The sequence below is a fragment of the Kitasatospora purpeofusca genome (assembly GCF_000718025.1).
In the GTDB taxonomy this organism is placed as follows: domain Bacteria; phylum Actinomycetota; class Actinomycetes; order Streptomycetales; family Streptomycetaceae; genus Kitasatospora; species Kitasatospora purpeofusca.
Genome location: NZ_JODS01000001.1, coordinates 621,704 through 676,656 on the forward strand (window position 1 = coordinate 621,704; position 54,953 = coordinate 676,656).

Sequence of the window (54,953 nt, forward strand, 5' to 3'; positions counted from 1 at the left end):
CCGGGCTCGACCCGGGCGGTGCGGACGGCCGCGCCGATGCCGGTGGTCACGCCGCAGCCGATCAGCGCGGCCAGTTCGTACGGGAGGTCGGCGGGCACCGGGACCACCGCGTCGCGGTCCACCACCACCTCCTCGGCGAAGGTGCCGGTGCCGTAGAAGCCGGACGCCTCCCCCGCCCCGTCCCCGTCCCCGCCGAAGCGGAAGCCCGGGGCGCCGAGCCGCCGCAGACCGGCCACGCAGAGGTGGGAGCGCCCGCGCCCGCAGTGCGCGCAGCGGCCGCACGGCGCGATCCAGCTGAGCACCACCCGGTCGCCGACGGCGACCCCCGTCACTCCCTCGCCGACCTCGACCACGTCGCCGGCCCCCTCGTGGCCGGGGACGAACGGCGCGGGCTGGGGCAGGACGCCGCTCATCGCCGACAGGTCGGAGTGGCAGAGGCTGGCGGCCCGCAGCCGGATCCTCACCTTGCCCGGTCCGAAGCCGACCGCCTCGACGTCGTCGCGGACGTCGAGCGTGTCCTGACCGGTCCTGTGCAGGATGGCGGCGCGCATGGGCTGCTCCCGGGTCCTTCGCGGATTCGCGGATCGTCGGTCGGGCCGATTCTGGCACGCCGCGCCCGGACCGAGTAGAACGTGTTCCACCCGGCCCGGGTCGTCCGCACGGACGGCGGCCCGCACCCCCGTGGCGGGCCGTCGCCCGTTGCGCACGGCCCGGGGGGACGGCGGGGGCTCTGGGGCGAGCCCTATCCCTCCGGGGCCGCACCACCCTGTTCGATCAGGTGGATGAGCCGCTTGAGCTGGGTGACCTCGTCCCGGAGGGCGCGGTCACCGGCGGGAGTGAGGGAGAGCCAGGTACGGGCCCGTCTGCCCTCGTAGCCCTTCTCGACGGCGACCAGTCCGGCCTTCTCCAGGACGGCCAGGTGCTGGCTGAGATTTCCGGCGGTGAGGCCGAGTGCCGTGCGGAGGAAGCCGAACTCGACGCGGCGCGCCTCGTGGGCCACGGTGAGGATCCCGAGGCGGACGCGCTGGTGGACCACGTCGTCGAGTCCGTTGACGGGGTGCTGATCGTGCTCTTCGGTCATGAGGCGTCGCGCCGCCGGGGCAGCTGGACCAGGGCGAAGCCGAGGGCGCCGAGCAGCAGGAACACCCCGGGGACGATCAGACGGGGCAGGCCCGACCAGGGCGAGGCGGCGCCGATCCCCGCCCAGCCGGTGGAGATGGGCACCAGTTCGAGGAGCAGGTAGGCCAGCGCGAAGAGCAGCAGCGCGCGGCTGCGCTCGACCCAGGACAGCACCAGCAGCGGCAGCCCGACGGCCGCGGCCTCCCCGGTGAGCCGTTCGAGGAACTGCGTCGTCCCGGCCCCGGGGTCGAGCTGCAGGCCCCAGAAGTCGAGCGGCTCACCGGGCTGCGGGATCCCGTTCCGGCCGACCCAGAACATGGTCGCCGCCACCACCACGACGAGGGCGACGCCGGTGAGGACGTAGGGCCGGATCGGGCTCCCGACGCCGCGCGCACGGGCGCGGCGGACGTAGAAGACCGCGGTCGCGGCGTAGACGAGGGCGATCCCGGCCGTCCAGTAGAGCGGCGACCCCTGCTTGGCGGCGGTGCAGACCGTGAGGACCACATCGGCCCGCGAGGGGCCGGGCGGGCAGGGGGTGACCTCCTCGACCCTGAACGTGAGGCGGTCGACCAGGATCCCGCCGAGGGTGAGCACGCCGAACAGGAGGAGGGGGAACCAGGTGGCGCGCTGGGCGGCGCGGACCCTGCGGGTCAGATCACCGAGACTGGCGAGCACTTCTTGGGGGGCGCCCGACGACGGCACCGATGCGTCTGTCATGCCGTCAGCTTTGCATCACAAACCAGTTATGGCAAGAAACCTGCTTGGACTGCAGAGCACGTGCGGCGGACCGGCCGGTCGGCGCCTCCGACGCGTGCGGCGGGAGAGTGCCGCCGCGGGCTCGGGGTCGGGCCGTACCGTCCAGTAGGGTCCGACGGCGGGCCGGAAACCGGACCGCGCCGCCACCCACCACCCCCGCCGAGGAGCAGCACCATGTCCGACCTCCTGCAGACCGCGCACCCCCGGCCCGAGGTGCTGGCCGCGTTCGAGGGCGCGACCGGGTTCATGCCCGTCGACGAGGGCCTCGCGCTCTACGCCGCCGCCGTGGCCGCCGCCCGCCGCACCGGCCGCCCCCTGCTGGAGATCGGCACCTACTGCGGCCGCTCGGCGATCCTGCTGGCCGAGGCCGCCCGGGAGACCGGCACCGTGGCGCTGACCGTCGACCACCACCGCGGCTCCGAGGAGCAGCAGCCCGGCTGGGAGTACCACGACCCGACCCTGGTCGACCCCGAGGTCGGCCGGATGGACACCCTCCCCCGGTTCCGCCGCACCCTGCACGCGGCCGGCCTGGAGGAGCACGTGATCGCCCTGGTCGGCCGCTCGCCCCGGATCGCGGCGCTGTGGGGCGGCGAGCTGGCCCTGGTCTTCATCGACGGCGGCCACACCGACGAGCACGCCACCGCCGACTACGAGGGCTGGGTGCCGCACCTGGCGCCCGAGGGCCTGCTGGTCGTCCACGACGTCTTCCCCGACCCGGCCGACGGCGGCCAGGCGCCCTACCGGGTGTACCTGCGGGCGCTGGCGGAGGGCTTCGAGGAGGTCTCGGTGACCGGTTCGCTGCGCGTCCTGCGCCGCGCCACCGCCGGCTGACCCGCAGGTCGGGGCCACTGTCCGGCCCCGCCGCACCCGGCACCCCGCGGACACCGCCGTCCGGCCGCCGCGCGGGGTGTCCGGAATCGGCCGAGCCGCCCCACGGGCGATCACGGATGCTCTAACGTCGTGCCGGGGCTGCCGGGCGGGGGGCGGGAAAGGTACGGTGTCCGCGCGGTCGCGGGCGCCCGCGACCGCGGCGCGGCCGCACGACACCAGCAGAGCACCCGGGCGGAGCAGGCCCGGGCAGACCGTGGGGGCCAGGGACAGATGACGGACCAGCACAACACCGCTCCGGCGGTCTGGGACCCGACCGCCCGCGGCGGCGCGGGCGGCTGGGTGCGCGGTCCCCAGCAGCCCGCCACCCCGGGCGCGCCGCCGACCTCCCCGCCGCCCGCCGCCGGACCGCCCCCGGGCTCCCCCGCCGGACCGCCGCCGGGCTCCCCCGCCGGACCGCCGCCGGGCTCCCCCGCCGGACCGCCGCCGGCCGGACCGTACGGCGAGGACGCCCCGACCGCCCTCATCCCGCAGCCGGTGCCGCCGCGCCCCGACGCGCCCGGCGCCTTCCCGCCCCGGAACGCGCCCCAGCAGCAGGCGCCCTACAGCCCGCCCCGGCCCGCCCAGCAGCCGCCGTACCCGCCGCAGGCCCAGCCGCAGCCCGGGTACGGCCAGGCGGCCCAGGCGGCCCCGTACGGCCAGGCCCCGTACGGGGCGCCCGGCCGGCCGCCGCACGACCCCGCCCAGCAGGGTTACGCCCAACCCGGCTACGCCCAACCCGAGTACCCCGGGAACGAGTACCCGCAGCACGAGTACGCCGGGCACGACTACCCGACCGGCTACGAGGACGCCGACGACGACGAGCGCCCCGGCAGCAGGCGCGCGCCGCTGCTGATCGCCTTCGCCCTGCTCTTCGTCATGGCCCTCGGCGGCGGCATCCTCTGGGCGGTCAAGGACAAGGGCTCCGGCACCGACCGGGCCGGCTCCGCGACGCCCTCCGCCGCCGCCACCGGCGGCACCTCCGGGTCCGGGAACCCCCAGCCCGCCCCGGCCCCCACCGGCGCCGCGCCGGCCCCGACCACCCCCGACCCCGCGGCGAGCACCGGCCCGTCCCCCTCCTCGACCGCCGCCGGTGCCAACGCGCCGGCCCAGGCCAAGGCCCTGGACGAGCTGCTCACCCAGGGCGAGAGCGCCAAGGCCCCGATCGGCAACGCGGTCGCCAAGGTGAACAGCTGCCCGACCAAGCCCGACATCGAGTCCGCCGCCCAGGTGTTCGACAGCGGCGCCAAGCAGCGCGACCAGCTGCTGGCCAAGCTCGCCCAGCTGAGCGTCACCGACCTGCCCGGCGGCGCGGACGCGGTGCAGTCGCTGAAGTCCGCCTGGCAGCTGTCCGCCGACATCGACCGGGCGTACGCGAGCTGGGCCCGCACGGTCGCCGGCCAGGGCTGCTCGGGCAGCGCCCCGAACACCGCCGACAAGAAGCGCGCCGACGAGCTCAACCCGCAGGCCACCCAGGCGAAGAAGGACTTCGTCACGAAGTGGAAGGCGATCGCCGACCAGTTCGGACTCACCCCCCGCACCCAGGACCGGATCTGAACCACCCGTGACTCGCACCACCCGCCGGCCGGCCGGCCCCATCGACCCCGACCGCACCGACCCCGACGGCGCCGCCCCCGGCCGCACCCGCGGCCCGGGCCGGGAGCACCGCCCGCGCCGCTCGAAGCTGCTGCGCTCGGTGACCGTGCTCGCCGTGCTGGCGCCGCTCGGCCTGGCCGGCTGGCTGGGCTGGCGGACCGTCGGCAGCCCCGACCGGAGCGTCCCCGCCGCCTCGGCCGCCGGCCCCGGCACCCCCGCCGCGGCGCCGCCCGGCGGGGCGAGCCCCACCGCCGACCCCACCGCCGCCACCGGTACCCCGGCGCCCGGCACCACTCCCGGCGGCACCGCCGACCCCGCGTTCCCGCTCGCGGTCCCCACCTCCACCGCCCTGGCCGGCCGCACCGTCCTCCTCGACCCGGGCCACAACACCGGGAACTCCGCCCACACCGCGGAGATCAACCGCAAGGTCGACATCGGCAACGCCCGCAAGGAGTGCGACACCACGGGCACCAGCACCAACAGCGGCTACAGCGAGGCCGAGTACTCCCTCGACGTGGTCCACCGCGCCCGCGCGATCCTCGCCGCCCGCGGCGCCACCGTGGTGCTGGTCCACGACGGCGACCGCCCGTGGGGGCCGTGCATCGACGAGCGCGCCCGGATCGGCAACACCGCCCACGCCGACGCCGCGGTCTCGGTGCACGGCGACGGCGGACCGGCGAACGGCAGCGGATTCCATGTGATCATGCCCGCCAAGGTGGTCGCCGGGAAGGCCGACACCGCGGCGATCGTCGACCCCTCGCACCGGCTGGGCCTGCTGCTGCGCGACAGCTTCCACGCGGCGACCGGCGAGCCGTACGCCGACTACGTCGCGAGCAAGGGCCTGGACACCCGTTCGGACCTCGGCGGGCTGAACCTCTCGACCGTCCCCAAGGTGTTCATCGAGTGCGGTAACATGCGCAACCCGGCTGACGCCCGCCGGATGACGGACCCTCAGTGGCGCCAGCAGGCCGCCCAGGGGATCGCCGACGCACTGACCTCGTTCCTGACCACCCGGTAGGAGCCCGTCCGGCGGCCCCGGCACCCGCCACCGGCCCGGTTGACGGGGCGACGGACCGGGCACTGGAACGATGGACGGGCCGGTGGACGGGCCGGGGCCGGAAGCGCGCGATTTGCAACGACTTCGCCCCATTCCCGAGCCCGCTGTGCACCCGCGAGGCCGTTGGCCCTAGGCTTCTGGTCCGTTCGGGGTTTTCCCGCCGGTCAGCCGACCGGACGGGCGCCGGAACCACATCGGCCGAGCGCCGAACCGAAAACCGCCGACCACGACACACCAACGAGGGGAACGTTAGTGAATCTGCGCGCTCTCACCAAGGGAGACGCCGCCGTCGCAGGTGCGGCCGTCCTGCTCTTCATCGCCTCCTTCCTGCCGTACTGGACCGTCGAGTGCAAGGGCAAGTACTGCGGCGACACCTCGACGAACGCCTGGGACAGTGTCCTGTTCCCCGTGCTGCCCTCGGTCTTCCTGCTCGGCATCCTCGCCGCCGCCCTGATCCTGGTGCAGCGCTTCCAGGGCCAGGCGGCCGCGAACCGTCAGATCCTCGGCCTGCGCCTGGACCAGTGGGGCATCGCCTTCTCGGTGGCCGCGCTCTGGACCGCGGTGTGGGCGCTCGGCGGCGGCCTCGAGGGCATCGGCCACGGCATCGGCGCCTGGCTGGCCGTCATCGCGCTGATCGTGCTGGCGGGCGCCTCCGCCGGCGGCCAGCTGATCCCGGTGCTCAAGACCCCGCTGGTCACCGACCGGCCGGCCGCCCCGGCCGCCTTCCCGGCCGGCGGCTACCCCGCCCCGGGCCAGCCCGGTCAGCCCGGCCAGTACGGCTACCCGGGCCCGGGCGTCGACCCGAGCCAGGCGCAGTCCCCGGCCTTCGGCGGCCAGCCCGGCGGCTACGGCTACCCGTCCCCGCAGGCCGGCCAGCCGGTCGCGGGCCAGCCGCACGACCTCGCCGCCCAGCAGGCCGCGCACGCCGCCGAGGCCGAGGCCGCCCGTCAGGCCTCCGTCCAGCAGGCCGCCCAGCCGCAGCCCGCCCCGGCGGCGGACTTCGCGCCGTTCTGGTTCGCCGTCCCGGCGCCGCGTCAGCTGGCCCCGAAGGACAACCCGGCCGGCGGCCCGGTCGGCGAACTGGTCCCCGGCACCTGGTACCTGGCGGTCGAGCAGCGCGGCGCCGCGCTGGTCGCCCAGCTCCAGGACGGCACCCAGGGCGTGCTGGCCGACACCTCGGGCATCCAGCGCGGCTGACCCCGCCCGAGACCCCGTACGGCGAAGGGGCGGGACCGGAGAGATCCGGTCCCGCCCCTTCGCCGTACGGGGTCTCGTGGGCACCGCCCGCTCAGCAGCAGTCCTGGACCACCAGACCGGTCGGCAGCTCCTCGCCGCCGAACACCGCCACCGTCGCCGGGTCGCCGCCGAGCGCCGCGACCGCCAGCAGCAGCGCGCCCGCCGTCCAGGTGGTGCGCTCCTCCGGCCAGATCGCGTCGTCCTCGAACACGTACCCGGTCCAGTACGAGCCGTCGGGGTGCCGCAGGTGCTTCTGGATCCAGCGCAGGATGTCCACCGCGCGGTCGGACTCGCCGATCGCCCACAGCGCCATCGCCAGCTCGGCGCTCTCGCCGCCGGTGACCCAGGGGCGGTCGCTGACGCAGCGCACACCCAGGCCCGGGACGACGAACCGGTCCCAGTCCCGGGCGATCCGCGCCTGCGCCGCCGGGCCGCGCAGCGCGGTGCCGAGCACCGGGTAGTACCAGTCCATCGAGTAGCGGTCCTTGTCGAGGAACCGCTCGGGGTGGTGGGTGACGGCGTGCCGCAGCCGGCCGGCCGCGAGCTCCCAGTCGGGCTGCGGCTCCTCCAGGTAGTCCGCGACGGCCAGCCCGCAGCGCAGCGCGTGCAGGATGCTGGAGGAGCCGGTGAGCAGCGCCTCGTCGGTGGCCCGGCCGTCCTCGTCGACCCGCCAGGCGATCGGGCCGCCGGGCAGCCGCTGGGCGACGATGAAGTCCAGCGCGCGCCGGACGGTCGGCCAGATCCACTCCAGGAAGGTGTCGTCACCGGTGGAGAGGTGGTGGTGCCAGACGCCGACCGCCAGGTAGGCGCAGAAGTTGGTCTCCTTGGCCGCGTTGCAGACCTCGCCGTCGGCGTGCCCCGGCTTCCCGTAGGCGTAGCCCGCGTACCAGGAGCCGTCCGGGTTCTGCCGGTCCGCCAGCCAGCGGTAGGCGGCCTCGGCGGCGGCGTGCTCGCCGGCCGTGTCCAGCGCCATCGCCGCCTCGGTGTGGTCCCACGGGTCGAGGTGGTGGCCGCGGTACCACGGTATGGCCCCGTCGGGCTGCTGCTCGGCGAGGATGCTGCGGACGGTGCCGGCGGCCTGCTCGGCGTCGAGCACCCCGTCCAGCAGCAGGACCTCGGGGACGGCGGCGGTCACTCCGACCCGCCCGCGCCCTCGGCGCCGCGACCGGCCCGGTGGGGCTTGGTGGCGTAGGCGACGAAGCTCTTGCCGATGACCGGGTTGAGCGCCCGCTCGGCGGCCTTGGTGAGGGTGCTGATCACCGGGGTGCCGACGATGTCCCAGACCAGCAGCTGGTGGTAGGCCTTCACCGGCAGCGACTTGTCGTTGTCGACGCCGACGGCGCACTTGATCCACCAGTACGGGGAGTGCAGCGCGTGGGCGTGGTGGGTGCCGTAGGGCTCCAGGCCGGCGTCCTTGAGCTTGTCGAGCAGTTCGTCGCCCCGGTAGATCCGGATGTGGCCGCCCTCGACCTCGTGGTACTCGTCGGAGAGCGCCCAGCAGATCTTCTCCGGCAGCCAGCGCGGCACGGTGACGGCGAGCAGGCCGCCTGGCTTGAGGACCCGGAACATCTCGTTGAGCACGCCCTTGTCGTCCGGGATGTGCTCCATCACCTCGGAGATGATGATCCGGTCGAAGTGCTCGTCCTCGAACGGCAGCGCGAGCGCGTTGCCCTCCATGGCGACCGCGGACGCGCCCTCCGGCGCCTCGCCGGCCTGCTCCATGGCGGCGAACCACTTCCTGACCTCGGCGATCTCCTCGGCGTTCTGGTCGAGGGCGACCACGTCGGCCCCGCGCCGGTAGCACTCGAACGCGTGCCGTCCCCCGCCGCAGCCCAGGTCGAGCACCCGGTCGCCGGGGGCGAGCGGGAAGCGCGAGAAATCAACGGTCAGCACTGCGGACTCCCATTCCTTCGGTACCAAAGGGTTCCTGACGCCGAGTCAGAGAAATCGCGGGGGCGGACGGTCGGACGGGGGCACCGGCCGGCGCGGCCGCGGGTGCGGGCGCCGGCCACCCGCCGCGCCCGCCCGGCCGTTCGGCGGACGCCGTCAGGCCACGTAGCGCCAGCCCGGGCCGGAGCGGGCCCGGCGGCCGGTGCCGGTGGCGATCGCGGCCCGGTAGCCCTCGACGGTCAGCTCGGCGGCGCGCTCCCAGGTGAACCGGGCGAGCACCCGCTCCCGGCCCGCCGCGCCGAGCGCGGCGCGCAGCTCCGGGTCGTCCAGCAGCCGGCCGAGCGCCGTCGCGAGCGCGTCCGCGTCGCCCGGGGGCACCGCCAGGCAGCTCTCGCCGTCCGGGCCGGCCACCTCGGGGATCGCGCCGCCGGTGGTGGCCACGAGCGGGGTCGCGGTGGCCATCGCCTCGGCGGCCGGCAGCGAGAAGCCCTCGTACAGCGACGGCACGCAGGCCACCTCGGCCGAGCGGTAGAGGTCGACCAGCTCCCGGTCGGTCAGACCGTGCCGGAACTCGATGTGCGACTCCAGCCCGAGGGCGCGCACGGCGCGGGCGATCGGGCCGTCCTCCTTCTGCGGCTTGCCGACCACGACCAGGTGCGCGTCCCGTTCGGTGCGGACCTTCGCCAGCGCCTCGACCAGGTGCACCAGGCCCTTGAGCGGGACGTCGGCGCTGGAGGTGGTGACGATCCGTCCGGGCACCCGGGCGACCTCGTCCGACGGGGACCACAGCCGGGTGTCGGCGCCGATCGGCACCACCGAGACGGCGCCCGGGGCGGCGCCCAGGTGCTCGGCGATCTCGCGCTTGGAGCTGCCGGAGACGGTGATGATGTGTTCGAGGCGGGCGGCGACCCGGCGCTGCATCCGGGTGAAGGCGTACCAGCGGCGCAGCGACAGCCGCTTCAGCCGGCCGGGGGCCGCGTCCAGCTCCACCTGCCGGTCCACGGTGATCGGGTGGTGGATCGTGGTGACCAGCGGGAAGCCGTGCCGGGCCAGGCCGAGCAGGCCGTAGCCGAGCGTCTGGTTGTCGTGCACCACGTCGTAGCGGCCGCGGTGCCGGGCCAGGTACTGGCGGGCGCGCAGCGAGAAGGTCAGCGGCTCGGGGAAGCCGCCGGTGCGCATGGTGGCGTACTCCAGGACGTCCACCGCCCCCCGGTACTCCTCGCGCGCCGGGGTGCGGAAGGGGTCGTCGGCGCGGTAGAGGTCCAGACTGGGCAGCTCGACCAGCCGGACCGAACCCGGCCCCTCGACCTCGTCCAGGACGGGGTACGGCTGGGCGCCGATCACGTCCACGTGGTGGCCGAGCCGGGCCAGCTCACGGGAGAGGTGCCGTACGTAGACGCCCTGACCGCCGCAGAACGGGTCGCCGCGGTACGAGAGCAGGGCAATCCGCAGCGGCTGCGCGGTCATCGTCGGCCCTCATCTCTGCTGCTGTCAGTGCTGCCGGTCGGTAAAGTAGATCAGGTTTCAGTGTGGTGTGGAGTTCACCGGTGACCCTGTGAACAATGAGAGACCTCGAAGATACCGGCCCGTAGCTTCCGCTCAGGATCCAGGGCTGGTGATTCGCGCCACGCCCGGGCGCCACGCCCGGCCGACCGTGCCCGTCCGGAGCAGCCCCACCACTCTCGCGCCCGGGAGCGTCCTTGCCGTCACCGTCCTCACCCCCGCCCGCACCGCCCGCGCCGCCGGCGTCCACCCCCTCCGCCGCCCCCTCGTCCGGCGCCGCCCCGGCGCCCCTCCCGGCCGCCCCGATGGCGCCGCCGCTGACCGCCCGGCAGGCCGAACGGCGGCGGCGGATCCTGCGGACCGCGACCGCGCTGGCTGCCCGCGGCGGCTACGACGCGGTCCAGATGCGCGAGGTGGCGGAGGGCGCCCAGGTGGCCCTGGGCACGCTCTACCGGTACTTCCCGTCGAAGGTCCACCTGCTGGTCGCGGTCATGCTGGAGCAGTTGCGCGGCCTCCAGGAGCAGGTCCGCCGGCACCCGCCGACCGAGCGCGAACCGGCGCCGCGGGTCGCCGAGACGCTGACCCGGGCGTTCCACGCGCTGCAGCGCGAACCGCTGCTGGCCGAGGCGATGGTCCGCGCGCTCTCCTTCGCCGACCGCTCGGTGGGCGCCGAGGTGGACCAGGTCTCCGCCGCCACCGGGCAGCTCATCCTGGACGCCATCGGGCAGTCCGGGCCGCCGACCGGGAGCCAGCGTGCCGCCGTCCGGGTGATCGAGCACACCTGGCACGCTGCGCTGGTCGCCTGGCTCTCCGGCCGCGCCTCGATCGCCGAGGTCAGGGCCGACCTGCACACCGCCGCCCGGCTGCTGGAACTGCCCTGAGGCCGCACCGGCCCCGGGCCGCGGAGGAACCGCCGAACTGGAACCTGTTCTCACCCCGGCCGCGTCCGGGCGCCCGGGGCGGCGGATAGAGTCGACGGGCAGGACAACTCCATCCCGCTTCTCCTATTCCGGGGAAAGCCGGTGCGAATCCGGCGCTGACCCCGCAACCGTGAGCCCGGCGCCCGTCCGCCGGCGAGCCGGAGCACCCGGGGAGAGGCGAGCGGCCCCATGCCGGGCGGACCACCCCCGGCACCGTCGAGGTCTACGGAACGGCCGGCCCCGGCCGGCACCGCTCATCGAAAGGCACAACTCCGATCATGCTGACCGCCGCCCGCGCGGGCGCCGCCGCCCTGGCCGCCGCGCTGCTCGCCGGAACCGCCGCCGCCACCCCGGCGTTCGCCGACATCCCGAGCCCCACCGCGAGCCTCGGCACCGCCCCGCTCCCCGACGGCCTGTACGGCAAGGGCGACCCCACCTACGACGCGGTGTGGCGGCAGTCCCTCGCTCTGACCGCGCTGACCACCGCCAAGGTGACCCCGGCCGACTCGGCCGTGTCCTGGCTGACCGGCCAGCAGTGCGCGGACGGCGGCTGGCCCTCGTACCGCGCCGACACCGCGACCGCCTGCGACCCGGTGTTCGAGGACAGCAACGCGACCGCGCTCGCGATCCAGGCGCTGACCACCCTCGGCGGGCACCAGGACGCCGTGGACAAGGGCGTCCAGTGGCTCAAGGCCAACCAGAACGCGGACGGCAGCTGGGCCTACAACCCCGGCAACCCGGGCGACGCCAACTCCACCGGCCTCGCCGTCAACGCCCTGCTCGCCGCCAAGGCCGACCCGGCGGCCGTCGCCAAGGCCGGCCGCAACGCCTTCGACGGGCTCGCCGTCTTCCAGCTGGGCTGCGCCGCCCCCGCCGACCAGCGCGGTGCCTTCGTCTACCAGACCGCCCCGGCCGGCGCCCCCGCCGCCGAGCCCAACGCCCTCGCCAGCGGCCAGGCCTCGCTCGCCGCGGCCGGCGGGAAGCTGCCGGTCGCCAACGGCAACCGGACCGACGCCGCCCCCAAGGCCCTGGCCTGCACCGACGGCGGCGCCACCGCCACCGCCGTCCCCCGGGCCGACTCCGGCGAGGCGGCGGGCGCCTACCTCACCGCGCAGCTCGCCTCGGGCGGCCAGCACCTGACCCTGAACCTGCCCGGCGCCGCGCCCACCCCCGACTACACCGCCACCGCCTGGGCGGCGCTCGGCCTGGTCCAGGGCGGGCACCCGCAGCAGGCCGCGGGCGCCGTCGACTGGCTGGCCAAGGAGGGCGGCACCTGGACCAAGGGCGGCACCGACGCCGCCGCCACCGCCACCCTGGTGCTGGTGGCGCAGGCCGCGCAGCGCGACCCGGCCGCCTTCGGCGGGACCGACCTGGTCAAGCAGCTGACCGCGCTCGGCCCGGCGCCCAAGGCCGTCGGCGCGGCGTCCGCCGGTGCCTCCACCTCGGCCTCGGCCTCGGCCTCGTCCGAGAAGGACAAGGACAGCGGCATCGGCAAGTTCTGGCTGCTCGGCGTCGGCCTGCTGATCGGCATCGGCGGCGGGCTGGTGCTCAGCCTGCAGCGCAAGCGCGGCGCGAAGCTGTGACCCCTCCCGGCCGGGACCGGGAACCGCGTCCGACCTCGGCCCCGGTCCCGGCCGCTGCCACCCCTGTCACCACCGTCGCCACCGCCGCCACCGCGCCCACCAGCACCGCCGCCGAGGACAGGGCGGCGGCCCGGCGGCGGGTGGTGCGGGCGGCCCTGCGCTTCCTGGCCGGGGCGGTCGCCGGCCTGCTGATCGTGCTCCTGCTCGGCGCCGCGCCGGCGCAGGCCGCCGGCTACCGGTACTGGTCGTTCTGGCGCTGGTCCGACGGCGGCTGGGTGTACCAGCAGCAGGGCCCCGCCGTGCACGTCCCGGCGGACGGCGAGGTCGAGGGCTGGCGGTTCGCCGTCAGCCCCGACGGCGGTCAGCAGGCCGCCCGGCCCGGTCCGGCCGGGGACTTCGCCGCCCTCTGCGCCGGCACGCCGGCCGAGGCCGGGCGCAAGCGGGTCGCCGTGGTGCTGGACTTCGGCGGCCCCGCCGACGCGCCCGCCCACGAGACCCCGCCGGAGCCCCGGACCGCGTGCGCGGTCGTGCCGACCCGGGCCAGCTCGGCGGAGGTCCTGGCCACCGTCGCCCCGCCGCTGCGGTACGACGGCAACGGGCTGCTCTGCGCCATCGCGGGCTATCCGCGCACGGGCTGCGGCGAGCAGTTGGGCGGCGCCGCCCGGCCGACCGGCACCGCCGCGCCCTCGACCGGTGCCGGTCCCGCCGACGCCACCGGGGAGTCGGCGGCCGGGGCCTCCCCCGGCGGCGCCGGGCCCGTCCTCGGGGTCGGCGCCGGCCTGGCCCTCGTCCTCGCCGTGGCCGCCGGAGCCCGTTGGCAGTCGCGCCGCCGCCGATGAGGCCGGCCAGCACCCGGCCCCGCCCGCCCGCCGCCCCACTCCGGACCGACCCCCTGGACCCCACCGTGCCCACACCCCGCGCCGCCCGCCGCCGACCGGCCGCCGGACCTCGCCAACTGCACCCCGGAGCCTGGTGGTTGTGGGCACTCGGCCTGGGCGCGGCCGCCACCCGCACCACCAATCCGCTGGTCCTGCTGCTGCTGGCCGCCGTCGCCGGCTACGTCGTCGCAGCCCGGCGCGGTGACGCGCCCTGGTCGCGCTCCTACGGCGCGTTCCTGCGGCTCGGCCTCCTGGTGCTCGGCATCCGGCTGCTGTTCGCCGTCGTCCTCGGCTCACCGGTCCCCGGCACCCACGTCCTCCTCACCCTCCCCGAAGTCCCGCTGCCCGCCTGGGCGCAGGGCGTCCGGATCGGCGGCCGGGTGACCGCCGAGGGACTGCTCGCCGCGCTGTACGACGGGCTGCGGCTGGCCACCCTGCTGGTGTGCGTGGGCGCCGCGAACGCCCTCGCCAGCCCGGCCCGGCTGCTGCGCACGCTGCCCGGCGCGCTCTACGAGGCGGGCGTGGCCGTGGTGGTCGCGATGACCTTCGCGCCCAACCTGGTGGCCGACGTGCAGCGGCTGCGCGCCGCCCGCCGCCTGCGCGGCCGCAGCGACCGGGGCGTGGCCGCCGTGCTCAGCGTCGGACTGCCCGTCCTGGAGGGCGCGTTGGAGCGCTCGGTGGCGCTGGCGGCGGCGATGGACACCCGCGGCTTCGGGCGCACCGCCGCCGTGCCGCGCCGGATCGCCGTGCTCACCGCCGGGCTGACCCTGGCCGGGCTGCTCGGCATCTGCCTGGCCGCGTACGGGCTGCTGACGGCGGGCGGCGCCGGCTGGGCGGTTCCGGTGCTCGTGATCGGCCTGGCCGCCGCCTTCGCCGGACTGCTGCTGGGCGGACGGCGTTCGGTCCGGACCCGCCACCGGCCCGACCCCTGGGCACTGCCGGAGTGGCTCACCGCCGGGTCCGGGGTCGCGGTGGCGGCGGCGACGGCCTGGCTGGCCGCGCTGGACCCGCTCGCCTTCGCCCCCACCGTGGTGCCGCCGACCGCGCCGGTGCTGCCGGTCGCCGCGGCGGCGGCCGTCCTGTTCGGACTGCTCCCCGCCTTCGTCACCCCGGTGCCGCCGGACACCACCGGCACCACCACCGGCTCCACCGCCGGAAGCACCACCGAAGCCACCGCCACCAAGGCCGCCGGCAAGGCCACCACCACCGCCAGGACCCCGTCCGGGCCCGGGAGGACTCCGTGATCACCTTCGAACAGGTCGGCGTCCAGTACGCCGACGCCGAGGCGCCCACGATCGAGGGCGTCGACCTGACCGTCCCCGAGGGCGAACTCTGCCTGCTCGTCGGCCCGTCGGGCTCCGGCAAGTCGACCCTGCTGGGCACCGTCAGCGGCCTCGTCCCGCACTTCACCGGCGGCGTGCTGCACGGCCGGGTCACCGTCGGCGGGCGCGACACCCGGGAGCACCGGCCGCGCGAACTCGCCGACCTGGTCGGCACGGTGGGCCAGGACCCGAGGGCGCACTTCGTCACCGACACGGTCGAGGACGAACTCGCCTACGGCATGGAGTCCCTGGGCCTGCCGTCGGACGTGATGCGGCGCCGGGTCGAGGAGACCCTCGACCTCCTCGGCCTGGCCGAGCTGCGGCAGCGGGCGCTCGGCTCGCTCTCCGGCGGCCAGCAGCAGCGGGTCGCCATCGGCTCGGTGCTCACCGTCCACCCGAAGGTGCTGGTCCTGGACGAACCGACCTCCGCGCTCGATCCGGGCGCCGCCGAGGAGGTGCTGGCGGTGCTCCAGCGGCTGGTGCACGACCTCGGCACCACCGTGCTGATGGCCGAGCACCGGCTGGAGCGCGTGGTCCAGTACGCCGACCAGGTCCTGCTGCTGACCCCCGGCGCACCGCCGGTCCTGGGCGAGCCCGCCGAGATCATGGCGCACTCACCGGTCCACCCGCCGGTGGTCGGGCTCGGCCGGCTGGCCGGCTGGCACCCGCTGCCGCTCACCGTCCGCGACGCCCGCCGCCGGGCGGCCGGGCTGCGCGCCCGGCTGGACGGCCACCGGCCGCCCGCCGCCCCGGCCGCCTCCGCCACCGGCACACCGCTCGCCACCGCCTCCCGGCTGGTGGTCCGGCGCGGCCCGGTCCCGGCCCTGCGCGGCGTCGACCTCACCCTGCACGCCGGGACGATCACCGCGCTGATGGGCCGCAACGGCGCCGGCAAGTCCACCCTGCTCGGCGCGCTGGTCGGCCTGCACGCGCCGGCCTCCGGCTCGGTCGACATCGGCGGCCGCACCCCGCACCGCACCCGGCCCGCCGAACTCGTCCGCCACGTCGGTCTCGTCCCGCAGGACCCGCGCGACCTGCTGTACGGCGAGAGCGTCACCGCCGAGTGCGCCTCCGCCGACCACGACGCGGGCGCCGAACCCGGCACCTGCCGCGCCCTGGTGGAGCGGCTGCTGCCCGGCCTGCCCGACGCCGTCCACCCGCGCGACCTCTCCGAGGGCCAGCGGCTCACCCTCGCCCTGGCGGTGGTGCTGACCGCCCGCCCGCCGCTGATCCTGCTCGACGAGCCCACCCGCGGCCTCGACTACGCGGCCAAGGCCCGGCTGGTCGAGATCCTGCGCGGCCTCGCCGCCGAGGGCCACGGCGTCCTGCTCGCCACCCACGACGTCGAACTGGCCGCCGAACTCTCCGACCGCACGGCCGTCCTGGCCGACGGCGAGATCGTCGCGGACGGCCCGACCCCCGAGGTGGTGCTCGGCTCGCCGGCCTTCGCCCCGCAGGTCGCCAAGATCCTCGCCCCGGGCCCCTGGCTCACCGTCCGCCAGGTCGCCGGGGCCCTCGACCGGATCGGACCCGACGCATGACCCCGCCGACCCCGCTCGCCCGCCCGGTCCCGCTCGGCCGCCGCTCGGTCCTCGCCCTGGCCCTGACCTCGCTGGTCGGCGTGGCCGGCTTCGGCTGGCCGCTGCTCGCCTCCACCCGCTCCGCCCTGGTCGGCCACTCCGCCGACGCCCCCTGGCTGTTCGCCCTGCTGCTCCCGCTGCTCCTCGCCGTCGTCGTCGCCCAGATCTCCGAGGGCCGGACGGCGGGCGGCGGGGCCCCCGGGCTGGACGCCAAGTCGGTCGCGCTCCTCGGCGTCCTCGCGGCCGCCGGCGCGGCCCTGCGCCCGCTCGGCGCGGGCACGGCCGGGCTGGAGCCGATGTTCTTCCTGATGGTGCTGTCCGGCCGGGTGCTCGGACCGGGCTTCGGCTTCGTCCTCGGCGCGCTGTCGATGTTCGCCTCCGCGCTGCTCACCGGCGGCGTCGGGCCCTGGCTGCCGTTCCAGATGCTCGCCATGGGCTGGGTGTGCCTCGGCGCCGGCCTCCTCCCCGGCCCGGCCCGGCTGCGCGGCCGCCGCGAACTCGCGCTGCTCGCCGCCTACGGAGCCGTCGCCTCGCTGCTCTACGGCGTGGTGATGAACCTCCAGGGCTGGCCCTACATCGCCGGCCTCGCGAGTTCGATCTCCTTCGTCCCCGGCGACCCGGTGTCCGAGAACCTGGTCCGCTTCGCCGTCTACTGCCTCACCACGTCCCTCGGCTGGGACCTCCCCCGCGCCGCCCTGACCGTGGTCCTCTGCCTCACCCTGGGCACCCCGGTCCTGCGCGCCCTGCGCCGCGCCACCCGCCGCGCCGCCTTCGCCGCCCCGGTCGCCTTCCGTCCCCCGCCGGACAGGTGAACCGTGCGGCGCGGACCCGACCCCGCGCCGGAGGGACCACCTTCACCCGCCGTCAGTCGTCGGCCCCGGGGGCGAAGTAGTCACGGAGCATGACGGTCGTCCATTCGGCCTGACGCTGCTCTCCGCGAGGGCCCATCTCGTCGAACCACGGCTTCACGTCCAGGACCGGCGTGCCGTCGACGGCGTCGAGGTCTTCGACGTGCAGGTCCAGCCCGTCGACCTTGAGCAGGCGGCAACGTGACACACCCAGCCAGTTCAGGCGTCGCATGTTGCGGTGGCCGAAGATCCCGACCTCCGGCCACTCCGGGTTGCCCCGAGGCCGACGGGCGCCGAGGTTCAGGTCGGTCGGGTCGGTGAGGTGGAAGCGGAAGACGATCTCCAGGTGCGAGAAGTCCTCAAGACCCTTGGTCGCGTCGGCGGTGAAGAGGACTCCGTCCAGCCGGACAATCGCCCGGGTGCCGCCCCAGAAGTCGTCCGTGGGGTCGACCCGTCCGCCGACCACACGGCCGAGGGCCTCGACCTCGAACGTCTCTCGCTCTGCCATCAGTGACTCCTCGTCAAGCTGCTTCGGAAAGGTACGCGGCAGCACGCGCGTCGATCTCGTTGATCGCCGCGCTACCGCGCCGCCGGTAGGGGGAGAGCAGGGTGCGCATGTCAGCGGCGGCCTGGCGGGTGCGGCCGGAGCGTACGCCGTCCATCGCGTCGAGAGCCTGCGACCAGGTGGCACAGGCTCGGTCGACGTTGTTCATCTGCACGTACACGGAACCGAGGTATCCCAGGGTCACCGCGTGGGTGCGGGTGAACTTCGTCGCCTTGCGGGTGCGGACGCTGTGGTGGAACTCGCGGACCGAGCCGTCGAGATCCCCCATGTCGCGCAGGGCACACGCGGTTTCGTGGGCCAGGCTGGCCTCACCGAAGAAGAACACCCGGTTCGGCTCGGCGATGTCGTCACCGGCGGCGGAGAGATCGTCCTCGGCCCGCAGCAGCGCCTTGGCGGCGGCGTTCCTGCGGCCGGCGGCAGCCAGGCTCCGGGCATGGACTACGTCGAGGAGGGCCCGCTCCCGTGGCGAGGCAAGCGCGTACCGGTCGCCGTCGACGGATGCGGCGGCGAGGTCGAGAGCCTGCTGGTAGTGCCCGAGGTCGATGGCCTGGTGCGCCATCGCCCGCAGAACGTGGGCGGCCATCGGTGGATCGCCGGCCTCAGCAGCGAGTTTCACCGCCTCGGCGAAGTACCGCTGGGCTGTCGCATGCCGGCCGGCGTCGAACGCCATCCAACCAGCCAGATAGGCAAGTTCACTGGCTGTCGAGTAGAGATCACGACGCACTCGCTCGTCAGTGAACTTCCCTCGAAGGTAGCCGGTGACGTCGGTCGTCAGGTACTGCACCACGGACGTCCAGGCATGACCGCCGCCTCGCCGCTGATCGACTTGTGAGAACAGGACGGTCATCTCACGGACGGCTGCCAGATCTCCAGGACCCACCCGCCGGGTTGCCGCAGTGCTACGCACGGTGCCCCGCTCGGCCATGCGTTGCCACCAGTCCTCTTCGGGCAGGGAGAGTGCGGCTACCGAGTAGACCGCCACCCCCAGCGCCCGCCTGCGTTCCACGTCCACGTCGGTTCTCCCGAGTTCGGCCAGCGCGCTCAGCGTATCCGCGTCCCAGTCGGCTTTCCGGGGTGCGGGCGCGATCAGACCAATCTCCTCCAGTGTCACGACCCGTCCGCCGAGCGCACGGCCCAACGCCTCGGCCAGGAAGGCGCCGACGTTACCGGCCGGCTGACCACCGTTCTTCCAGTGCGTGATGCTCGACTTGTTGGTCTCCAGGAGTTCGTCGTGCTCGGCCGCCACCCGCCTGACCAGGCGCGCGATCGCATCGCCGGAGAGCTTCGTCCCGTCGATGACCTTCCGCAGCCGCTCGTTCGGTTCCCTCGTCGGCGCCAAAGCGCACCTCCCTGACGGGCCGTTAAACCGCTTAAACCGCACAGCGTGCCCAATACCGTACTCCCAGTAGCGATCAGGCGGTTCACTAACTGCATACCGCCCGCCGGGTGGGGGGTCGATTCGGACCCTGAAGCCCTGCGGAGCGGCGGCCTGCGGCGACTCCAGCTGTGCATCCGACATCGACGCCGCCCCGCCAACTCATGACCTCGGAGAGGCTGATGACGACTGCCGACCGCACACCGCACCCGTGGAGCCTCAACCGCACCGCCACGCTGCTGATCCCCGAGCGGCCAATCCCGCGCCGATCCACGAGTCCGACCCGGAAGGGCGCCGCCGCGACCAGCAATCGCATGCTGCTGGACGAGCACCGCAGCAATGACTGGCTGTACGTCCGGTGCGAGAACGCCTGGCCCTGTGGCGTGACCAGGAGCATCCGTTTCGGGAGCGTCGCATGATCAACGGAGAGCTCATTCAGGCCGACGGTCGGACGGTCGTCCTCGTCCCGAACCGGGACCGAGCCCGCCGACGCGCCCTGGTCCTGCATCAGCTCGCCGCCGGTCGCCGTCGCTGCAAGAAGCGCCGGGGGTCGGTCGCGTGAGCGCCGAGAACTCCCCGGACTTCAAGCTCCCGGAGGACCGCCGCCAGGGCCTGTACATCCGTACGTTCAAGATCGCGAAGGACGGCACCCGGTACGACGACTCCGGCGTCATCACCGTGGAGTCGGAACCCGACGCCTCCGCCTACCACCCCGCGGCAACCTGGCCCGCCTGCCGCTGCCCGAAGCATCGCAACGGCTGACCCCGCCTCCCCGCAGCACCACCCGTCCCACATGTGAGAGGAAGAGCCTCCCTTGTCCCTCGAACAACTCTCAGGAAAGACCGTCCTGGTCACCGGTGCCGGCGGCCTGATCGGCAGCCGCCTCACGTCCCGGCTCCGCCGGCTCGGCGCCCGCCCCATCTCCGTCTGCAAGCTCGACGCCTACCCGCACGAGGTGTACCGCGAGCGGTTCGGCATCGACGCCGCCGACCCGGACTTCATCGTCGGCGACATCGCCGAACCGAACCTGATGCGCAAGGTGGTCTCCGACTGCGACTACGTGATCCACGCCGCCGCCCTGGCCGACGTGGCGGCCTGCACGCGCCGGCCTCTGGACGCCATCGACACCAACATCACCGGCACCCAGCGGGTCCTGGACGCCGTCGCCGCCTCGGACCGGGTACGGAGGATGGTGTTCGTCTCCTCCGCCAGCGTCTACGGCAACGGCAGCCCCCGGTTCGTGGAGGGCGCGGCGGTCCAGCCGGTGTCCGTGTACGGCAACAGCAAGGCGTGGGGCGAGTACCAGACCGCCGCGGTGCTCGGCGGTGCCGGTATCTCGTACGCCGTGGTGCGGTACTTCTCGGTCTACGGCGAACCGCAGGTCGTGAAGGAGCGAAGCCACTCCTGGGTGGTCGCGTGGTTCGCCATGCGGGCCGCGCTCGGGCTGTCGCTGCACCTCAACGGTGGTGGGCACCAGATCCGCGACATGGTCCACGTCGACGACATCGCCACCGGCACGCTGCGAGCACTGGTCGCACCCCGTGCGCACGAGGAGACCATCAACATCGGTACTGGGCTTGGCACTTCCATCCGGCAGATCGCCGAGCTCGTCCGCGGCCACTACCCGGACGTCCCGTTGGTCGAGACGCCCATGCCGTCCGGCGACCCAAAGGGCGGATACGCCTCCGTCGAGCGGATGGAGGAGCTGCTGGAGTGGCGGCCGAGCATCACGGTGACGGAAGGCGTCGCCCGATACGTGGCCTGGTTGAAGGCCACGCCGGAGGCCGTTCCCGACTGGATGCGCCAGGCGGCAGCCGCCTAGACGATCGGCGGACGCCCCAGCCGGGTCATGGTCCACACCGTGCGCCAGCGCAACGGCTTACGCCGCCCGCACGGGGTGCGCCAGCCCTCGGCGAAGCCCGCGAACCACGCCTTGAGGCCGGCCGCGTCCCTGGTCCGGGCGACGGTGAGCGCCATCCACACGCCGAGGTAGACCGGCACCAGCAGAGCCGGGAGGTGCCGACGCGCCAGGTACACCCGGTTGCGGGCGTTCACCCGGTAGAAGAAGGAGTGCCGGGTCGGGCTGGTGCGCGGGTGCTGGAGCAGCAGCTCGGGGACGTAGAGCACCCGCCACCCGGAATCCAGGGCCCGCCAGGCCATGTCGGTCTCCTCGTGCGCGAAGAAGAAGGAGTCCGGCCAGTCGCCGACCTGCCCCAGCATCTTCGAGGACAGGGCGTGGCCTCCGCCGAGGAAGCTGGTCACCTCGCCGCCGCGCATCGGGTCGCCGGCCCGCAGCCGGGGGACGTGGCGCCGCTGGGTGAGGCCGGTCTCGTCCGCGATCCGGAAGCTCACGATGCCCAGCCGGGGGTCTGCCTCGTACAGGGCGGTGATCCGGGCGAGGACGTCGTCGGCGACCAGCAGGCCGTCGTCGTCCAGGTCGATCACCACGTCCACGTCCCGCAGGTGGTCGAGGGCGGCGTTGCGACCGCCGGTCACCCCGAGATTGTCCGCGAGTTCCACGCCCTCCACCCCGGCGGGCAGTTCCGGCAGCACGCACCCGTTGCCGACCACCACGACCTTCGCGGCCTTGACCGCCTGCATCTCCACCGAGGCCAGCAACTCGGCCAGTTCCTTCGGCCGCGTGCCCATGGTCAGCACCGCCACGCCCAGCTTGACGCCCACCGAACCTCTTCCCTTCGAGGAACCAGAGATGACCTCACGAACACCGAAGCCGGGTGGCACGTCGCTCCGAGAACTCGCCGAGAACCGGAGCCTTCCCGCCCATCAGGTCATGGACCAGGACACACTCGCCTGGATCGCCAGGAACCGGCCCGAAGCCTCAGCCGCGCCGCCCACCCTGCCACATCCGCCACTCATGCTGGTACCGGACGTCACCTGGTTCGCGGAGCCTCAGCTCGTGGACTCCATCCACGGCATCCGGCACAACGCCCGCGTCTCCCTGCTCGCCGGTCTGCTCGCCCAGGAGTACGGGCTCGACCGCGATCACACCGCGGCCCTGTGCGCCGCCGCAGCGGCCCACGACTGCCGGCGGCGCGACGACCGCGACGATCCCGGGCACGGCCGACGGGCAGCACTCTGGTTCACCCGCAACCAGCACGCCGTGACCACAACGCTCGGCCGAGAGCTCCCACCCGACCTCTCCCAGCAGGCAGCCATTGCCATCGGCCTCCACGACGTCCCGTACACGGACTTCACCTCGCAGCAGAACCTCGCCTACCAGCAGGCGCCCCACCTGATCGACCTGCTCAAGGCGGCCGACTGCCTGGACCGCTACCGGCTCCCCCTCGCCCGCTGGTGGCCGGACCCCTTCCATCTCCACATCGTCATCCCCGCATGGCTCCACCCCGTCGCCTTCGACCTCGTCGTCCGCAGCGAACAGGCCCGGCTCAACGGCGCCACCAACCACGGGGCACTCATCCATGCCGGCCAGATCCTCAACCCCCGGCAGTAGGAGGTCATCCATGCACCACGAGTGGGACAACGCCCACACCGACCACACCAGCCGCTCCACCCGGCCCGGTCCCTCTGGCGTCGCCGAGACCGAAGCCGACTGGCGCCACCACCTCGAACACGAAACGCCCAACGGCTGGCTGCTGCGCGGCAACTCCATGACCCAGACGCTGACCTCCGGAGGCCCTGTCCGTCTGATGCACACCACCGTCGCCCTGGACGCGATCCGCGCCAGCGGGCAGCTCTACGCCTCCACCGGCTGCCTGGTCGCCGCGCTCTACTGCGCGCCCCTCACCGCCGAGCCCGCCGGCCTACGTCCCCACAACCTGGGCAGCTACCTGTTGGAGACCAAGAAGCACACCCGCACCCTGGTCTTCGAGATCACCCCTGACGCTCCTGTGCCGCCCAAGGGCATCGACTACCTCCGCCTGGGCGCTGTCCACCTGCGCATCTACCTCACCCACCGCAACTTCCTCACCGAGGCCGAAGACGCCCAGCTCCGCCGAGCGGTACTGGGTCGGGTCAGCGCAGCGGCGCCCTTCCTCGACACCCTCCTCGCCAACGCCACGGGGAACCCGACACCGGACGCCGAATTCGTCGACCGGCTCGCCGCCACCGTGCCGGTCTTCCCGTTCCTCGGCTACCTCTACTTCGAGGTGGTGTCCGAGTACCTGATGCTCAACTCCAGAACCCCCGAGACCAAGGCGTACGCCCAGCTCGCCGAGATGAACAACCGCCTCTACAAGAGGCTGGCATTCTCCGCCGTCCGAGGCATGGACAAGCTCTTCGACCTGTCCCGCTTCAGCCCAGGACACGATCGACTCCTCCGGCTCGTCGGACAGATCGAGGCCGGCCTGACATCCGGGGCAGCCCGCTACATCAGGCGGCGCGTGTCGCACTTGTTCACCACTGTGGCACTCGCGCCCGGCCAGGACGCGGCATCCTTCACCTTCGGAGCCGCGGACTTCGACGTCCTCAGTGCGACCGCACCGCCCCTGCTCGGGCAACTCCTCTTCCGCGAGATGCGCATCATCGACCGCTACCCGCAGCTGTACCTCGCCTTCGAACAGGCCAAGGCCCTTGAGGCTTGGGACTACTGGAACACCGAGGGCATCCCGACGCCGTTCAACGGCACGATCCCGAAAGGCGAGATCGGAATCAATCCCGCCTATCCTCGGTCCCGCTGCGTCGTTTGGACTGCGGAGACCTGCGAGCGCGGCTTGCTGCACCCGGCGGACCAGCTGGACGTGACCTTCCTTCCCCGCCTCGCCGAACTGGGCATGACCGCCATGCGGAGAGACGAGACGGGAAAGGCCGCAGGGCACCTTCGTTAGGTCGTGCCACCCTCGCCCGGTGCGGGAGCGCACGCGGAGACGCAACCTTCCACCACCCTCTGTGCTCAGACGGGTGAACCGTGCGGCGCGGACGTACCCCTACGCTCCCGACCCCACCTTTGCCCCGCAGGCCACCGCCCCGACCGACTACATCGAGTGCTGCAGCAGCGTCCGGTCTCCCACTGCCCGGGGCGGGCGGCAGCCGGTGCACAGCTCACCCACTCCGCCGACGGGACGGCCGCACATGCCATCCCGCCCTGTGCACTCGTGCCGCCTCGGGCTCGGCACTGCCGCCGACTTCACCACCGCGGCGCTCCTGCCCAAGGGAACGGGCGGCACCTTCGTCAACCGCCCGCCGAGGATCGCCGCAACGCTGTGGGTCACCTTCCCCGGCAACGGCGCGGCCAGGATGCCCATCAGCGCGTCCGCCGACCATCCGCCCGCCAACAGGCCCTCCACCCGCACCGCCTGGTCCGCCAGCGGTTTGCCGGCCAGCGCCAATGCCGGCTCCCGGCAGCCCAGTTCGATCAGAAGCCCCATCCCTTCCGTCATCCGGGGCGCTGTCACCATCGCCGGAAGGACGGAGGGTTCCTTCTGCCTCGACGTCCTTTCCCTCAAGGAGGGGCTTCCCGCCTTCCCGGCACCGGGCGCCCCGGCGGCCGGTGCCACGGGAACCGGTGGCAACGCGTGAACCGCCTTGTCCGCCGACGGCACTTCATGCACGGAGACCACCGTCCGGACCCGCCCCGTCACGGGGTCGCGCACGGTCCGCCGCACGTAGTGCCCGGCCGTCTCCAGCTCCCGCAACGCCCGGGCGACCGTCGCTCGCCCCTCGACGCTCTTCGCGGCCAGCGTCCGAACATCCTCCCGAGCGCCGTTCGGCAGACTGAGGAGGTAGCCGAGCAACCCGCGCGCCGCCCAACTGAGCGAGTGCTTCCGCACGACATGCCCGTTGTCGAGGATCGTGTACCCGGGCGCGTGCTTGGGGATACGATTGATCTGCATCGTGGAGCCCTTTACTCCTGGTGCCGTTCCCCGGGGTGTTGGCGCACCGCCGGGGCTTTCCTTTGCTGAAAGCAATGATCACGCTAGTCCAGCAAACAGCCCCGGAAACCTCATCCGCATCACCCGATCGGGCGGCGCACGCGCACCCACCCCGGCGCACTCGAATGCCGAACAGCGCTCCCATGTGATGAACCGTCCAATGCCGGACAGCACCGCCGCCCATCACCGGGCGCGAAGGTCGGGCCCATCTCTTCGGTACCCCCACGACAGCGCGCCCCGGACGCCGTTGCGTCCGGGGCGCGCCGTTCCGCGAATGCGGATCTCAGCCCTTCGGGCCGGCCGACTGCACCACGTCGAAGGACCACAGGGTGGAGCCGGCGGCGGCGGGCCGCTGCGGGGCCTCGCCGTCCTTGGCCGCCGGCCGGTGCGCGGCCTGCATCGGGCCCGCGAGCCAGGCCTGGAAGGACTCCTCGTCCCGCCAGCGGGTGTACACCAGGTACTGGTCGGTCCCCTCGACCGGGCGGAGCAGCTCGAAGTACTCGAAGCCGTCCGAGTTCTCCACCGCACCGGCCCGGGCGCCGAAGCGCTGCTCCAGCACCTCCCGCTGCTCAGCCGGAACGGTCAGCACATTGATCTTGACGACGGACACGCCGTACCTCCTCAGGGTTGTTCCGGGAGGCAGTCTGCTACACCTCACACGATCCACGGCGGGGCGACCCGGTCGCCGGTGTCCAGGTTGTGGGCCGTGGAGGGCGCCGGGGAGGCGACCACCGCGGTGAAGCCGTCCTCGGAGCGCATCTGCCGAGGGAGGCCGGCAGGCAGGACGAGGGTGTCGCCGGCGGCGAGGGCGAGCTCCTCGCCGTCCAGGTCGACCACGGCGGTGCCGGTGAGGAAGGTCCACACCTGCTCGGTGTCCATGGCGTGGCGCGGACCCGAACGGGCAGGCCGCATCTCCACCCGCCACAGCGCGAGGCCGGTACCGCCCTGGGTGGGCGAGGCGTAGGTGGTCATCACGGCGTTCGGGGTCTCGGTGCGGCGGGCGTCGGTGCTGCGGATGACGGACAAGAGTGGGTAGCCCCTCTATAATGGACAATCAGGTTGTCCATATAGTCAATGAGGTTGTCGATCGTGTCAAGGGATCCCAGGGAAGACGCGAGGCCGGGATACGAGCTGCCGCTGCGGCTGCTGCTTGCCTTCCGGACGGTCATCGACGAGCTGCACGAGCGGATCGCCCGCGAGGGGCATCCCGACCTGCGGCCGATGCACGGGTTCGTGTTCCAGGCGATCGGTGCGCAGGGCACCACCGCCGTCGAGCTCGGGAAGCGGCTCGGGGTGTCCAAGCAGGCGGCCGGGAAGACCGTCGAGCAGCTGGAACGGCTCGGCTACGTCGAGCGCGGCAGCGACCCGGCGGACGCCCGCCGCAAGGTGGTCCGGCTGACCGGACGCGGGGTGGACTGCCTGGTCCGGTCGGCCCGGATCTTCGAGGAGCTGCGCGAGGAGTGGGTCGCGCAACTGGGCGGCGAGGAGCGACTGCGGGAGCTGGAGGACGCACTGCGGACGCTCGCGCCCGGGGACCCGTTCCGACTGGACACCCCGAGGTGGTTCGGCGGCCCGTGACGCAGGCGTCCGAACGAGCGGCCCTCGGCAGGAACGACCGTCAGAACGAGCGGCCCTCACCCCGGTACGGGTGCTCGTCGAGGACCCGGTCGGGCCGGTCCCGCTCGTCCGCGCACAGTGTGGAGGCCAGCCGGGTGAGCAGTGCGGCCAGGTCGTCGAACTGCTTCTCGTCCCAGTCGCCGAGGAGTTCGGCGAGCTGCGTCCGCCGGGCCGCGACCAGCTGGACGGCCGCCGCCTCGCCCGGCTCGGTCAGCCGCAGCGGGAGCCCGCCGCTGCGGGCCGCCAGCCCCCGGCCCTCGACCTCGCGCACCGCCTCCTCCACCACCGAGAAGGGCACGATCCGGCGCTCCGCCAGTTCGGCGGGCTCCACCGAGCCGTGGTGGTACATCTGGAGCAGCAGCCAGCTGGAGGCCGGCTTGAGGTCGAGGCCCGCCGTGGCGGTGATCCGTTTGAACAGGTCGCGCCGTGCCTCCCGGGTGCCGAGGACGGACAGCGCCCGGCTGATCTCGTCCAGCGAGGAGCGCTCGACCGGATTGAGGCCGATGGACTCCGAGAGGTCCGGGGCGGTCACGGTGGTGCGCAGCTTCTGCTCCCGCAGGAACAGCGAGAGCACGAAGGCGACCAGCGCCACCGGCACCGCGTAGAGGAAGACCCGGGTGATCGACTCGGCGTAGGCGTGGTAGACCGCGGCCTGGGTGGCGGCGGGCAGCTGTTCGACGACGCGTGGATCGGAGGTGATCGCCCCGGGGCCGAAGCCGGGCGGCAGCTGGACTCCGGCCAGGGCGTCGCCGAGCCGGTCGTTGAGCCCGGAGGCGAAGATCGTGCCGAAGACGGAGACCCCGAAGGAGGCACCGATGGAGCGGAAGAAGGTGGCGCCGGCGGTGGCGACGCCGAGGTCCTGGTAGCCGACGGAGTTCTGCACGATCAGCACCAGCACCTGCATCACCAGGCCGAGGCCGAGGCCGAAGACCAGGAAGTAGCAGCTAATCTCGAAGGTGCTGCTGTGCTCGTCGAGCAGCGAGAGCAGCAGCAGGCCGACGGTCGTGATCGCGGTGCCGGCGATCGGGAAGACCCGGTAGTGGCCGGTCCTGGCCACGATCTGGCCGGAGCCGATCGAGGTGACCAGCATGCCGATCACCATCGGCAGCATGTGGATGCCGGACATCGTCGGCGAGACCTTCATGACCACCTGGAGGAAGGTCGGCAGATAGGTGAGCGCGCCGAACATCGCGAAGCCGACCACGAAGGAGATGACGGCCACCAGGCTGAAGGTCCGGGAGCGGAACAGCCGTAGCGGCAGGACGGGCTCCTCCGCGGTCCGCTCCACCTGGACGAAGGCGACCAGCAGGACAAGGCCGAGCACTCCCAGTCCGACGATCTGCCAGGAGCTCCACCCCCAGGTCGTCCCGCCGAGCGAGGTCATCAGCACCAGGCAGGTGGCCACCGAGGCGATCAGCACGGTGCCGAGGTAGTCGATCCGGTGCCGGCGCCGGACCTCCGTCCCGTGCAGCACGGCGGCGATCACCACCAGGGCGACCACGCCGATCGGCAGGTTGATGTAGAACACCCAGCGCCAGCTGAGGTTGTCGACGAACAGGCCGCCGAGCAGCGGGCCGAGCACGCTGGTGACACCGAAGACGGCGCCGAAGACGCCCTGGTACTTCCCCCGGTCCCGGGGCGGCACGAGGTCCCCGACGATGGCCTGCGAGAGCACGATCAGACCACCGCCGCCCAGGCCCTGGACGGCGCGGAAGGCGATCAGCTCGCCCATGTTCTGGGCGATGCCGCACAGCACCGAGCCCAGCAGGAAGATCACGATGGAGGCCTGGAAGAAGACCTTCCGGCCGTACATGTCGCCGAGCTTGCCCCACAGCGGGGTGGCCGCGGTCGAGGCGAGCATGTAGGCGGTGACCACCCAGGACAGGTGCTCCAGCCCGCCGAGGTCGCTGACGATGGTGGGCAGCGCGGTGGAGACGATGGTCTGGTCGAGCGCGGCGAGCAGCATCGCCAGCAGCAGGGCCCCGATCGGCACCCACAGACTGCCCGCGGTGACCGGGGGCCGGGCGGGAACCCCCGCGGACCCCGGTCCCGGCCCCCCGTCAGGGCTCCGGTCGGACGCGGCGATCGGATCCGTCATGGCGTCTCCGTATCCCTCACAGGTCGGCAGATGATCACTCCAGGCCACCATGCTGTCAGAAATGCACCGTTCTGCTCCGTTCAGTTGAGCCGAACGTAAGCACGGCCGTCAGCCGGACCTTCACATCCGCACACCCACCGTTCATCGACGACCAACCCCCACCAACCGGCACAAGGTCCCCACACCGGGCCGGACGCCCCTGTCCCCCCTCAGGGACGTCCTGCATAATCAGGCCCGTCCATCGCCTGAACACGAGTCCGACCGACCGCGCGTCCGGGACCGCGAACGACCGAGAACGACCGAGAACCGAGGAGGGCCGGCCGATGCCGGACCAGCGCTGCCCGACGTGCGGCTCCGCACGATCCACCGGGTGCGGCTGCCTCCCGCCGGACCACGCCCTCGACGACACCGCCGTCCTGCCGCACCTGGAGGGCCCGCCGCTGGTCCGCCCGTACGTGCCGCAGGCCGTCGGCCAGGTGGCGGACCCGGACTTCCCGGCGACCCTCGAAGCGCCCCCGGCCCCCGTGCCGCCGACGGCCGACCCGTTCGGCACCGCCGTGCTGCCCCCGGTCGCCCCGCAGTCGGCCACTCCCCCGCCGGTCACTCCGCCGCTGGGGCCGGACGCCGACGCCTACGCGACCACCGTGCTTCCCCCGGTCGCCACCGCCCCGCACTTCCCCCCGCCGCCGGCCGGCGCGCGGTCCGGCGGGTACGACGCCCCGGCCGAGGACGAGCTGGGTGTCTTCCCGGTCGCCCCCGACGCCGCGGCGCCCACCGGAGGCCGGGCCGCGCGGCGCGCCGCCGAGCAGGAGAACGGCGGCGGACCGGGCCGCCGCAAGGGGCTGCTGATCGCGGCCGGCGCCGGCCTGCTGGCGCTCACGGTCGGCCTGGCCTACGCGGTCACCCCGTCCGCCGACCCGGACGACCGGGCCGCGCCCCCGCCCAGTACGACGATCGCCCCCGCCCCGGTGGCCCCGACCACCCCGGCCGCGCCGAGCCCGAGCGCGCCGCCGCCGCCCAGCGACACCCCGACGCCCACGCCGAGCCGGGCGAGCACCAAGCCCACGTCGACCCGGTCGACCGCGAGCACCCCGCCGCCGGCCGCCCCGAGCACCAGCGTGGCCGCCGCCCCGCCGGTTCCGGCCCCGGCCCCGACCGGTGCCCCGGCCACCCAGCCGCCGGCGCCGACGAGCCCCACCCCGACCCCCTCGGCGTCCCCGACCCCGACGCCGACGGCCACCGTGACGCCCACGCCGACCGCGACGCCGACGCCGACGCCGACGATCCGGGTGCTGCAGTACGGCATGCAGGGCACCGATGTGCAGGCCATGCAGCAGAAGCTCGCCGTGGTGATGTGCTGGATGGCGCCGGACATCCCCGTGAACGGTTACTTCGACGGGGACACCGAGTACTTCGTGTCGTACTTCCAGAGCATGCAGGGCGTCCGCGGCGACAAGAAGGGCGTCTACGGGGCCAACACCCGGGCCGCGCTGGAGAAGCGCACCGGCTGCTGACCCCGGCCCCAGGGCCGTCAGCCCGTGATCGCCTTGAAGATGCTGAACACGGCCATCAGCACCATGATGCCCGCCGCCACCCGGATGATGATCTTCATCGGCACGTGCTTCAGCAGCTTCTGCCCGCCCAGGATCGCGATCCCCGCGACCGCGCACAGCGCCAGCCAGGCGCCCAGGCCCACGGCCAGCGGGTCGGCGTACTTGGCGGCCAGGTTGGCGGTCATGATCTGCGTCAGGTCGCCGAACTCGGCGATCGCCACGACCACGAAGCTGGCCCCGGCGACCTTCCAGAAGCTGTTCGCGGACGGCTCCTTGGCCGCGTGCCCGTCCTCGTCGTCGCCCCCGCCGTGGAACAGCAGCATCGCCGCGCCGGCCAGGAACAGCACACCGGTGACACCCTCGACCCAGCGCTGCGGCAGCAGCGAGAGCAGGTGCCCGGCGACCAGGGCGATGCCCACCTGGAGGGCGAAGGCGGCGGCGATCCCGGCGAAGACGTAGCTCGCCCGGTACTTGGCGCCGAGCATCAGGCTGGCCAGGGCGGTCTTGTCGGGCAGTTCGGCCAGGAAGACGATGCCGAAAGTGATCGCGGCGACGGTCAGGCTCATCGGGGGTGGTGTCCCTCGGGTTCGGGCTGCCGGACCGCGGGCAGCTCCGTCAGGGGTCGCTCCGGCCCGACAGCGCTGGTTGGAAGACACGCGGGACGCACGGACGCGCCCACGTTCACAGCACTGCGGCCGAAGGTCTCGCCGGCACCCGTCGGACGAAGATCCGCGGTGCCCCGGGCGCCGGGCCCCGAGGGGCCAGTATGTCGACGGTCCGGTGGAGGGCTACTCCCCTTCAACTCGGCCAGCCTACCCGATCACCGCTCCCGCCCGCCCGGCGCGGAGGCGGCGGGGGCACTGACACGGACCAGCCCCCGGCCGACCAGCTCCAGCACCACCACGACCGCCGTCGACTCCACCGCCAGCAGCGCCACCAGCACGAACAACTGCACCGCGCCCGCCTGGACCGGCGAGGCCCCGCCGAGCAGCATGCCCACGAACGCCCCCGGCAGCGTGACCAGGCCCACCGTCCGGGTCTGGTCCAGCGCCGGGACGAGCGAGGTGGCGGCGGCCGTCCGGCAGATCTCCATCCGGGCGTCCCGCTCCTCGAAGCCGAGCGCCAGCGCCGCCTCGACCTCGCCGTGCCGCTGGCGCAGCTCGTCCAGGGCGCGCCGCCCGGACAGCGAGGTGGCGGTGAGCGCGCCGCCGATCAGGATGCCGGCGACCGGGATCACCGACAGGCCCTTCGCCGGCAGCAGTCCGCTGCCGAGCAGCAGCACCAGCACCGGCAGCACCCCGGCGCCGATCGGCGCGGCCGCCCACAGCCAGGCCCGCCCCCGGTCGGGGACCATCCGACGGCCGGCGGTCCGCACCGCGACCGTGAACATCAGCAGCACGAAGAGCGCCGACCACCACAGCGAGTCGACCACCCAGGCGATCACCAGCGCGACCGCGGCGAGCTGGACCACCGCGCGCAGCCCGGCCCGCAGCACCGCGTGCCCGTGCCCGAGCCGGCCCCACCCCGCGACCGCGACGGCGGCCAGCAGCAGCACCGCGGTGACCGCGCCCAGCGCCGGGGTCACCGGCAGCAGCTGTCCCCCGCCGGCGGCCGACGGGACACCGGGCACCGGTCAGATCCAGGTGGTGAACCACATCCGGTCCTGCCAGGACGTCATCGGGATCACCTCCGCCGTGTACAGCGGGTAGAAGAAGGCGAAGCAGGCCATGATCGCCAGCACGACCAGTCCGGCCCCGGCGGCGCCGATCCGCCGCCGTTCGGGCCGGCAGCCCTCGGGGCCGAGCATCGCGCCCAGCATCTGCGCGACGGCCAGGCAGAGGAAGGGGACGAGCACCACCATGTAGAAGGAGAAGACCGTCCGCTCCTGGTACTGGAACCACGGCAGGTAGACACCGGCCACCGCGCACAGCACCGCGCCGGAGCGCCAGTCCCGGCGGAAGGCCCACCGCCAGAGCAGGTAGACCAGGGCGAAGCAGGCCGTCCACCAGAGCAGCGGGGTGCCGAGACCGAGGATCTGCGCCGCGCAGCCGCCGGACGCGGTGCAGCCGTGCTGGCCGGCCGGCACCTGCTCCCAGTACATCGAGACCGGCCGGCCCTGGACCAGCCAGCTGAACGGGTTGGACTGGTAGGTGTGCGGGCTGCTGAGACCGGTGTTGAAGTCGTACATCTGCGCGTGGTAGTGCCAGAGGCTGCGCAGCGGCGCGGGCACCCAGCTCATCGGGAGCTGCGGCAGCGGGACGCCGAGGAAGCTGTCCGGGGACAGCCCGGCCCGGTCGTCGGCCCAGTGCCGGTCGAAGCCGCCGCCGGTCGCGCCCTTGCCGCCGCCGGTGAACAGCCAGCCCGCCCAGCCGCCGACGTAGACGACGAGGGCGGCGCCGACCGTGGCGAGGAAGGCGGGCCCGGCGTCCCGGCGGAGCATGGAGCGCCAGGGGCGGCGGGCGCCGGCCCAGCGGCGGCCCGACCGGTCCCACAGCACGGTGAGCACGCCGAAGGCGGCCAGCACCATCACGCCGTTCCACTTGACGCCGGCGGCGGCGCCCAGGCAGACCCCGGCGGCGATCCGCCAGGGCCGCCACCCGAGCCGGACGGTGTCCCCGCCCCGGTCGGGGAGGACTGCGGCGAGCCGGGCCCGGGCGTGGTCGCGGTCGATCAGCAGCGCGCCGAAGGCGGCCAGGACGAAGAACATCTGGACGCCGTCGAGCAGGCCGACCCGGCTCATCACCAGTTGCAGGCCGTCCACGGCCATCAGCAGGGCGGCGGTGCAGCCGATCAGGGTGGAGCCGAAGAGCCGGCGGCCGATCCGGGCCAGCATCAGCACGGTGACGGTGCCGAGCAGCGCGGTCATGAACCGCCAGCCGAAGGGGTGCAGGCCGAAGGCCCACTCGCCGAGCGAGATCACCCACTTGCCGAGCGGCGGGTGGGCGATGAACTCGGGCGCCGAGGTGAGCGGGATCTGCTGCGGGACGCCGAGCACCTGCTCGTTCGCGTGCTCCGGCCAGGTGCCCTCGTAGCCCTGCCGCAGCAGGGACCAGGCGTCCTTGGGGTAGTAGGTCTCGTCGAAGACGAAGGCGTTGGGGTGGCCGAGGTTCCAGAACCGCAGCAGACCGGCGAAGAGCGCCACCGCGATCGGCCCGAGCCAGTCCCAGCGGGCCGCCGCCAGGCGCGACAGCCCTCGCCGCTCCGGTGCCGGGGCGGCGGGCTCCGTCGCGGCCGGTGGATGGGTGAGCGCCGCTTGGGTCATGGTCTCGGTAGCCTCGCCGCTTCGCCGTTCTCGCCGGGTGCCGGCCCCGAGGGGGTCGGGCCGGACGGTCAACAGCCACCGACACTATGTGCCGGTGGGCGCGAAACCAAGCGCGACGGGCGCCGGACAGGTGACCTGTCGGGCGCCCGTCGCGGGCGGTCGGGCGGCGGGGTCAGGCGGCGGCCTGGAGCTCCCGGACCGGTCGGGCCGGGGTGCGGACCGGGGTGGCGGGGGCGTGCTCGTCCCCGGCCGAGGGGGCCGCGTTGTCCTGGGCCGCGGTGAGGTACGGGCGCAGGCGCAGTGCCTGGACCACGATCAGCACGGTGCAGCCGGCCATCGCCGCCAGGTAGACCGGCCAGGTGCCGGAGCCGACCAGCAGCACGCCCACGGCGGGGCCGACGGCGATCGCGATCTGCTTCACCAGGGCGTACCCGGCGTTGTAGGTGCCGAGCAGCCGGGCCGGGGCGAGGTCCGCGACCATCGGGCCCATGGTCGGGGCCAGCAGCGACTCGCCGACGCCGAACAGGGCGTAGATCGAGACGATCGCGACCGTGGCGGCCATCGCCTCGGTCCGGACCAGACCGGCCACCAGGGCCATCGCCCAGGCGCCGAGCCAGACCACGCCGGCGGCGGCCATCGCGGTGGTGCGGCGGCGGCGGGCGGTGATCCGCACCATGAACATCTGCAGCACCACGATGGTCAGCGCGTTGGCGCCGATGGCGATGCCCAGGGTGGACGGGGCGGTGCCGACGGTGTCGGTGGCGAAGGCCGCGACGCCGGACTCGAACTGGCCGTAGCAGGTGAAGAAGATCAGCCCGGCGAGCACGCAGAGCCGCACCATGGCCTTGTCGGCGACCAGGGCGCGCAGGCCCCGCGGGGCGTCGGCGCCGTCCTGGACCAGCAGCGGCGCGGCCTTCGGGATCCGCGCGGTGCCGGTCACCAGGGCGAGGCCGAGGAAGGTGACGGCCTCGATGGTGAACAGCCGGGTCAGGCTGGCCGGGTCGGCGACGTCCACGATCTGCCCGCCGACCAGTGCGCCGATGCCCATGCCCAGGTTGATCAGGGTGAACTGGAGCGCGAAGGCGTGCGAGCGGGTCGCCGCGGTGGAGCAGCGGACGATCATGGTGGCGAGCGCCGGCTGGCAGGTGGTGACACCCGCGCCGAACAGGAACGAGGAGACCAGCAGGGCCGGGGTGCCGGTGGCGTGCCCGAAGGCGAACGCGCCGGTGGCGGCCAGCGCGGCGCCGGCCAGCAGCACCGGGCGCGGGCCGTAGCGGTCGATGCCCCGGCCGGTGAACGGCAGCACGGCGAGCGCGGCCAGCGCGAAGACGGTGAACACCATCCCGGCGGCCAGCGCGCCCAGCCCGCGCACCTGGTCCACGTACACGAACATGTACGGCATCGTGAACCCGCTGCCGAACGCGCTGAGCGCGTTCCCGATCTGGACGCGGCGCAGCGGGCCGCCCGCCCCACGTCGCTGCTGCCTCTGCTGCTTCACCGTGCCGGTCACCGTGCACACCCCTTCCTGCGGACTCCGCCCGTCAGGGCTTCGTCAGTTTTCACTGGATACTCTTAAGACCGGAAGACTTAAGAGCTAAAGTTTGACTCTAAAGTCTTAGCACCGGAAGAGTGCGGAGTCAAAGTCTTAAGGAGTGCACCCCACATGCGACACTGGTCCGCATGACTGCAGAGAAGCCCGCGCCGGCCACCGCCCGCGAGCTGGGCATCGCCGAGCAGGTGGCGCTCTACCAGCGGGAATTCCCCACCGTGGACCCCCAGGTCGAGACCATCGTGCAGACCCTGTCCCGGGTCGCCCGGCGGATGACCGTCGCCTACGACCGGCAGCTCACTGTGCTGGGAATCACGGCCGCGGAGTGGGAGGTGCTGAAGGCGCTGGTGGTGTCCGGCAGCCCGTACCGGCTCGGGCCGGGCGAGCTGGCCAAGCGGCTCGGGCTGACCCCGGCCGCGATGACCCACCGGGTCGACCGGATGGTGGCCGAGGGCCTGGTCACCCGGGACCGGGACGAGAACAACCGGGTCCGGGTGATCATCGAGCTGACCGACCTCGGCCGGGACAAGTGGCTGGAGTCGATGCGGATGGCCGCCGTCTTCGAGGAGGAGCTGCTCCAGGACGTCGTCGGCGAGGACCGTACCGTGCTCTCCGGGATGCTGGCCCGGATGCTGCGGCGGATCGAGGAGAGCCGGCCGGACACCTCGGGGCCCGCCGCCGAGCAGGACTGACGCGCCCCGGGGCGACCCCGGGACAGCAGAAGACGTCCGGCCCGCCGGGGGTGTCCCCCGGCGGGCCGGACGCTCGGTGCGACAGGTGCGAGGGTCCGTCAGGTCCTCACCCGGTCGTTACTACTGGGTCAGCAGGGGCCGTTGTCGGTCCAGACGCCCCAGGCGCCGCTGGCGGTCGGGTCGTCGCCCTTGGTCCACCACTTGTTGGTGTAGTAGTGACCCTTCCAGGAGACCTTGGTCGAGGTCGCGTAGGTGGCGGCCGCGTCCCAGCTCGGGGCGCCCGCGCAGCCGGCCGGGGTGGTCGGCGGCGTGGTCGGCGGAGTCGTGGGCGGCGTGGTCGGCGGGGTCGTGGGCGGGGTGGTCGGCGGCGTGGTCGGCGGGGTGGTCACCGGCGGCGCCGGGCAGCCCGCGGCGGAGCCGTTGGTGGCCTCGACCATCTTGTCGAACAGGCTGGTCTTGGTGCCCAGGTCGTACAGCGAGAAGGCGAAGGAACCGCCGAGGCCGTTGCAGTGCGCGTAGTCCAGCTTGGCCTGGATCGAGCGGGCGTCCTCACCGGACCAGAAGGTGCTGCCGTCGTAGAAGTAGGTCGTCTTGGCGTCCTCGTCCCAGTACGTCTTCGCCGGGTTGTCGACGAAGCCGGCCAGCTCCTTGTACATCTGGATGCCCGCGACGTTGCCCGACATGGAGGCACCCGCGGCGGGGCCGGTGGCGGGCTGGAAGAGACCGTTCTTGCCGTTGTTCTGGACGCCGGTCCAGCCGCGGTAGTAGAACGGCACACCCACGTTGATCTTGTTCGCGGGGAAGCCGCCCGGGATGCCGTACTGCTGGTCACCGGCGGTGTAGGCCTTGACGGCCGAGTCGACCGAGTACTTGCCGGTGCCGCCCGGGACCGGGGTCATCGGGTCGTTCGGGCCGGCGTAGATCGGCGCCTGGTGGTTGGTCGGGCCCTTGGACTCCCAGCCACCGTGCATGTCGTACGTCATGATGTCGAGGAACGACAGGTACTGACCGATCTTGTCGGTCTCGACGTTCTTGATCTTGTCCTGGCCGGCACCCACCGCGGCCGCGGTGTAGTAGCTCTTGCCGTCGGTCTTGCCCTGCGCGTCGAGCTGCTCGCGCAGCTCCTTCAGCAGCAGGGTGAAGTTCTGCTTGTCGTTCGGGCTCGACAGGTTGCCGGTGTGGCCGCCGCCGCCCGGGTACTCCCAGTCGATGTCGATGCCGTCGAAGATGCCGGCCGCCGAGCCCGGGCCGCCGTAGCCGGCCTCGACCGGCAGGTTGCCCTTGATGAACATGTCGATGCAGGACGAGACCAGCTTCTTGCGGGAGGCGTCCGTGGCGGCCGCCGCCGAGAAGTACTTGGAGTACGTCCAGCCGCCCAGCGAGATCAGGACCTTGAGCTTGGGGTTCTTCGCCTTCAGCTTCTTCAGCTGGTTGAAGTTGCCCACGATCGGCTGGCCCCAGACGTCGCCGACGCCGTCGACCGAGATGTCCGGACCGAAGCTCTTCTGGTAGTCGGCGAAGGAGTCGCCCGCACCGTCACCGGCGTTGGGGTTGTTCTCGTCCTGGCTCGCCGCCTTGTTGGCCTCGAAACAGCCGAGGGTGGTGGGGTTGATGTTGGCGAACGAGTAGATCAGGTAGTCCAGCTTCCCGGCCACGCCGGTGTCCTGGATCGTCTTCGGGTAGTACCCGTTCGCGTAGATCGACCACTGGTCGAAGTAGGCGACCTTGATGCCACCGCTGGTGGCGGGCGCGCCGGTGGAGTTGGTGACGGCGGCGTTGGCCGTGGCGCCACCGGTGAGCGCGAGACCCGCGCCGAGCAGCAGGGACGCCGTGGTGCCGGCGGCGATCGCGGTCAGGCTCTTGGACCGCCTGCGACGGCCGCCCTCCTGAACCGGGGCCCCGGCCCTTTCGATGCGTGAACGGAGCATGGGTGCTGACTCCTGGTGTGGGGGATTCCGCCGGGTCCGGGAACGCGCGCACGGGGTGGGGCCGTACGACCAGGACATGACAGAACAGGATGGGGGAATCGAACGGAGCATGCCTTGACGGACGCCGGGATATGCCGAACCGGCGCCAGCGGCGAACCGCTGACGCCGGCTCAGGGGCTCCCTGCACCTGGGCACTAAAATGGACTAGACCAACTACCCCGTCAAGGGGTGATGTTGAGCCTTGAGCCGCCGTTAAGGTTCCCCCGGAACCCCTCCGCCCCCGCTGACCTGCGGGTCAACGGGGGCGGAGGAGGTCGGACGGCCGGCCCGGAGCCGGCCGGGTCCGCTCAGTAGCGGACGGCATTGGCGACCACGGCCTTCACCGAGCCCGAGAGGTCCCGGTTGCTGAGCGCCTTCGCCTCGGTGCTCTTCCCGGCCTCGACGTCCGGCACGGTCACCGCGGTCGCGTCCAGCACGTTGCCGCTGTCGTCGGTGAAGTTGACCTGGATCACGTACCGGTTGCTGCCCTGCTGCTCGTGGTTGGTGACGGTCAGCGTCGTCTGGGCCTTGCCGTCCGTGAAGGACACCGCCCCCGCCGAGACGTCCGCCTTCGCGTCCAGGCCGCCCTTGACCCCGGCGAGCGCCGAGGAGGCCGCGGCCTGGGCGGAGGAGGCCGCGGAGGCCAGCGAGGAGGAGATCCCGCCCGCCGCCGAGGCGAGCGCCGAACTCGCGGCCGAGGCGGCGGCGGAGGCCGCTCCCGCGATACCCGACCCCACCTGCCCGGCGGCCGAGGAGACCGCACTGCCCGCGCTGCTGCTCGACGAGCAGCCCGCCAGCGCGGCGCCGCCGAGCAGGGCGGCGCCCACGACCGCGGCCACGGCGCGGCCGGGCCGGCGGACGGCGGGGGCCTGCGGGTCCCCGGCGGTCCGACGCGGCGGCGCGGCCGGGTGCGGGGAGGTGGCGGTCGCGGTGGTGACAGCCGTGACGGAGGTGGCAGCGGTGCCAGTGGTGGCGGCGGTCCGGCGGGGCGGAGCCGCGGTGCGGCGGAGCGGCTGGCGGTCCATCGGGGTCCTCGATTCTGGCCGGCGCCGGGGTCCCGGCGCGCCTCCCCGCCCACGTTCCGGGGGCCGGGAGGCGCTCGCCAACAGGGCTGGTGCGTTCGGGTGAGCCCGGCCGGACGGCGCGGGACAGGGGCGTTCGGGTCCGTTCGGGGGTGGTTACGCAGCGGTTCCGGGGCAGTTCCGGGGCGGTTCCGGGGACGGGCCGGCCTCAGGAGAGCCCGGAGCCGTCCTGGGTGTCCGCCTCCACCGCCGCGCGCTCCTCCGCCAGCCGGACGGCGTGCCGCCGACGGGCCACCACGCCGTACGCGGAGGCCGCGCTCGCCACGAAGGCCAGGGCGCCGACCCACGGCTGGTCGAAGGCGTGCCCGGTCAGGTGGTCGATCGAGTACCGGCCGGGGCCGGCCAGCCCCAGCGCCAGCCCGGTCGCACCCAGGAACGCCGGGTACTCGTAGCCGCCGGACATCACGAAGAAGCCGGCCGGGGCGTGCACCGCGACCGCGCCGGCCATGGTGCCGGCCACCACCGCGCCGGCCGCCGGGGTGGCCAGCCCGACCAGCAGCATCGCGCCGCCGCCGGCCTCGCCGAGACCGGCGGCCAGGGCGCTCTGGCGCGCCGGATGGAAGCCCATCGCCTCCATCGCCTTGGCGGTGCCGTCCAGGCCGCCACCGCCGAACCAGCCGAACAGCTTCTGGGTGCCGTGGGCGATCAGCACGCCGCCGACGGCGCCGCGCAGTGCCAGCAGACCCAGGTCCTTACGGTTCAGAGCCATGTCGAAGTCCCCTTCGGGAGCCCTCCGCCGAATGGTGGGGAGGTCCGGCTTCCATGGCACCGGAAACGGCGGCTCCACTCGACCCGGGGCGGCCGTTCGGGCGAATGACCGCGTTCGTGGGAATAACCCGTCGGGGGCGTGGCGGCCGGGCGGCGGTGATCGTCGCGGCCATGCTTGGCCCATGTTCGTCTTCAACCTGAGCAGCGCCTTCATCGCCTTCTTCGCCGTGGTCGGCCCGCCCAAGGTCCTGCTGTCCTTCGCCCGGCTGGCCACCACCCGCACCACCGGGGAGCTGCGGCGCCTCGCGGCGTGGAGCACCGTCGTCTCCGCGGTGGTCGGCGCGGTCATGGCCTACAGCGCGGACTTCGTGACCACGCTGTTCCACATCAGCGACCAGTCGCTGCAGCTCGCCGGCGGGCTGATCTTCTTCGTCTACGCGGTCGCCCTGGTCTTCGGGGTCCACCTGGGCTGGGGCACCGACGAGGCGGACGAGCACCTGATGAGCCCACTGGTGGACGGCATCCGCGAACTGCTGCTGCCCTACCTGGCCAGCCCGCTCGCGGTCACCGCGGTGCTGGTCGCCTCGCTCGTCAAGGACGACTGGGGCTGGCGCACCACCGTGGCCGGCGCGTACATCGCCGTGGTGCTGATCAACTACGTCTGCGTGGCCCTGCTCGCCCCGCTGATGCGGCACAGCCACCGCACCTCGCTGGAGGTGCTCTCCCGGCTGCTCGGACTGCTGCTGGCGGCGGTCGGCGTCGAGCTGTTCCTGAACGGGCTGGCCGGACTCGGCCTGCACCTGCCCGACGGGCACTGAACCGCCCGCCGGTACAGGTCAGGGCCGCGCGGGCCCGGCGGCTCAGACCGCCGCGGCCAGCCGCACCAGTGCCTCCGCGATCCGGTCGCGCACCAGCGGGTCGGCGACCAGCCCGTCCGCGCCGACGTCCCCGCGCGCCAGCGGCAGCCGCACGCAGGCCCCCTCCACCACGGCGGCCCCGGTGTAGCCGAGCACCGTGCGCAGCGACTCCTCCGCGCCCAGGCCCCGTCCCGCCCCGGCGGCGTTGATCCAGGCGGCCGGCTTGTCCACGATCTCCATCCCGCCGACCGTCCAGTCCAGCAGGTTCTTGAAGCTGCCCGGCAGGGTCCCGGCGTACTCGGGCACGCAGATCAGCAGCGCGTCGGCGGCCTCCACGGCCTCGCGCAGCGCGGTGACCGGCTCCGGCAGCGGATCGGTGTCGAGGTCCGGGTTGAAGTGCGGCAGTCCGGCCAGCCCGGTGTAGTAGGTGGTCGCGACGCCCTCGGTGGCCAGCGCCACGGCGGCGGCGGTGCGCAGCACCGTCTCGTTGACGGACCCGGCGCGCAGGCTGCCCGGGAGCAGCAGGATGTGACGGTCGTTCGGCATGGGCAGGAACCTAGCGCGCGCGACATCCCGTCCGCGCCGATTGTCCACCGGTCACGGCACGACCGCCGGTCACAGCACGACCACCGGTCACGGCACGACCACCGGCCGCCAGGGCACCGGGCTGGAGAGGATCATCGAGCTGGCCGGCTGGCCGTAGGCGCCGAGGCGGTCGATCAGGGCCTCGAAATCGGCCATCGCGGGGACGGCGACCAGCAGGGCGCAGCAGGCGCCGCCGGTCACCCGGTGCAGCTGGAGCACCTCCGGCCACCGGGCCACCTCCGGGTCGCGGAGCACGCAGCGCGGGCCGTAGCACTGGATCTGCACCAGCGCGGTGATCGGCAGGCCGGCCCGGGTGAGGTCGACATGGGCGTGGTAGCCGGCGATCACCCCATCGGCCTCCAGCCGCCGGACCCGTTCGGCCACGGCAGGTGCGGAGAGGCTCACCCGGCGCGAGAGTTCGTTGTAGGAGAGGCGGGCATCGGCCTGCAGCTCGGCCAGCAGACGGCGGTCGACGGTGTCCACGGCGGGCTCCCGAGGGTGTGGTGCGGGTGTCGTCCGGATGGCCGGATCCCACCGCTTTGCGATCGTGAAGAGGATCAGGAAAACACCTCTTGTACGACAGGCGCGACCCAGGTTGCCGTGCCCGCCGCCCATTCAAATGCGGGACCGGGCCACCGCACAATGGGGCCCCGGCGAGGACCGGGGCGACGGGACCGGATCCCGGGCCCGTCCGGTGGTCCCGCCGCCGGTGACTTCAGGAGGGATCGGTATGGGGCACGACACGGTGGAGAAGCCCAACCTGTCGTTCGGTCGGGCCGGGGAGCCGGTTCGGGGCACCCCGTACGCGCGCTACGCCCGGCTGGACGAACTGCACAGCCTGCAGCACCCGCTCAGCGAGGCCCCGGCCGAGCTGTCGTTCATCGTCACCACCCAGGTGATGGAGCTGCTGTTCGGCCTGCTGCGGCACGAGTGGACGCTCGCCCAGCGGGCGCTGCGCGCGGACGACCTGCCGGACGCGCTGGCCGCGCTGCGCCGGGGCACCCACGTCCAGGACGTGCTGACGGAGTCCTGGGACCTGCTGGCCACGATGACCCCGCAGGAGTTCAACTCCTTCCGCTCGGTGTTCGGCGAGGCCTCGGGCTTCCAGTCCTCGGCCTTCGTGCACCTGGAGTTCCTGCTCGGCAACAAGAACGCCGCGCTGCTGCGGATGTACGACGACAGCCCGGAGGCGCTCGCCGAGCTGACCGAGGTGCTGCGCTCCCCCGGCCTGTACGACGACGCGCTCGCGCTGCTGGCCCGGCGCGGCCTGGAGCTGCCGAACACCGTCTCCGAGCGGCGCCACCAGAGCGACGAGGCCGTCGCCGCGGCCTGGCGGCGGGTCTACGCCGAGGACGAGTACGCCGAGCTGCGGCCGCTGGCCGAGGCGCTGCTGGACGTCGCCGAGCGGGTGACCCGCTGGCGCCACCGCCACCTGATGGCGGTCAAGCGGGCGATGGGCGCCAAGCCCGGCTCGGGCGGCTCCAGCGGCCTGAGCTGGCTGCGCCGCTCCGCCGAGCAGGACGTCTTCCCCGAGCTGTGGGAGATCCGGGACGGGATGTGACCGGCACCGGCCGGGCAGGAACCGGGGGGCCGGAACCGGCCGGGCGGCGCGCCCGGACGGGCGCCGGGCACCCCGCCGCGGGCACGGAGCCGCGGACACGAACGAGGTACGGGAAAGGGCAGGGCATGATCACGCGCGAGGAGTGCGCGGCGCTGGACGCCGCCGACCCGCTGGCGGCGTTCCGCGGGGAGTTCTCCCTGCCGCCGGGGGTGATCTACCTGGACGGCAACTCGCTCGGCGCGCTGCCGGTCCGCACCCCCGAGCGGGTGCGGGCGGTGGTCGAGGAGGAGTGGGGCCGCGAGCTGATCCGGAGCTGGAACGACGCGGGCTGGTTCGAGCAGCCGTACCGGCTGGGCCGGCGGATCGCCCCGCTGGTCGGCGCCGCGCCGGAGGAGCTGGTGGTCTGCGACACCACCTCGGTGAACCTCTTCAAGGTGCTGACGGCGGCGCTGCGGCTGCGGCCGGGCCGCTCCACCGTGCTCGGTGACCGGGCCGCGTTCCCGACCGACCTCTACATCGCCGAGGGCGTGACCGGACTGGTCCCCGGCGCCCGCAGCCTGCTGGTCGACCCGGCCGAGCTGGACGCGCACCTGGACGGGGACGTCGCCGCGGTCGTCCTCTCGCACGTCGACTACCGGACCGGCGAGCTGCTCGACATGCCCGGGATCACCGCCCGGGTACGGGCCGCCGGGGCGCTGATGATCTGGGACGTCTGCCACTCGGCGGGCGCGCTGCCGGTCGAACTCGGCGCGAGCGGGGCGGACTTCGCGGTCGGCTGCACCTACAAGTACCTGAACGGCGGCCCCGGTTCGCCGGCCTTCCTGTACGTCGCCGAGCGGCACCTGGCGGCCGGGCCGCTGCAGCCGCTGAGCGGCTGGTTCGGGCACGCCCGCCCGTTCGCCTTCGAGCCCGGCTACGAGCCCAAGGACGGCATCGGCCGCTTCCTCACCAGCTCGCCGTCGCTGCTCGGCCAGGCCGCGCTGGAGTCCTCGCTGGACATCTGGGAGCGGGCCGACCGGGCCGCCGTCCGGGCGAAGAGCCTGGCCCTGACCGATCTGTTCATCGCCCTGGTGGAGGACCTCGACGGGATCGAGGTGGTCACCCCGCGCGAGCACGAGCGGCGCGGCAGCCAGGTGGCGCTGCGGCACGCCGACGGCTACCCGGTGGTGCAGGCGCTGATCGCCCGCGGGGTGATCGGGGACTTCCGGGCGCCGGACCTCATGCGCTTCGGCTTCACCCCGCTCTACCTCTCGCACACCGAGGTATGGGACGCCGCGCGGCACCTCGCCGAGGTGCTGGGCAGCGGCGAGTGGAAGGACGAGCGCTTCGCCCGCCGCGGCGAGGTGACCTGAGCGGTCGGAGCGACCCGAGCAGCCGGAGTGAGCCGAGCGGTCGGAGCGACCCGAGCAGCCGGAGTGAGCCGAGCGACCGGAGCGACCGGAGCGACCGGGGTGACGAGCCCCACACCGGGCCGACGCTTCGTCGCCGATCCGCCCGGGAAGCCTTCCTGATGACGATTCGTCAGACATTGGGAGGGTCGTATGGATCTGGAACTCGGACCGCTGAAGCCGGAGCCCGTCGAACTCCTCGTCGGGCTGGCCTGCTTCTTCTTCGTCCTCTGGCTGCTCGGCCGCGTGGTACTGCCCCGGGCGGAGCGGGTGTTCGCCGAACGGCGGGACGCCACCGAGGGCAGGCTGGAACGGGCGGCCGCCATCGTGGCCGAGGCCGAGCGAACGCTGGACGAGTACCGGCAGGAGCTGGCCGCGGCACGGCACGAGGCCGCGCGCATCCGGCAGCAGGCCGCCGAGGAGGGTGCGGCGGCCGTCGCGGCGGCCCGCGAGGAGGGCCTGCGCGAGCGCGACCTGCTGCTCGCCGAGGCCGACGCGCGGCTCGCCGTGGACCGGGCGTTCGCGGAGGCGGCCCTCCGGGAGGACGTCGGGCAGCTGGCCACCGAGCTGGCCGGCCGACTGGTCGGCGAGTCGGTGGCCGCCGTCGCCGCCGAGCGCCGCACGGCGGAACGCTTCTTCGACGAACTCCCCGCCGAGGAACGCTGAACGGACGCAACGGCGGCCCCGCACCCGGATTCCGGGTGCGGGGCCGTTCGCGTCACGGCGCCGTCAGCTCCCGCACCAGCCGCCCGTAGACGGCGAAGGCCGGCTTGGGGGTGTAGTCGTCGCGGAGCAGGCCGAAGCGGTGGAACAGGCCCGGTCCCGCGCTGTCCGCGTCGCGCAGGCCGAAGTGGCTGTAGCCGGTGAGGTTCAGCTCCCCCGCGAGCCCGGCGACCGTCCGGACCACCTCCTCGACCACCTCGGCCTGCCGCCGCTCGGGGCGGTCCGGGCCGGTCGGCCAGCCGTGTTCGCAGACCCTGATCGGCACCGCCGCCCCGATCCCGGCCCGGACCACGGTCTCCCGCCGGAAGCCGGTGAGCACCGCGGTGACCGCGGCCCCGAGCTGCCCGGCGGGGACCGGGCGGAAGACGTCCGGGAAGAAGTCCAGGCCGACGTGGTCGAGCGCGCGGTGGAACCGCTCGTCGGCGAGCTCGCCGAGCGCGGACCAGAACGGCTCGGCCGGGTCCGGACTGAAGGCCGCGTTGAACCCCACCGCGAGGCCGAGCCCGAGGGCGAGCGCCTCCTCCTTGGCCGCGACCACCCCGTCGACCAGCGCCCGCAGGACGCCCGGGGCGGAGCCGTCGAGCACCGGCGAGTCGACGTTCGGCTCCTCGCAGATCTGCAGGGTGCCGATCCGCCCGCCCTCGGTGCGGACCGCGTGCCGGACGAAGTCGGTCCAGCCGTCCGGCCGGTCGCCGGGGCCGCGGTACTGGAGCACCAGGTCGAGCCGGCGTCCCTCGCCGAGGTACCGCTCCGGCTCGGCCGGGGTGGGCGGCAGGTCCGGGCCCGGCGGGTACGAGCGGTAGGCGCGGACCAGCAGGGCCGGTGCGGCGCCCTGGAGTTCGCGCAGCGCGGCGGTGATCCGCGCCGGGTCGTCCGGGCGGACGGGGGTGATCACGCGGCTCTCGTCGCCGAGCAGGCCGCCGGGGTAGACGCCGAAGGTGAAGGTCATGGCCCCACCGTAGCCGAAATTATTGGTGTCACTGCAAGTTTGGTGCGGCACTATGATTCCCGTATGGGACTTCGCGAGGAGAAGAAGCAGCAGACCCGGGCCCTGCTCGCCGACACCGCGACCGCACTGTTCGCCGAGCACGGGTTCGAACGGGTCACGGTGGCCGAGGTGGCCCGGGCCGCCGGCGTGGCCGTCAACACGGTGTTCAACTACTTCCCGACCAAGGAGGACCTCTTCTTCGACCGGCAGGAGGAGGTGGTCGCCCGGCTGGCCCTGGTCGTGCGCGGGCGGCCGCCCGGCACCTCCCCCGTGGACGCCGTCCGGGCCGAACTCCTGGCCGGGCTGGACGCGACCGAGCCCACCTACGGGCTGGACCCGCGGGCCGCGGCGTTCTGGCGGACGGTGGAGGACAGCCCGGCGCTCCGGGCCCGGCTGCTGGAGCTCGGCGAGCGCGCCGAGGAGGCACTGGCCGGGGCCCTGGCCGAGGAGGCCGGCACGGCGCCCGGCGATCCGCTGCCCCGGCTGCTGGCGGGCGCGCTGGCCGGGGCGCACCGGGCGGCGCTGGCGGAGGTCCGCCGGGGCATGGTGGCGGGCGAGCCGGTGGAGGCCGTCCGGACGCGGGTGGCGGCCGCGGTGACGGCGGGCTTCGGCCTGCTGGCGGCGGGCCTCGACGGCTGGCCGGACCGGCCCGGGGGCTGAACTCCGCGGCGCCGGAGCGCCCAGGGCCGCCCGGTCGGAGTGACCGGGCGGCCCTGGGCGCTACTGGCAGCGCCTGCGTCAGCTGTGGCGGCCGCGGCGGCGGGCGGCCAGGACGGCGAGGGCGCCGAGGCCGAGCAGGCCCACGCCCGCCAGACCGAGGACCACCGGGGCGTTGCCCGCGCCGGTGGAGGGCAGCTGGCCGCCCCCGCCGCCGTGACTGGGCACCGGGTGGTGGCCGGTCGGACCGTGGCTGCTCGGGCCGTGGCTCGACGGGCCGTGGCTGGTGGGCGCCGCGCTGGAGGAGCTGGGCGAGGTGGTCGGGACGGCGGAGCTGGTGGTCGGGGTCGGCGTCGGGGTCGGGGACGTCGGCGCCGGGGAGGTGCTGGTCGGGCTGGGCGAGGTCGGCGCCGGCGAGGTGGTGGTCTCGGTCGGGGTCGGCGTCGGGGAGGTCGGCGAGGGCGACGGCGAGGTGGGCGAGGGGCTCGGCGTCACCTCGCAGTCCGGCAGGTCACCGTCGAACGGGTAGCTGTGGATCTCGTAGCCGCCGTTGCCGTTCTGGACCAGGTTGCCGGCCAGGTAGACCCGGCCGTTCATGCCCGGCATGGTGATGGTCGTGGTGCCGGCCGGGTTGCCGGCCATCACCGAGCCCTGGAACTGCGCGCTGCCGAGGATCTGCGCGCCGGTGGAGGTGGGGAAGTTCCACATCAGCCGGGAGCGCATCTCGGTGGTCGGGTCGCCCGCCAGGCCGGTGCCGGTGTAGGTGTTGATCACCGGGTTGTCCGCCAGCATGTTGACCACGACGGTGGCGCCGGCCGGGATGTTGTTGAACACCAGGCCGATCTGCCCGCCGTTCGGCGCGGTGAGGTTCCCGGGGACGTTGAAGACCTGCTTCGCGCTGGTCCCGTCGCCGGTGAAGGTCGCCTCGCTGCTGGTGACGACGACCGTGCCGGTGGCGGTGGCCTTGGCCACGCAGGACGAGACCTCCTCGATCTGCGTGAGCACCGACTGGTACGGCGCGGCCGCGTCGGCGTCCTTGATCGCCTGGCCGGTCGGGTCGATGGCCACCGTGCCGGTGAGCGTGCCCGCGTACCGCAGATTGCCGAAGGCCTCGCCCTTGGAGTCGCTGCCGCCGATCAGCAGGCTGTTGCCGGGCTGGACGGTGACATTGCCGCCGACGGTCAGGAAGTCGCTGCCGTTCGGCGGGACCACCCGCGAGCCGACGCCGACCACACCCGCGTTGAAGGCGCCGCCGCCCTCGCTCTTGTTGATCTCGAAGTTGCCGAGGGTGACGATCTTCCCCTCGGCCTCGGCCGCCCGGCCGGCGACCAGGTAGTTGCCGCCGGTGAAGACGTTGATGGAGGCGTCCCGGCCGGGGAAGTCCCCGTTGGTCGGCGGCGACGGCCAGACCGCGGGGCAGTCCGGCCCGCTGCACGGCCCCAGCGGCGGGGTCAGCGGAGCGGCCGAACCCACCGTCAGCACCGCCGCCAGCGGCAGCATCGCGACGGCGGTCGCCACCGCGACCCGGACGGTCGTCCGCCCCCTGGGGGACGGCGGACGCTCCACGGTGGTCCTGCCGCGACCCGGCGCACCGGTTCCCTGTCCCTGACCCATCGGCACATTCCTCCGCACAGAGAAAAGGCAGGTGGAGCAGCACCTGCCAGGTTCCAGACGATTCCCGACCATCCCGGCCCATTGACGAAGAATTCCGGGATACAGGAAATTACCTACCAAATCGGACCATCCATACCCTACAGACCATCAGCGGCGATCCGACCATGCTCCGGTCGGACCAGCCGACCGTGTCCTTCCGGACCGCGCGCGGGCCCCGCTAGGTTGGAGGCATGACTTCCGCCGGCAGGACCTCCGACGCGACCGAAGCGACCGACGCGGCCCGCGCGACCGACGCGACCGGTGCCGCCGACGCGATCGCCACCGTCGCCGCGAGCGCCGACGTACTGCGCCACCCCGAGGCCGGGGAGCACCTGCTCACCGCGGTCGAGAAGGAGCGCGCCGCCCGCTTCCGGTACGAGTCGGGGCGGGTCGACTTCACCGCCGGGCACATCCTGGTCCGGCTCTGCGCGGCCCGGCTGCTCGGCGTCCCGGCGGCCTCGCTGACGCTCGCGCAGCACTGCCCCGACTGCGGCAAGGGCGACCACGGCAAGCCCTACCTGCCCGACCACCCCGGGATCTCGGTCAGCCTCTCGCACACCAAGGGCGTGGTCGCCGCCGCCGCCGGACACCGGCCGATCGGCGTCGACGTCGAGCTCACCGACCGGGGCGGCACCCTGCTCGACGTCGCCCCCCGGGTGCTCACCGAGGAGGAGCTGCGGCAGGTCCGGGCGCACGCCGACCCGGCCCGCGCCTTCCTGCGGCTCTGGGTCCGCAAGGAGGCGCTGATCAAGGTCGGCCGGACCACCCTGGACGGCCTCGCCGCCGTCGACCTCTCCGGGCTCCCGCTCGACCTGCCCGGCGGCCGTCCGCTGCTCGGGCGCTTCGAGGACCTGGAACTGCTCGACTGGGCCGACGAGTCGCACGGCGCGGCCGTCGCGGCGGTCTGCGGGCTGCCGCCGCGGGTGGTGGAGCTGTCCGCGCTCTGAGCCGGGACGGCCTGCGGTCGTAGCCGCTCCGGCCCGGGGGCGAAGCCGCTCCGGCCCGGGCGGCCGCTCCGACCCGGGTGGCTGCTCCCACCTGGGTGGAAGGCGGTCGGATAAGCGGTGTTAGCGTCCTGGACGGGGCGATGAGAACCGTCCGCCCCGGCTGCCCGCGCCACGACCGCCGCCGGGCCGCCCCGCTGAATCACAAGGGTGCCCGCCATGGCCAAATTCCTGCTGAGCCTGCATGTCCTCGCCTCGGTGCTGTTCATCGGCCCGGTGGCCGTGGCCGTCAGCATGTTCCCGCGCCGGGCGGGCGCCGCGCTGGCCGGCGGGCCCGAGCGGGCGGCCGACGCCGGCATGCTGCGGCAGCTGCACCGGATCACCCAGGTCTACGCGCTGCTCGGGATCGCGGTGCCGGTCCTCGGCATCGGGCTCGCCCAGGTGATGGACGTGCTCGGGCAGTCCTGGCTGATCGCCTCGATGGTGCTGACCGCCGTCGCCGCCCTCTCGCTGCTGCTGTTCGTGCTGCCCGCGCAGCAGGCCGCGGTCGACGCGCTCGCCCTGGAGGCAGGCTCCGAGGAGCACGGCAAGGCCGTCCGCGGGCTGAAGCTGCTGCCGATGACGGCGGGCGTGTTCAACCTGCTCTGGGCGGTCGTGGTGGTGCTGATGATCGTCCGGCCGGGATCGACCACCGGCGCCTGACCGCGCCGCCCCGGCGGTAGTACTGTCCGGCCATGACGATCATGGCGGGAATGGGACCCGGCACCGGGACGGGGATAGGGCCGCTGCTGCGCGGCTGGCGCGAACGGCGGCGGCTCAGCCAACTGCAGCTCGCCCTGCTGGCCGACTCCTCGGCCCGGCACATCAGCTTCGTCGAGAACGGCCGCTCCCGGCCCAGCCAGGACCTCGTGCTCCGGCTCGCCGAGCACCTCGACGTCCCGGTGCGGGAGCGCAACGCGCTGCTGCTGGCCGCCGGCTACGCGCCGCTCTACCCGGAGAAGCGACTGGACGACCCCTCGATGGCGGCGCTGCGCTCCGGCATGGAACGCCTGCTCGCCGCCCACGACCCGTACCCGGCGCTGGTCGTCGACGGGTCCTTCCAGGTGCTCGCGGCCAACCGCGCGCTCGGGCTGCTGCTGGCGGGGGTCGCGCCGCACCTGCTGGAGCCACCGCTGAACGCGATGCGGATCACCCTGCACCCGGAGGGGCTCGCACCGCGGATCGTGAACCTGCGGCAGTGGCGGCGGCACCTGCTGGAGCGGATGGAGCGGCAGCTCGGGCTGGTCCGCTCGGCGCCGCTGCGGGCGCTGCTGGAGGAGGTGCGGGCCTACCCGGAGCCGCCGGGCGTGGCGGAGGAGGCCGAGGAGGACCTCACCGAGCTGTTCCCGTTCGCGCTCCCGCTGCGGATCGCGCACGAGGGGCGGGTGCTGTCGTTCCTGTCGACCATCGCGACCTTCAACACCCCGATGGACGTGACCGTCTCCGAACTCGCCCTGGAGGCCTTCCTCCCGGCCGACACGGAGACGGTCGTGTTCCTCCAGGCCGCCGTGGGGGCGCAGCGGTAGGGAGCGTCCGACGTTCAGGCCGGGATGCGGCGGAGGGTGGTGAACTGGAGCACGGCGAAGCCGCCCACCGCGGCGGCCTGCAACGGGATCCAGACGTAACCGGCGGTGGTCGGCTCGAACCACAGCTCCATCGCCACCACGCTGAGCAGCGTCCAGCCCAGGTTGATGTCGATCACCGCCCGCACCGCGGTCCGCGGCGGCTGCGGACGGGCGGCCAGCAGGCCGACCGCCAGGCCGAACACCGCCAGCACGGCGCCGAGTTCGAGCAGGGTCGCGCGGCCGACCCCCAACAGGTCACCGAGGGGGCCGGAGAAGGCCAGGTAGGCGAGGCCGTTGCCGCCGCTGACCACGGCGTCGAGGGCGAGGAACCGGCGCAGCGCCGTCCAGGAGGCGGGGGCGGTCCGAGGGGCGGTGGCGACGGTGTGGGCGGACATGGCGGATCGACCTCCGGCAGGGGGGTGGGATCCCGGTCGGCGCTCCGCCGCCGGGTGGGCACCACTGTGCCGGGCGGCCGGACGGCCGTCGATTACCTCCGGGGTCATCCTCGGCCCCTTTCGGCCGGGTCAGGGCCGGGAGGCGGCCGGGTCAGGACCGGGCGTCGGCCGGGTCAGGACCGGGAGGCGCGCGGCCGGGCGGCCCCGGCGCCCGGCGGCCGCAGCGGCACGCCCGCACGCTTGACCGCCCGCGCCACGATCGCCGTCTCGGCGCGGCCCACGCCGAGCGGGCCCAGGGTGTCCGTGACGAACCGGTAGAGGCCGCCGTGGTCCGGGCAGAACACCGCGGCCATCAGATTGGCCGGCCCGCTGGTCGCGAACACACCGTGCACCTGCGGATGCCGGCCCAGTGCCGCTCCGACGGCCGCGAGCCGGCCCGGCGGCACGTCCAGCCACAGGTTGGCGTCCACCGCGAGCCCCAACAGCCGCGGTTCGACGGCGACATGGGTGCGCAGCAGCCCGGCACCGTCCAGCCGGTGCAGCCGGCGCCGGACGGTGGACTCGGGGGTGCCGGCCGCCGCCGCCAGCAGCGCGTGCGACTGCCGGGCGTCCTCGCCGAGCCGGGCCAGCAGGTCGCGGTCCAGGGCGTCCAGCGACACGCTCCCGGGAGCGGGGCGGGCGGGCGGCGGTTCGGCCAGCGCGGCCGCCTCCGCCTCCTCCAGGTGGCCGGAGCGCCACTGGCCGGCGTCCGCGAAGGCGTGCAGCACGGCGTGGACGGTGGTCTCGGTGACCGCGGCGGTGGCGGGCAACTGCCCGTGCAGCAGCCGGTCGCGGGCGTCGGCGCCGGAGAGCATCACCGCGCCGACCTCCTGGCCGCCGAGCATGACGTCGACGAAGGGCACGTCCGGCCGTTCGGCCAGCGCCCGGGCGACGGCGTCGCCCTTGCCCCGCAGCACCCGGATCCGCAGCAGCAGCGCGCCGACCGCCGCGTCCTCGACGTCGGGCATCCGGACCACCCGGACCAGGCCGGTCTGCTGGAGCCGGACGAGCCGGCGGGTGACCGTGCGCGGGGAGACGCCGAGCACCTCGGCGATCCTCCCGGCCCCGGCCCGGCCGTTCACCTGGAGCGCGCAGACCAGCCGGCGGTCCAGGGTGTCCAGCACGGTGTCCGGATCAGCAGCAGCGACGTCCATGGTGTCCGATCTCCGTCGTCCTCCCGCACCGGACGTCCTGTCCGGGCGCTCCGACGGTACTCCTTGACCACAGGAGCACGAGGAACGGGAGCGGGACGATGGGCGACATCGAGGTGCGGGAACTGCGGACGCTGCTGCCGGCCGTGGAGGCGGCGGTCCGGGAAGTCGGCGCGCGGCTGGCCGAGCAGCGGCCGGCCGAGCCCTGCCCGGAGTTCGGCCTGGCCGGGGCGATGGCGCGGTTCGCCGCGTTCGACGATCCGGCGGCCGCCGAACTCCGTTCGCGGCTGGGTGCGTTGAACCCGGAGGCGGGCCTGCTGGAGGACGAGTTCGAGGGCGCGGTGCCGGCCGAGGGCGAGTGGTGGCTGTGCGACGCCATGGACGGCGCGGTGCAGTTCCTGCTCGGGCTGCCGCAGTGGGCGGTGACCGCGACCCTGGTGCGCGACGGCGCGCCGGTACTGGCCGTGGTGCACGCGCCGCAGCTCGGCGCCCGCACCTACCGGGCCGTGCGCGGCGGCGGGGCGGAGCTGGACGGCTGGCCGATCGCCCCCGTGGAGCGGGAGTTGGCGGCAGTGGTGGCCGGGACCGGCCAGCCGCCGGGGGTCGCCTCCGACCCGGTGGCGCTGCGCCGGGCGGGCGCCTCGCTGTCGGCGGTGGCGGGCGCGGTGCTGGCCGTCCGCAACCTGGGGCCGACCTCGCTCCAGGTGGCCCAGGTCGGCTCCGGACACCTGGGCCTGTTCTGGGAGTTCGGCGCGGACGCGGCCAATCTGCTGCCCGGCGCGCTGATCGCGGCGGAGGCGGGCGCGACGGTCACGGACGCCGCCGGGGCCCCCTGGACACCCGCCGCGGACGCCTTCCTGGCCGCCGCGCCGGGCCTCCACCGGCAGGCACTTCCCCTGCTGCAAGATCTTGACTGAGCGTCAAATACCGAACAGAGCAGCAGCATTGTCGTGACAGACGGCGCGCAGCCACTCCTCCCCCAGCCCGAGCCGGTCCAGCGCGTCAAGCTGGTGCCCGTACCGGTAGGGGATGTTGGGGAAGTCGCTGCCCAGCAGCACCTTGTCCCCGAGGGCGCGCAGCCGGGGCAGCTCGGCGGGCGGGAAGGGGGTCTCCCGCTCGGAGAAGTCGGTGAACGCCATCGTGGTGTCCAGCCGGACGCCGGGGTACCGCTCGGCGAGGTCGAGGAAGTCGGTGTACTCGGGCAGTCCGAGGTGGGCCACCACCAGGACCAGCCGGGGGTGCCGGGCGAGCACGGCGCCGATCGGGCCGGGGCCGGTGTGCTTGCCCGGGACGGGTCCGGAGCCGCAGTGGGTGACCACCGGTGTGCCGCTCTCGGCGAGCAGTCCCCAGACCTCGTCGAGCAGTTCGTCCGCCGGGTCGTAGCCGCCGACCTGGAGGTGCGCCTTGAACACCCGGGCACCGTCGGCCAGCGCCCGGGCCGCATAGCCGGGCGCGCCCGGCTCGGGGTGGAAGGTCGCGGTGTGCAGGCAGGCGGGGGTGCGGGCGGCGAAGTCCGCGGCCCAGGCGTTCAGCCACTCGGCCATCCCCGGCTTGTGCGGGTAGAGCATCGCGGTGAACGCGCGGACGCCGAACTCCCGCAGCCGGGCGACCCGTTGCTCCTCCGCCTCGCGGTAGGCGATCGGCCAGGGGCGGCCGGTCAGCGGGCCGGCCGCGTCGAAGTACGCCCACACCTTGTCGAGGACGTTCTCGGGCATGGTGGGCCCCTCCTGCCCGATGGCGGGCAAGGAGGGAGGGTGTGGACGTCCACAAGTCCGGGCAGGCCGAGGCGCTGCCAGAAGGCGCGCACCGCGGCCGCCTCGGCGACGGGGTCGGGCGCGCTCATGCGGCCGGGACGGGCCGGGCGCGGTCGATGATCGCCGCGACGTCCGGGCCGGGCGGCAGGGTGCCGAACGCGGCGCCGTGGTCGCCGCCGAGCCGGGAGGCGCAGAACGCGTCGGCGACCGCCGGGTCCCCGTACCGGACCAGCAGCGAGCCCTGGAAGGCCAGCGCCATCGCCTCCACCAGCCGGCGGGTGCGGTACTCCAGCTGGTCGAGGTCGGTGAGCTGCTTGCGCAGCCCGGCGACGGCCGCGTCGAGCCTGCAGTCGGCGCCCGCCGCCGCGTCCAGCTCGCCGAGGAAGGCCTCGACGGTCTCCGGGTGCTTGGCCATGGCGCGCAGCACGTCCAGGGCGGCGACGTTGCCGGAGCCCTCCCAGATCGAGACCAGCGGCGCCTCCCGGTAGAGCCGGGGCATGCCGGACTCCTCGACGTAGCCGTTGCCGCCCAGGCACTCCAGGGCCTCGGCGGCGTGCGCCGGACCGCGCTTGCAGACCCAGTACTTGGCGACGGCCAGGCCGAGCCGGCGGACCAGCGCCTCCTGACCGTCCCCGGCGAGGGCGGCGTCGGTGGCCTGGGCGAGCCGCATCGCCACGGTGGTGGCCGCCTCGGACTCCACCACGAGGTCGGCGAGCACATTGCGCATCAGCGGCTGGTCGACCAGCGCCCGGCCGAACGCCCGGCGGTGCAGGGCGTGCTGGACTGCCCGGGTGGCCCCGAGCCGCATCCCGGCGGCGGCGCCGATGGTGCAGTCCAGGCGGGTCGTGTTGACCATCTCGATGATGGTCCGCACCCCGCGGCCCTCCTCGCCGACCAGCAGGCCGTACGCCTCCTCGTACTCGATCTCGGCGGAGGCGTTGGACTTGTTGCCGAGCTTGTCCTTGAGCCGCTGGAGGCGGAGCCGGTTGCGGCTGCCGTCCGGCAGCACGCGCGGCAGCAGGAAGCAGCTGAGCCCGCCCGGCGCCTGGGCGAGGGTGAGGAAGAGGTCGGACATCGGCGCCGAGGTGAACCACTTGTGGCCGGTGAGCCGGTAGCTCCCGTCGGGCTGCGGGACGGCGGTCGTGGTGTTGGTGCGGACGTCCGAGCCGCCCTGCTTCTCGG

54 protein-coding genes and 1 pseudogene (2 of these 55 running past the window's edge) are annotated in these 54,953 nt (G+C 73.9%); 27 read left to right on the top strand and 28 right to left on the bottom strand.

What is annotated here, in order from left to right:
* From IF01_RS0102825 to IF01_RS0102835, 3 genes are all read right to left on the bottom strand, one after another.
* On the bottom strand, window positions 1–551 hold the 5' portion of the coding sequence (locus IF01_RS0102825) for an alcohol dehydrogenase catalytic domain-containing protein (RefSeq protein ID WP_030391609.1). The gene continues 541 nt to the left of window position 1, outside the view; only the first 551 of its 1,092 coding nucleotides appear in the window; the start codon lies at window positions 549–551; its stop codon lies off the left edge, out of view.
* Between the two features lie 191 nt (window positions 552–742).
* On the bottom strand, window positions 743–1,081 hold the full coding sequence (locus IF01_RS0102830; protein WP_030391610.1) for a transcriptional regulator: 339 nt from the start codon (window positions 1,079–1,081) through the stop codon (window positions 743–745).
* Window positions 1,078–1,836: a hypothetical protein gene (locus tag IF01_RS0102835; RefSeq protein WP_157855142.1), complete on the bottom strand. Its 759-nt coding sequence runs from the start codon at window positions 1,834–1,836 to the stop codon at window positions 1,078–1,080. Before IF01_RS0102835 ends, IF01_RS0102830 begins: the two co-directional genes overlap by 4 nt.
* A gap of 213 nt (window positions 1,837–2,049) precedes the next feature.
* On the opposite strand from IF01_RS0102835, the gene IF01_RS0102840 reads away from it, so the two are divergent.
* From IF01_RS0102840 to IF01_RS0102855, 4 genes are all read left to right on the top strand, one after another.
* Window positions 2,050–2,706: a class I SAM-dependent methyltransferase gene (locus tag IF01_RS0102840; protein ID WP_030391612.1), complete on the top strand. Its 657-nt coding sequence runs from the start codon at window positions 2,050–2,052 to the stop codon at window positions 2,704–2,706.
* A gap of 270 nt (window positions 2,707–2,976) precedes the next feature.
* Complete coding sequence (locus IF01_RS0102845) at window positions 2,977–4,299, top strand: hypothetical protein (RefSeq protein WP_030391613.1); 1,323 nt, start codon at window positions 2,977–2,979, stop codon at window positions 4,297–4,299.
* A 7-nt stretch (window positions 4,300–4,306) separates the two neighbouring features.
* Window positions 4,307–5,356: an N-acetylmuramoyl-L-alanine amidase gene (locus tag IF01_RS0102850; protein WP_244215403.1), complete on the top strand. Its 1,050-nt coding sequence runs from the start codon at window positions 4,307–4,309 to the stop codon at window positions 5,354–5,356.
* Between the two features lie 291 nt (window positions 5,357–5,647).
* Entirely contained in the window at window positions 5,648–6,592 is a 945-nt protein-coding gene (locus tag IF01_RS0102855) for a hypothetical protein (RefSeq protein ID WP_030391615.1), read from the top strand.
* Between the two features lie 91 nt (window positions 6,593–6,683).
* On the opposite strand, the gene IF01_RS0102860 is transcribed toward IF01_RS0102855, so the two are convergent.
* From IF01_RS0102860 to IF01_RS0102870, 3 genes are all read right to left on the bottom strand, one after another.
* Window positions 6,684–7,766, bottom strand: a complete 1,083-nt coding sequence (locus tag IF01_RS0102860) for a prenyltransferase (RefSeq protein WP_030391616.1) — start codon at window positions 7,764–7,766, stop codon at window positions 6,684–6,686.
* Entirely contained in the window at window positions 7,763–8,524 is a 762-nt protein-coding gene (locus tag IF01_RS0102865; RefSeq protein WP_030391617.1) for a class I SAM-dependent methyltransferase, read from the bottom strand. Before IF01_RS0102865 ends, IF01_RS0102860 begins: the two co-directional genes overlap by 4 nt.
* A gap of 153 nt (window positions 8,525–8,677) precedes the next feature.
* Window positions 8,678–9,988, bottom strand: a complete 1,311-nt coding sequence (locus IF01_RS0102870) for a glycosyltransferase family 4 protein (RefSeq protein ID WP_030391618.1) — start codon at window positions 9,986–9,988, stop codon at window positions 8,678–8,680.
* 341 nt (window positions 9,989–10,329) lie between these two features.
* Between IF01_RS0102870 and IF01_RS0102875 the strand changes: the two genes are divergently transcribed.
* From IF01_RS0102875 to IF01_RS0102900, 6 genes are all read left to right on the top strand, one after another.
* Window positions 10,330–10,905: a TetR family transcriptional regulator gene (locus IF01_RS0102875; RefSeq protein ID WP_030391619.1), complete on the top strand. Its 576-nt coding sequence runs from the start codon at window positions 10,330–10,332 to the stop codon at window positions 10,903–10,905.
* A 317-nt stretch (window positions 10,906–11,222) separates the two neighbouring features.
* Entirely contained in the window at window positions 11,223–12,527 is a 1,305-nt protein-coding gene (locus IF01_RS0102880) for an SCO2321 family membrane protein (protein WP_030391620.1), read from the top strand.
* A 143-nt stretch (window positions 12,528–12,670) separates the two neighbouring features.
* Window positions 12,671–13,366: an SCO2322 family protein gene (locus IF01_RS0102885; RefSeq protein ID WP_030391621.1), complete on the top strand. Its 696-nt coding sequence runs from the start codon at window positions 12,671–12,673 to the stop codon at window positions 13,364–13,366.
* A gap of 65 nt (window positions 13,367–13,431) precedes the next feature.
* Window positions 13,432–14,649, top strand: coding sequence for a CbiQ family ECF transporter T component (locus IF01_RS0102890; RefSeq protein ID WP_244215404.1), 1,218 nt, complete (start codon window positions 13,432–13,434; stop codon window positions 14,647–14,649).
* Window positions 14,646–16,268 (top strand): ABC transporter ATP-binding protein, encoded by a 1,623-nt coding sequence (locus IF01_RS0102895; protein WP_030391623.1) that lies wholly within the window; start codon window positions 14,646–14,648, stop codon window positions 16,266–16,268. The genes IF01_RS0102890 and IF01_RS0102895 overlap by 4 nt, the downstream gene beginning before the upstream one ends.
* Window positions 16,265–17,119 carry an ECF transporter S component gene (locus IF01_RS0102900; protein ID WP_030391624.1) on the top strand — a complete coding sequence of 285 codons (855 nt, stop codon included), beginning with the start codon at window positions 16,265–16,267 and terminating at the stop codon, window positions 17,117–17,119. The genes IF01_RS0102895 and IF01_RS0102900 overlap by 4 nt, the downstream gene beginning before the upstream one ends.
* 52 nt (window positions 17,120–17,171) lie before the next feature.
* Here the strand turns inward: IF01_RS0102900 and IF01_RS0102905 are convergent, their stop codons facing one another.
* On the bottom strand, window positions 17,172–17,663 hold the full coding sequence (locus IF01_RS0102905; protein ID WP_030391625.1) for a TrmO family methyltransferase domain-containing protein: 492 nt from the start codon (window positions 17,661–17,663) through the stop codon (window positions 17,172–17,174).
* Window positions 17,664–17,676: 13 nt separating this feature from the next.
* Window positions 17,677–19,059, bottom strand: coding sequence for an NsdA family TPR-like regulatory protein (locus IF01_RS0102910; RefSeq protein ID WP_037778649.1), 1,383 nt, complete (start codon window positions 19,057–19,059; stop codon window positions 17,677–17,679).
* A 218-nt stretch (window positions 19,060–19,277) separates the two neighbouring features.
* On the opposite strand from IF01_RS0102910, the gene IF01_RS0102915 reads away from it, so the two are divergent.
* The 3 genes from IF01_RS0102915 (at window position 19,278) to IF01_RS0102925 (ending at window position 20,917) form a co-directional block, all read left to right on the top strand.
* Window positions 19,278–19,514, top strand: a complete 237-nt coding sequence (locus IF01_RS0102915) for a hypothetical protein (RefSeq protein ID WP_157855143.1) — start codon at window positions 19,278–19,280, stop codon at window positions 19,512–19,514.
* Window positions 19,515–19,653: 139 nt separating this feature from the next.
* On the top strand, window positions 19,654–19,857 hold the full coding sequence (locus tag IF01_RS0102920) for a hypothetical protein (protein ID WP_030391628.1): 204 nt from the start codon (window positions 19,654–19,656) through the stop codon (window positions 19,855–19,857).
* A gap of 52 nt (window positions 19,858–19,909) precedes the next feature.
* On the top strand, window positions 19,910–20,917 hold the full coding sequence (locus tag IF01_RS0102925; RefSeq protein ID WP_030391629.1) for an NAD-dependent epimerase/dehydratase family protein: 1,008 nt from the start codon (window positions 19,910–19,912) through the stop codon (window positions 20,915–20,917).
* Here IF01_RS0102925 and IF01_RS0102930 read toward each other — a convergent pair.
* On the bottom strand, window positions 20,914–21,744 hold the full coding sequence (locus tag IF01_RS0102930; protein WP_051754863.1) for a glycosyltransferase family 2 protein: 831 nt from the start codon (window positions 21,742–21,744) through the stop codon (window positions 20,914–20,916). The two genes, IF01_RS0102925 and IF01_RS0102930, sit on opposite strands and share 4 nt — an antisense overlap.
* A 268-nt stretch (window positions 21,745–22,012) precedes the next feature.
* Here IF01_RS0102930 and IF01_RS0102935 point away from each other — a divergent pair, with 268 nt between their 5' ends.
* Complete coding sequence (locus IF01_RS0102935; RefSeq protein ID WP_244215405.1) at window positions 22,013–22,567, top strand: hypothetical protein; 555 nt, start codon at window positions 22,013–22,015, stop codon at window positions 22,565–22,567.
* 10 nt (window positions 22,568–22,577) lie between these two features.
* Complete coding sequence (locus tag IF01_RS0102940) at window positions 22,578–23,900, top strand: hypothetical protein (protein WP_030391632.1); 1,323 nt, start codon at window positions 22,578–22,580, stop codon at window positions 23,898–23,900.
* 147 nt (window positions 23,901–24,047) lie between these two features.
* Here the strand turns inward: IF01_RS0102940 and IF01_RS0102945 are convergent, their stop codons facing one another.
* The 3 genes from IF01_RS0102945 to IF01_RS0102955 all read right to left on the bottom strand — a co-directional run bounded on the left by IF01_RS0102945 (window position 24,048) and on the right by IF01_RS0102955 (window position 25,970).
* Window positions 24,048–24,905: a helix-turn-helix domain-containing protein gene (locus IF01_RS0102945; RefSeq protein WP_030391633.1), complete on the bottom strand. Its 858-nt coding sequence runs from the start codon at window positions 24,903–24,905 to the stop codon at window positions 24,048–24,050.
* 322 nt (window positions 24,906–25,227) lie between these two features.
* Window positions 25,228–25,554, bottom strand: a complete 327-nt coding sequence (locus IF01_RS0102950) for an antibiotic biosynthesis monooxygenase family protein (protein WP_030391634.1) — start codon at window positions 25,552–25,554, stop codon at window positions 25,228–25,230.
* Between the two features lie 44 nt (window positions 25,555–25,598).
* The gene (locus IF01_RS0102955; RefSeq protein WP_030391635.1) at window positions 25,599–25,970 is read right to left on the bottom strand and encodes a cupin domain-containing protein; all 372 of its coding nucleotides are present in this window, start codon (window positions 25,968–25,970) and stop codon (window positions 25,599–25,601) included.
* Window positions 25,971–26,033: 63 nt separating this feature from the next.
* Here IF01_RS0102955 and IF01_RS0102960 point away from each other — a divergent pair, with 63 nt between their 5' ends.
* Window positions 26,034–26,522 (top strand): MarR family winged helix-turn-helix transcriptional regulator, encoded by a 489-nt coding sequence (locus tag IF01_RS0102960; RefSeq protein ID WP_030391636.1) that lies wholly within the window; start codon window positions 26,034–26,036, stop codon window positions 26,520–26,522.
* Between the two features lie 40 nt (window positions 26,523–26,562).
* On the opposite strand, the gene IF01_RS0102965 is transcribed toward IF01_RS0102960, so the two are convergent.
* Window positions 26,563–28,659, bottom strand: coding sequence for an MDR family MFS transporter (locus IF01_RS0102965; RefSeq protein WP_078879587.1), 2,097 nt, complete (start codon window positions 28,657–28,659; stop codon window positions 26,563–26,565).
* A 323-nt stretch (window positions 28,660–28,982) separates the two neighbouring features.
* Here IF01_RS0102965 and IF01_RS50820 point away from each other — a divergent pair, with 323 nt between their 5' ends.
* Complete coding sequence (locus tag IF01_RS50820; protein ID WP_030391638.1) at window positions 28,983–30,173, top strand: peptidoglycan-binding domain-containing protein; 1,191 nt, start codon at window positions 28,983–28,985, stop codon at window positions 30,171–30,173.
* Window positions 30,174–30,190: 17 nt separating this feature from the next.
* Here IF01_RS50820 and IF01_RS0102975 read toward each other — a convergent pair whose 3' ends face one another.
* The 4 genes from IF01_RS0102975 to IF01_RS0102990 all read right to left on the bottom strand — a co-directional run bounded on the left by IF01_RS0102975 (window position 30,191) and on the right by IF01_RS0102990 (window position 34,984).
* Entirely contained in the window at window positions 30,191–30,778 is a 588-nt protein-coding gene (locus IF01_RS0102975) for a TMEM165/GDT1 family protein (protein WP_030391639.1), read from the bottom strand.
* Between the two features lie 254 nt (window positions 30,779–31,032).
* Window positions 31,033–31,842: an ABC transporter permease gene (locus IF01_RS0102980; protein WP_233290240.1), complete on the bottom strand. Its 810-nt coding sequence runs from the start codon at window positions 31,840–31,842 to the stop codon at window positions 31,033–31,035.
* Window positions 31,843–31,845: 3 nt separating this feature from the next.
* A complete protein-coding gene (locus IF01_RS0102985; protein WP_078879588.1) occupies window positions 31,846–33,474 on the bottom strand; it encodes a dolichyl-phosphate-mannose--protein mannosyltransferase in 1,629 nt (542 codons plus the stop codon).
* Between the two features lie 172 nt (window positions 33,475–33,646).
* A complete protein-coding gene (locus IF01_RS0102990) occupies window positions 33,647–34,984 on the bottom strand; it encodes an MFS transporter (protein ID WP_233290239.1) in 1,338 nt (445 codons plus the stop codon).
* 170 nt (window positions 34,985–35,154) lie between these two features.
* On the opposite strand from IF01_RS0102990, the gene IF01_RS0102995 reads away from it, so the two are divergent.
* Window positions 35,155–35,715 (top strand): MarR family winged helix-turn-helix transcriptional regulator, encoded by a 561-nt coding sequence (locus tag IF01_RS0102995; protein WP_030391643.1) that lies wholly within the window; start codon window positions 35,155–35,157, stop codon window positions 35,713–35,715.
* A gap of 128 nt (window positions 35,716–35,843) precedes the next feature.
* Here the strand turns inward: IF01_RS0102995 and IF01_RS0103000 are convergent, their stop codons facing one another.
* The 3 genes from IF01_RS0103000 to IF01_RS0103010 form a co-directional block, all read right to left on the bottom strand.
* Complete coding sequence (locus IF01_RS0103000) at window positions 35,844–37,643, bottom strand: glycosyl hydrolase family 18 protein (RefSeq protein ID WP_078879589.1); 1,800 nt, start codon at window positions 37,641–37,643, stop codon at window positions 35,844–35,846.
* Window positions 37,644–37,990: 347 nt separating this feature from the next.
* Window positions 37,991–38,707, bottom strand: a complete 717-nt coding sequence (locus IF01_RS43475; RefSeq protein ID WP_051754839.1) for a hypothetical protein — start codon at window positions 38,705–38,707, stop codon at window positions 37,991–37,993.
* A gap of 205 nt (window positions 38,708–38,912) precedes the next feature.
* Window positions 38,913–39,473, bottom strand: coding sequence for a DoxX family protein (locus IF01_RS0103010; protein ID WP_030391646.1), 561 nt, complete (start codon window positions 39,471–39,473; stop codon window positions 38,913–38,915).
* A 181-nt stretch (window positions 39,474–39,654) separates the two neighbouring features.
* Here IF01_RS0103010 and IF01_RS0103015 point away from each other — a divergent pair, with 181 nt between their 5' ends.
* Complete coding sequence (locus IF01_RS0103015; protein WP_030391647.1) at window positions 39,655–40,290, top strand: MarC family protein; 636 nt, start codon at window positions 39,655–39,657, stop codon at window positions 40,288–40,290.
* Window positions 40,291–40,332: 42 nt separating this feature from the next.
* Here the strand turns inward: IF01_RS0103015 and IF01_RS0103020 are convergent, their stop codons facing one another.
* Both IF01_RS0103020 and IF01_RS0103025 read right to left on the bottom strand, forming a co-directional pair.
* Entirely contained in the window at window positions 40,333–40,875 is a 543-nt protein-coding gene (locus tag IF01_RS0103020; RefSeq protein WP_030391648.1) for an NADPH-dependent FMN reductase, read from the bottom strand.
* A gap of 87 nt (window positions 40,876–40,962) precedes the next feature.
* Entirely contained in the window at window positions 40,963–41,397 is a 435-nt protein-coding gene (locus tag IF01_RS0103025) for an Lrp/AsnC family transcriptional regulator (protein ID WP_030391649.1), read from the bottom strand.
* A 247-nt stretch (window positions 41,398–41,644) separates the two neighbouring features.
* Here IF01_RS0103025 and IF01_RS0103030 point away from each other — a divergent pair, with 247 nt between their 5' ends.
* The 3 genes from IF01_RS0103030 to IF01_RS0103040 all read left to right on the top strand — a co-directional run bounded on the left by IF01_RS0103030 (window position 41,645) and on the right by IF01_RS0103040 (window position 44,529).
* A complete protein-coding gene (locus IF01_RS0103030) occupies window positions 41,645–42,475 on the top strand; it encodes a tryptophan 2,3-dioxygenase (protein WP_030391650.1) in 831 nt (276 codons plus the stop codon).
* Window positions 42,476–42,600: 125 nt separating this feature from the next.
* A complete protein-coding gene (gene kynU / locus IF01_RS0103035) occupies window positions 42,601–43,827 on the top strand; it encodes a kynureninase (protein ID WP_030391651.1) in 1,227 nt (408 codons plus the stop codon).
* A 189-nt stretch (window positions 43,828–44,016) separates the two neighbouring features.
* Entirely contained in the window at window positions 44,017–44,529 is a 513-nt protein-coding gene (locus tag IF01_RS0103040) for a F0F1 ATP synthase subunit B family protein (RefSeq protein WP_030391652.1), read from the top strand.
* A 52-nt stretch (window positions 44,530–44,581) separates the two neighbouring features.
* Here the strand turns inward: IF01_RS0103040 and IF01_RS0103045 are convergent, their stop codons facing one another.
* Window positions 44,582–45,535, bottom strand: coding sequence for a hypothetical protein (locus IF01_RS0103045; protein ID WP_030391653.1), 954 nt, complete (start codon window positions 45,533–45,535; stop codon window positions 44,582–44,584).
* Between the two features lie 63 nt (window positions 45,536–45,598).
* Here IF01_RS0103045 and IF01_RS0103050 point away from each other — a divergent pair, with 63 nt between their 5' ends.
* Entirely contained in the window at window positions 45,599–46,234 is a 636-nt protein-coding gene (locus IF01_RS0103050) for a TetR/AcrR family transcriptional regulator (protein WP_037778650.1), read from the top strand.
* Window positions 46,235–46,312: 78 nt separating this feature from the next.
* On the opposite strand, the gene IF01_RS0103055 is transcribed toward IF01_RS0103050, so the two are convergent.
* Window positions 46,313–47,797, bottom strand: a complete 1,485-nt coding sequence (locus tag IF01_RS0103055) for a choice-of-anchor A family protein (protein WP_149030432.1) — start codon at window positions 47,795–47,797, stop codon at window positions 46,313–46,315.
* 278 nt (window positions 47,798–48,075) lie between these two features.
* Between IF01_RS0103055 and IF01_RS0103060 the strand changes: the two genes are divergently transcribed.
* The 3 genes from IF01_RS0103060 (at window position 48,076) to IF01_RS0103070 (ending at window position 50,393) form a co-directional block, all read left to right on the top strand.
* Window positions 48,076–48,831: a 4'-phosphopantetheinyl transferase family protein gene (locus IF01_RS0103060; RefSeq protein ID WP_078879592.1), complete on the top strand. Its 756-nt coding sequence runs from the start codon at window positions 48,076–48,078 to the stop codon at window positions 48,829–48,831.
* Between the two features lie 216 nt (window positions 48,832–49,047).
* Window positions 49,048–49,530, top strand: a complete 483-nt coding sequence (locus IF01_RS0103065) for a DUF2269 family protein (protein ID WP_030391657.1) — start codon at window positions 49,048–49,050, stop codon at window positions 49,528–49,530.
* 32 nt (window positions 49,531–49,562) lie between these two features.
* Complete coding sequence (locus IF01_RS0103070) at window positions 49,563–50,393, top strand: MmyB family transcriptional regulator (RefSeq protein WP_030391658.1); 831 nt, start codon at window positions 49,563–49,565, stop codon at window positions 50,391–50,393.
* Between the two features lie 14 nt (window positions 50,394–50,407).
* Here IF01_RS0103070 and IF01_RS0103075 read toward each other — a convergent pair whose 3' ends face one another.
* Entirely contained in the window at window positions 50,408–50,827 is a 420-nt protein-coding gene (locus IF01_RS0103075) for a hypothetical protein (RefSeq protein ID WP_030391659.1), read from the bottom strand.
* A 173-nt stretch (window positions 50,828–51,000) separates the two neighbouring features.
* Window positions 51,001–52,020, bottom strand: a complete 1,020-nt coding sequence (locus IF01_RS0103080; protein ID WP_051754840.1) for an Lrp/AsnC family transcriptional regulator — start codon at window positions 52,018–52,020, stop codon at window positions 51,001–51,003.
* 98 nt (window positions 52,021–52,118) lie between these two features.
* Between IF01_RS0103080 and IF01_RS0103085 the strand changes: the two genes are divergently transcribed.
* Complete coding sequence (locus IF01_RS0103085) at window positions 52,119–52,934, top strand: inositol monophosphatase family protein (RefSeq protein WP_030391661.1); 816 nt, start codon at window positions 52,119–52,121, stop codon at window positions 52,932–52,934.
* Between the two features lie 3 nt (window positions 52,935–52,937).
* Here the strand turns inward: IF01_RS0103085 and IF01_RS41225 are convergent.
* Window positions 52,938–53,860 (bottom strand): annotated as a pseudogene (locus tag IF01_RS41225) (amidohydrolase family protein).
* Window positions 53,857–54,953, bottom strand: partial view of an acyl-CoA dehydrogenase family protein gene (locus IF01_RS0103095; protein WP_030391662.1) — the 3' portion only. Its footprint extends 541 nt past the window's final position; only the last 1,097 of its 1,638 coding nucleotides appear in the window; its start codon lies beyond the right edge, outside the window; it ends in the stop codon at window positions 53,857–53,859. The pseudogene IF01_RS41225 and the gene IF01_RS0103095 overlap by 4 nt, the downstream one beginning before the upstream one ends.

Coding starts and splice junctions, on each gene's coding strand:
- IF01_RS0102830 (WP_030391610.1), bottom strand. CDS start 1,081: ATGACCGAAGAGCACGATCAGCACCCCGTCAACGGACTCGACGACGTG.
- IF01_RS0102835 (WP_157855142.1), bottom strand. CDS start 1,836: ATGACAGACGCATCGGTGCCGTCGTCGGGCGCCCCCCAAGAAGTGCTC.
- IF01_RS0102840 (WP_030391612.1), top strand. CDS start 2,050: ATGTCCGACCTCCTGCAGACCGCGCACCCCCGGCCCGAGGTGCTGGCC.
- IF01_RS0102845 (WP_030391613.1), top strand. CDS start 2,977: ATGACGGACCAGCACAACACCGCTCCGGCGGTCTGGGACCCGACCGCC.
- IF01_RS0102870 (WP_030391618.1), bottom strand. CDS start 9,988: ATGACCGCGCAGCCGCTGCGGATTGCCCTGCTCTCGTACCGCGGCGAC.
- IF01_RS0102875 (WP_030391619.1), top strand. CDS start 10,330: ATGGCGCCGCCGCTGACCGCCCGGCAGGCCGAACGGCGGCGGCGGATC.
- IF01_RS0102880 (WP_030391620.1), top strand. CDS start 11,223: ATGCTGACCGCCGCCCGCGCGGGCGCCGCCGCCCTGGCCGCCGCGCTG.
- IF01_RS0102900 (WP_030391624.1), top strand. CDS start 16,265: ATGACCCCGCCGACCCCGCTCGCCCGCCCGGTCCCGCTCGGCCGCCGC.
- IF01_RS0102905 (WP_030391625.1), bottom strand. CDS start 17,663: ATGGCAGAGCGAGAGACGTTCGAGGTCGAGGCCCTCGGCCGTGTGGTC.
- IF01_RS0102915 (WP_157855143.1), top strand. CDS start 19,278: ATGACGACTGCCGACCGCACACCGCACCCGTGGAGCCTCAACCGCACC.
- IF01_RS0102930 (WP_051754863.1), bottom strand. CDS start 21,744: ATGGGCACGCGGCCGAAGGAACTGGCCGAGTTGCTGGCCTCGGTGGAG.
- IF01_RS0102940 (WP_030391632.1), top strand. CDS start 22,578: ATGCACCACGAGTGGGACAACGCCCACACCGACCACACCAGCCGCTCC.
- IF01_RS0102945 (WP_030391633.1), bottom strand. CDS start 24,905: ATGCAGATCAATCGTATCCCCAAGCACGCGCCCGGGTACACGATCCTC.
- IF01_RS0102965 (WP_078879587.1), bottom strand. CDS start 28,659: ATGACGGATCCGATCGCCGCGTCCGACCGGAGCCCTGACGGGGGGCCG.
- IF01_RS50820 (WP_030391638.1), top strand. CDS start 28,983: ATGCCGGACCAGCGCTGCCCGACGTGCGGCTCCGCACGATCCACCGGG.
- IF01_RS0102975 (WP_030391639.1), bottom strand. CDS start 30,778: ATGAGCCTGACCGTCGCCGCGATCACTTTCGGCATCGTCTTCCTGGCC.
- IF01_RS0102985 (WP_078879588.1), bottom strand. CDS start 33,474: ATGACCCAAGCGGCGCTCACCCATCCACCGGCCGCGACGGAGCCCGCC.
- IF01_RS0102995 (WP_030391643.1), top strand. CDS start 35,155: ATGACTGCAGAGAAGCCCGCGCCGGCCACCGCCCGCGAGCTGGGCATC.
- IF01_RS0103000 (WP_078879589.1), bottom strand. CDS start 37,643: ATGCTCCGTTCACGCATCGAAAGGGCCGGGGCCCCGGTTCAGGAGGGC.
- IF01_RS43475 (WP_051754839.1), bottom strand. CDS start 38,707: ATGGACCGCCAGCCGCTCCGCCGCACCGCGGCTCCGCCCCGCCGGACC.
- IF01_RS0103010 (WP_030391646.1), bottom strand. CDS start 39,473: ATGGCTCTGAACCGTAAGGACCTGGGTCTGCTGGCACTGCGCGGCGCC.
- IF01_RS0103015 (WP_030391647.1), top strand. CDS start 39,655: ATGTTCGTCTTCAACCTGAGCAGCGCCTTCATCGCCTTCTTCGCCGTG.
- IF01_RS0103020 (WP_030391648.1), bottom strand. CDS start 40,875: ATGCCGAACGACCGTCACATCCTGCTGCTCCCGGGCAGCCTGCGCGCC.
- IF01_RS0103030 (WP_030391650.1), top strand. CDS start 41,645: ATGGGGCACGACACGGTGGAGAAGCCCAACCTGTCGTTCGGTCGGGCC.
- kynU (WP_030391651.1), top strand. CDS start 42,601: ATGATCACGCGCGAGGAGTGCGCGGCGCTGGACGCCGCCGACCCGCTG.
- IF01_RS0103040 (WP_030391652.1), top strand. CDS start 44,017: ATGGATCTGGAACTCGGACCGCTGAAGCCGGAGCCCGTCGAACTCCTC.
- IF01_RS0103045 (WP_030391653.1), bottom strand. CDS start 45,535: ATGACCTTCACCTTCGGCGTCTACCCCGGCGGCCTGCTCGGCGACGAG.
- IF01_RS0103050 (WP_037778650.1), top strand. CDS start 45,599: ATGGGACTTCGCGAGGAGAAGAAGCAGCAGACCCGGGCCCTGCTCGCC.
- IF01_RS0103060 (WP_078879592.1), top strand. CDS start 48,076: ATGACTTCCGCCGGCAGGACCTCCGACGCGACCGAAGCGACCGACGCG.
- IF01_RS0103065 (WP_030391657.1), top strand. CDS start 49,048: ATGGCCAAATTCCTGCTGAGCCTGCATGTCCTCGCCTCGGTGCTGTTC.
- IF01_RS0103070 (WP_030391658.1), top strand. CDS start 49,563: ATGACGATCATGGCGGGAATGGGACCCGGCACCGGGACGGGGATAGGG.
- IF01_RS0103075 (WP_030391659.1), bottom strand. CDS start 50,827: ATGTCCGCCCACACCGTCGCCACCGCCCCTCGGACCGCCCCCGCCTCC.
- IF01_RS0103080 (WP_051754840.1), bottom strand. CDS start 52,020: ATGGACGTCGCTGCTGCTGATCCGGACACCGTGCTGGACACCCTGGAC.
- IF01_RS0103085 (WP_030391661.1), top strand. CDS start 52,119: ATGGGCGACATCGAGGTGCGGGAACTGCGGACGCTGCTGCCGGCCGTG.